This window comes from Paracoccus seriniphilus (assembly GCF_028553745.1).
Classification (GTDB): domain Bacteria; phylum Pseudomonadota; class Alphaproteobacteria; order Rhodobacterales; family Rhodobacteraceae; genus Paracoccus; species Paracoccus seriniphilus.
In genome coordinates this window covers 130,344-187,130 of record NZ_CP067129.1, presented here as the reverse complement: position 1 = coordinate 187,130, position 56,787 = coordinate 130,344, and the positions used below count along the sequence as shown (strand labels likewise).

At 62.5% G+C, this 56,787-nt stretch carries 52 protein-coding genes and 2 pseudogenes (1 of these 54 cut by a window edge); 24 read left to right on the top strand and 30 right to left on the bottom strand.

From position 1 onward, the window contains the following. Positions 1-151, top strand: partial view of a PqiC family protein gene (locus JHW44_RS00870; RefSeq protein WP_245847181.1) — the final stretch only. The gene continues 488 nt to the left of window position 1, outside the view; 151 of the gene's 639 nt are visible here — the last part of the coding sequence; its start codon lies beyond the left edge, outside the window; the stop codon is at positions 149-151. 119 nt (positions 152-270) lie between these two features. On the opposite strand, the gene JHW44_RS00865 is transcribed toward JHW44_RS00870, so the two are convergent. From JHW44_RS00865 to JHW44_RS00850, 4 genes are all read right to left on the bottom strand, one after another. After that, positions 271-747 (bottom strand): hypothetical protein, encoded by a 477-nt coding sequence (locus JHW44_RS00865; RefSeq protein ID WP_272850288.1) that lies wholly within the window; start codon positions 745-747, stop codon positions 271-273. A 117-nt stretch (positions 748-864) separates the two neighbouring features. After that, complete coding sequence (locus tag JHW44_RS00860) at positions 865-2,616, bottom strand: S8/S53 family peptidase (RefSeq protein WP_089344805.1); 1,752 nt, start codon at positions 2,614-2,616, stop codon at positions 865-867. Beyond that, positions 2,613-2,876: a hypothetical protein gene (locus JHW44_RS00855; protein WP_089344804.1), complete on the bottom strand. Its 264-nt coding sequence runs from the start codon at positions 2,874-2,876 to the stop codon at positions 2,613-2,615. The genes JHW44_RS00860 and JHW44_RS00855 overlap by 4 nt, the downstream gene beginning before the upstream one ends. Continuing rightward, entirely contained in the window at positions 2,855-3,880 is a 1,026-nt protein-coding gene (locus tag JHW44_RS00850; protein WP_272850287.1) for a phosphatase PAP2 family protein, read from the bottom strand. Before JHW44_RS00850 ends, JHW44_RS00855 begins: the two co-directional genes overlap by 22 nt. A gap of 223 nt (positions 3,881-4,103) precedes the next feature. Here JHW44_RS00850 and JHW44_RS00845 point away from each other — a divergent pair, with 223 nt between their 5' ends. Continuing rightward, positions 4,104-5,669, top strand: coding sequence for an AfsR/SARP family transcriptional regulator (locus JHW44_RS00845; protein ID WP_143811462.1), 1,566 nt, complete (start codon positions 4,104-4,106; stop codon positions 5,667-5,669). On the opposite strand, the gene JHW44_RS00840 is transcribed toward JHW44_RS00845, so the two are convergent. The 3 genes from JHW44_RS00840 to JHW44_RS00830 all read right to left on the bottom strand — a co-directional run bounded on the left by JHW44_RS00840 (position 5,666) and on the right by JHW44_RS00830 (position 9,482). Next, on the bottom strand, positions 5,666-6,448 hold the full coding sequence (locus JHW44_RS00840) for an inositol monophosphatase family protein (protein ID WP_089344801.1): 783 nt from the start codon (positions 6,446-6,448) through the stop codon (positions 5,666-5,668). The two genes, JHW44_RS00845 and JHW44_RS00840, sit on opposite strands and share 4 nt — an antisense overlap. Continuing rightward, positions 6,435-7,808 (bottom strand): TldD/PmbA family protein, encoded by a 1,374-nt coding sequence (locus JHW44_RS00835; RefSeq protein WP_089344800.1) that lies wholly within the window; start codon positions 7,806-7,808, stop codon positions 6,435-6,437. The genes JHW44_RS00840 and JHW44_RS00835 overlap by 14 nt, the downstream gene beginning before the upstream one ends. 105 nt (positions 7,809-7,913) lie before the next feature. After that, complete coding sequence (locus JHW44_RS00830; RefSeq protein WP_089344799.1) at positions 7,914-9,482, bottom strand: DUF2125 domain-containing protein; 1,569 nt, start codon at positions 9,480-9,482, stop codon at positions 7,914-7,916. 75 nt (positions 9,483-9,557) lie between these two features. Here JHW44_RS00830 and JHW44_RS00825 point away from each other — a divergent pair, with 75 nt between their 5' ends. Next, a complete protein-coding gene (locus tag JHW44_RS00825) occupies positions 9,558-10,178 on the top strand; it encodes an enoyl-CoA hydratase/isomerase family protein (protein ID WP_089344798.1) in 621 nt (206 codons plus the stop codon). Here the strand turns inward: JHW44_RS00825 and JHW44_RS00820 are convergent. Then, the gene (locus tag JHW44_RS00820; protein ID WP_089344899.1) at positions 10,169-10,510 is read right to left on the bottom strand and encodes a DUF2853 family protein; all 342 of its coding nucleotides are present in this window, start codon (positions 10,508-10,510) and stop codon (positions 10,169-10,171) included. The genes JHW44_RS00825 and JHW44_RS00820 overlap by 10 nt on opposite strands. Before the next feature lie 382 nt (positions 10,511-10,892). On the opposite strand from JHW44_RS00820, the gene JHW44_RS00815 reads away from it, so the two are divergent. From JHW44_RS00815 to JHW44_RS00805, 3 genes are read left to right on the top strand one after another with little or no spacing between them, the layout of a single operon-like run. After that, positions 10,893-11,648, top strand: a complete 756-nt coding sequence (locus JHW44_RS00815; protein WP_089344797.1) for an amino acid ABC transporter substrate-binding protein — start codon at positions 10,893-10,895, stop codon at positions 11,646-11,648. A gap of 1 nt (position 11,649) precedes the next feature. Further along, positions 11,650-12,324 (top strand): amino acid ABC transporter permease, encoded by a 675-nt coding sequence (locus JHW44_RS00810; protein ID WP_089344796.1) that lies wholly within the window; start codon positions 11,650-11,652, stop codon positions 12,322-12,324. Further along, positions 12,321-13,061, top strand: coding sequence for an amino acid ABC transporter ATP-binding protein (locus JHW44_RS00805; RefSeq protein ID WP_089344795.1), 741 nt, complete (start codon positions 12,321-12,323; stop codon positions 13,059-13,061). The genes JHW44_RS00810 and JHW44_RS00805 overlap by 4 nt, the downstream gene beginning before the upstream one ends. Here JHW44_RS00805 and JHW44_RS00800 read toward each other — a convergent pair. The 3 genes from JHW44_RS00800 to JHW44_RS00790 form a co-directional block, all read right to left on the bottom strand. Next, a complete protein-coding gene (locus JHW44_RS00800) occupies positions 13,058-13,480 on the bottom strand; it encodes a hypothetical protein (protein WP_089344794.1) in 423 nt (140 codons plus the stop codon). The two genes, JHW44_RS00805 and JHW44_RS00800, sit on opposite strands and share 4 nt — an antisense overlap. A 75-nt stretch (positions 13,481-13,555) precedes the next feature. After that, the gene (locus tag JHW44_RS00795) at positions 13,556-14,959 is read right to left on the bottom strand and encodes a sensor histidine kinase (protein ID WP_179217738.1); all 1,404 of its coding nucleotides are present in this window, start codon (positions 14,957-14,959) and stop codon (positions 13,556-13,558) included. Continuing rightward, complete coding sequence (locus JHW44_RS00790; RefSeq protein WP_089344792.1) at positions 14,952-15,656, bottom strand: response regulator transcription factor; 705 nt, start codon at positions 15,654-15,656, stop codon at positions 14,952-14,954. Before JHW44_RS00790 ends, JHW44_RS00795 begins: the two co-directional genes overlap by 8 nt. A 182-nt stretch (positions 15,657-15,838) precedes the next feature. On the opposite strand from JHW44_RS00790, the gene JHW44_RS00785 reads away from it, so the two are divergent. The 7 genes from JHW44_RS00785 (at position 15,839) to JHW44_RS00755 (ending at position 27,369) form a co-directional block, all read left to right on the top strand. Continuing rightward, positions 15,839-17,080: an ABC transporter substrate-binding protein gene (locus JHW44_RS00785; protein ID WP_089344791.1), complete on the top strand. Its 1,242-nt coding sequence runs from the start codon at positions 15,839-15,841 to the stop codon at positions 17,078-17,080. Positions 17,081-17,141: 61 nt separating this feature from the next. Beyond that, positions 17,142-18,017, top strand: coding sequence for a carbohydrate ABC transporter permease (locus JHW44_RS00780; RefSeq protein ID WP_089344898.1), 876 nt, complete (start codon positions 17,142-17,144; stop codon positions 18,015-18,017). Further along, complete coding sequence (locus JHW44_RS00775) at positions 18,007-18,861, top strand: carbohydrate ABC transporter permease (RefSeq protein ID WP_089344790.1); 855 nt, start codon at positions 18,007-18,009, stop codon at positions 18,859-18,861. The genes JHW44_RS00780 and JHW44_RS00775 overlap by 11 nt, the downstream gene beginning before the upstream one ends. 4 nt (positions 18,862-18,865) lie before the next feature. Then, entirely contained in the window at positions 18,866-19,972 is a 1,107-nt protein-coding gene (locus JHW44_RS00770; RefSeq protein WP_089344789.1) for an ABC transporter ATP-binding protein, read from the top strand. A 15-nt stretch (positions 19,973-19,987) separates the two neighbouring features. Next, complete coding sequence (locus tag JHW44_RS00765; protein WP_089344788.1) at positions 19,988-20,914, top strand: glucokinase; 927 nt, start codon at positions 19,988-19,990, stop codon at positions 20,912-20,914. Positions 20,915-21,025: 111 nt separating this feature from the next. Continuing rightward, positions 21,026-22,891, top strand: a complete 1,866-nt coding sequence (locus JHW44_RS00760; protein WP_089344787.1) for an autotransporter assembly complex protein TamA — start codon at positions 21,026-21,028, stop codon at positions 22,889-22,891. Continuing rightward, entirely contained in the window at positions 22,891-27,369 is a 4,479-nt protein-coding gene (locus tag JHW44_RS00755; RefSeq protein WP_089344786.1) for a translocation/assembly module TamB domain-containing protein, read from the top strand. Before JHW44_RS00760 ends, JHW44_RS00755 begins: the two co-directional genes overlap by 1 nt. On the opposite strand, the gene JHW44_RS00750 is transcribed toward JHW44_RS00755, so the two are convergent. Both JHW44_RS00750 and JHW44_RS00745 read right to left on the bottom strand, forming a co-directional pair. Further along, a complete protein-coding gene (locus JHW44_RS00750; protein ID WP_089344785.1) occupies positions 27,363-28,973 on the bottom strand; it encodes a PAS-domain containing protein in 1,611 nt (536 codons plus the stop codon). The genes JHW44_RS00755 and JHW44_RS00750 overlap by 7 nt on opposite strands. A gap of 68 nt (positions 28,974-29,041) precedes the next feature. Then, positions 29,042-30,358 carry an ActS/PrrB/RegB family redox-sensitive histidine kinase gene (locus JHW44_RS00745; RefSeq protein WP_089344784.1) on the bottom strand — a complete coding sequence of 439 codons (1,317 nt, stop codon included), beginning with the start codon at positions 30,356-30,358 and terminating at the stop codon, positions 29,042-29,044. 69 nt (positions 30,359-30,427) lie between these two features. Between JHW44_RS00745 and JHW44_RS00740 the strand changes: the two genes are divergently transcribed. The 3 genes from JHW44_RS00740 (at position 30,428) to JHW44_RS00730 (ending at position 32,070) form a co-directional block, all read left to right on the top strand. Further along, positions 30,428-31,057 carry an SCO family protein gene (locus JHW44_RS00740; protein WP_089344783.1) on the top strand — a complete coding sequence of 210 codons (630 nt, stop codon included), beginning with the start codon at positions 30,428-30,430 and terminating at the stop codon, positions 31,055-31,057. A gap of 72 nt (positions 31,058-31,129) precedes the next feature. Further along, complete coding sequence (locus tag JHW44_RS00735; RefSeq protein WP_089344782.1) at positions 31,130-31,684, top strand: ActR/PrrA/RegA family redox response regulator transcription factor; 555 nt, start codon at positions 31,130-31,132, stop codon at positions 31,682-31,684. 74 nt (positions 31,685-31,758) lie between these two features. Beyond that, the gene (locus tag JHW44_RS00730) at positions 31,759-32,070 is read left to right on the top strand and encodes an H-NS histone family protein (protein ID WP_089344897.1); all 312 of its coding nucleotides are present in this window, start codon (positions 31,759-31,761) and stop codon (positions 32,068-32,070) included. Positions 32,071-32,103: 33 nt separating this feature from the next. On the opposite strand, the gene JHW44_RS00725 is transcribed toward JHW44_RS00730, so the two are convergent. From JHW44_RS00725 to JHW44_RS00715, 3 genes are read right to left on the bottom strand one after another with little or no spacing between them, the layout of a single operon-like run. Further along, positions 32,104-32,712, bottom strand: coding sequence for an HD domain-containing protein (locus tag JHW44_RS00725; protein WP_089344781.1), 609 nt, complete (start codon positions 32,710-32,712; stop codon positions 32,104-32,106). A gap of 12 nt (positions 32,713-32,724) precedes the next feature. Further along, positions 32,725-33,261: a protein-export chaperone SecB gene (secB, locus tag JHW44_RS00720; protein WP_089344780.1), complete on the bottom strand. Its 537-nt coding sequence runs from the start codon at positions 33,259-33,261 to the stop codon at positions 32,725-32,727. A gap of 58 nt (positions 33,262-33,319) precedes the next feature. After that, the gene (locus JHW44_RS00715; protein ID WP_089344779.1) at positions 33,320-33,859 is read right to left on the bottom strand and encodes an FxsA family protein; all 540 of its coding nucleotides are present in this window, start codon (positions 33,857-33,859) and stop codon (positions 33,320-33,322) included. A gap of 110 nt (positions 33,860-33,969) precedes the next feature. On the opposite strand from JHW44_RS00715, the gene JHW44_RS00710 reads away from it, so the two are divergent. Continuing rightward, positions 33,970-34,623, top strand: a complete 654-nt coding sequence (locus JHW44_RS00710; protein WP_089344778.1) for a Tim44/TimA family putative adaptor protein — start codon at positions 33,970-33,972, stop codon at positions 34,621-34,623. Beyond that, positions 34,623-35,249 (top strand): Smr/MutS family protein, encoded by a 627-nt coding sequence (locus tag JHW44_RS00705; protein WP_089344777.1) that lies wholly within the window; start codon positions 34,623-34,625, stop codon positions 35,247-35,249. The genes JHW44_RS00710 and JHW44_RS00705 overlap by 1 nt, the downstream gene beginning before the upstream one ends. A 15-nt stretch (positions 35,250-35,264) precedes the next feature. Here the strand turns inward: JHW44_RS00705 and JHW44_RS00700 are convergent, their stop codons facing one another. The 9 genes from JHW44_RS00700 to dapB all read right to left on the bottom strand — a co-directional run bounded on the left by JHW44_RS00700 (position 35,265) and on the right by dapB (position 47,311). Continuing rightward, positions 35,265-35,441, bottom strand: a complete 177-nt coding sequence (locus JHW44_RS00700) for a PLD nuclease N-terminal domain-containing protein (RefSeq protein WP_089344776.1) — start codon at positions 35,439-35,441, stop codon at positions 35,265-35,267. A 56-nt stretch (positions 35,442-35,497) separates the two neighbouring features. Then, the gene (hslU, locus tag JHW44_RS00695; RefSeq protein WP_089344775.1) at positions 35,498-36,805 is read right to left on the bottom strand and encodes an ATP-dependent protease ATPase subunit HslU; all 1,308 of its coding nucleotides are present in this window, start codon (positions 36,803-36,805) and stop codon (positions 35,498-35,500) included. 54 nt (positions 36,806-36,859) lie between these two features. After that, positions 36,860-37,417, bottom strand: a complete 558-nt coding sequence (hslV, locus tag JHW44_RS00690; protein ID WP_089344774.1) for an ATP-dependent protease subunit HslV — start codon at positions 37,415-37,417, stop codon at positions 36,860-36,862. A gap of 190 nt (positions 37,418-37,607) precedes the next feature. Further along, on the bottom strand, positions 37,608-37,928 hold the full coding sequence (gene trxA, locus JHW44_RS00685) for a thioredoxin (protein ID WP_089344773.1): 321 nt from the start codon (positions 37,926-37,928) through the stop codon (positions 37,608-37,610). 61 nt (positions 37,929-37,989) lie between these two features. Further along, positions 37,990-41,367 carry a double-strand break repair helicase AddA gene (addA, locus tag JHW44_RS00680; protein ID WP_089344772.1) on the bottom strand — a complete coding sequence of 1,126 codons (3,378 nt, stop codon included), beginning with the start codon at positions 41,365-41,367 and terminating at the stop codon, positions 37,990-37,992. Next, entirely contained in the window at positions 41,357-44,305 is a 2,949-nt protein-coding gene (gene addB, locus JHW44_RS00675) for a double-strand break repair protein AddB (RefSeq protein WP_089344771.1), read from the bottom strand. Before addB ends, addA begins: the two co-directional genes overlap by 11 nt. Further along, a complete protein-coding gene (locus tag JHW44_RS00670; RefSeq protein ID WP_089344770.1) occupies positions 44,298-44,972 on the bottom strand; it encodes a nucleotidyltransferase family protein in 675 nt (224 codons plus the stop codon). Before JHW44_RS00670 ends, addB begins: the two co-directional genes overlap by 8 nt. After that, on the bottom strand, positions 44,957-46,369 hold the full coding sequence (tsaE, locus tag JHW44_RS20440) for a tRNA (adenosine(37)-N6)-threonylcarbamoyltransferase complex ATPase subunit type 1 TsaE (protein WP_089344769.1): 1,413 nt from the start codon (positions 46,367-46,369) through the stop codon (positions 44,957-44,959). Before tsaE ends, JHW44_RS00670 begins: the two co-directional genes overlap by 16 nt. A gap of 105 nt (positions 46,370-46,474) precedes the next feature. Next, a complete protein-coding gene (gene dapB / locus JHW44_RS00655) occupies positions 46,475-47,311 on the bottom strand; it encodes a 4-hydroxy-tetrahydrodipicolinate reductase (protein WP_089344768.1) in 837 nt (278 codons plus the stop codon). 70 nt (positions 47,312-47,381) lie between these two features. On the opposite strand from dapB, the gene rbfA reads away from it, so the two are divergent. From rbfA to truB, 3 genes are read left to right on the top strand one after another with little or no spacing between them, the layout of a single operon-like run. After that, a complete protein-coding gene (gene rbfA, locus JHW44_RS00650; protein ID WP_179217737.1) occupies positions 47,382-47,813 on the top strand; it encodes a 30S ribosome-binding factor RbfA in 432 nt (143 codons plus the stop codon). Then, a complete protein-coding gene (locus JHW44_RS00645) occupies positions 47,803-48,561 on the top strand; it encodes a phosphodiester glycosidase family protein (protein ID WP_089344895.1) in 759 nt (252 codons plus the stop codon). The genes rbfA and JHW44_RS00645 overlap by 11 nt, the downstream gene beginning before the upstream one ends. Before the next feature lie 53 nt (positions 48,562-48,614). After that, positions 48,615-49,508, top strand: coding sequence for a tRNA pseudouridine(55) synthase TruB (gene truB / locus JHW44_RS00640; RefSeq protein WP_089344767.1), 894 nt, complete (start codon positions 48,615-48,617; stop codon positions 49,506-49,508). Positions 49,509-49,524: 16 nt separating this feature from the next. On the opposite strand, the gene JHW44_RS00635 is transcribed toward truB, so the two are convergent. From JHW44_RS00635 to JHW44_RS00625, 3 genes are all read right to left on the bottom strand, one after another. Next, positions 49,525-50,352, bottom strand: a complete 828-nt coding sequence (locus tag JHW44_RS00635; RefSeq protein WP_089344766.1) for a C40 family peptidase — start codon at positions 50,350-50,352, stop codon at positions 49,525-49,527. Further along, entirely contained in the window at positions 50,349-51,722 is a 1,374-nt protein-coding gene (locus JHW44_RS00630; RefSeq protein WP_089344765.1) for a leucyl aminopeptidase family protein, read from the bottom strand. The genes JHW44_RS00635 and JHW44_RS00630 overlap by 4 nt, the downstream gene beginning before the upstream one ends. 67 nt (positions 51,723-51,789) lie before the next feature. Continuing rightward, positions 51,790-52,167 (bottom strand): hypothetical protein, encoded by a 378-nt coding sequence (locus JHW44_RS00625; protein WP_089344764.1) that lies wholly within the window; start codon positions 52,165-52,167, stop codon positions 51,790-51,792. A 141-nt stretch (positions 52,168-52,308) separates the two neighbouring features. On the opposite strand from JHW44_RS00625, the gene JHW44_RS00620 reads away from it, so the two are divergent. Then, entirely contained in the window at positions 52,309-52,956 is a 648-nt protein-coding gene (locus tag JHW44_RS00620) for a carbonic anhydrase (protein ID WP_089344763.1), read from the top strand. Between the two features lie 284 nt (positions 52,957-53,240). Then, positions 53,241-53,858, top strand: a complete 618-nt coding sequence (locus JHW44_RS00615; protein ID WP_089344762.1) for a CatB-related O-acetyltransferase — start codon at positions 53,241-53,243, stop codon at positions 53,856-53,858. 155 nt (positions 53,859-54,013) lie between these two features. Here the strand turns inward: JHW44_RS00615 and JHW44_RS00610 are convergent. Together JHW44_RS00610 and JHW44_RS00605 are read right to left on the bottom strand one after the other, a co-directional pair. Continuing rightward, a pseudogene (locus JHW44_RS00610) lies at positions 54,014-54,776 on the bottom strand (transposase family protein). Positions 54,777-54,890: 114 nt separating this feature from the next. After that, a pseudogene (locus tag JHW44_RS00605) lies at positions 54,891-55,163 on the bottom strand (transposase); the annotation flags it as partial. A gap of 135 nt (positions 55,164-55,298) precedes the next feature. Between JHW44_RS00605 and JHW44_RS00600 the strand changes: the two are divergent. Continuing rightward, positions 55,299-56,555 (top strand): IS110 family RNA-guided transposase, encoded by a 1,257-nt coding sequence (locus JHW44_RS00600; RefSeq protein ID WP_089346217.1) that lies wholly within the window; start codon positions 55,299-55,301, stop codon positions 56,553-56,555. Positions 56,556-56,787 lie beyond the last annotated feature (232 nt).

Below are 56,787 nucleotides of genomic sequence, written 5' to 3'. Positions count from 1 at the left end.
CAGCAATCAACCCGGAGATATCGCAGCGGCCCTGTCCCGGGCGATCAGCCAGTTGGCCACCCAGATCGCGACGCTGTCGGGTCCCGGACGCACCGTGACCACGCGGCAATCCGTGTCCAATGATCCCTTCGGGCTGGACCCGCTTTTCTAGGCGGTGACCGACAAAATGATTGGCGGGCAGCTGTATCAGCTACCCGCCAGACACCCATGGACGAACTGGGAAAAGACACTGTTTAAACAAAACTGTCCATGAAGTGGCCCTGCCCTTGCTTACTGCCTGGCAGGGATTCGATTGTTCCTTTCTGAGATGTGGCGACCCATCACGCGGGCTATGACCGGAAGAACGAATTGGTCAAAGCAACGCGGGTCCGGCAGGAAGGTTCCCGGTTTTCCGATCCCGCCGCAATCTTCGCAATCGGCGATGCTCCCCCAGCAGTTCGGGCAGGCACCAAGCGCGCAGGCCATCATCTCGGCATGGTCGATCAGCAGTTGGTTTTCGCGTTCCAGCCGGTGATATGCGCTCCAGGTCGGGCGGTCGGGTCCGGGCAGAGGAGTTCCCGGATCCGACCGCCCTGCACTCGCCTCTTGCACCATCTTGAGCGCACGACAAAACGGCTCATTTCCAGCACCCCCCGTTTGGGCGCCCAGGATCTGCAAGGCGGCGAAAACATTGTTAAAATTGTTCAGTCGTTGCGCGCACATCGCGAAACACCCTCTGTTGCGGCCTTGTCGCGATTCATGAAGCATCGCGATGCGGGCGCTTGTCTCAGGTCAGATTGGACCCGGGGGCGTGAAAATGGCGTGAATCCCGGCCTGCACAAAACCGGAACATGGATCCGAAGTGCAGATTTCCCGAATTTTATGTCAGAAATTCGGGAATTCAGGGGAATGAGGCAGAACCGGTGTGGGTGCGGGCATGTCGGATTGCGACTCGGCAAGGCTGCGGATTGCGTCGCGATCTGCTACGGATTCGCCTGCCGCCAATTGTTGGGCAAGCCATCTGCTGAATTGCGGCGCGGCCATCGATGTGCCCGACATCAGGCCAAAGCTGCCGCTGCCCCTGCCGCTGGTCAGCATTCCGGGTTGGGTGATGGCGCGATCGACCACAGCCAGGCAGTCGCCGCCCTCTTCGTCATGCAAGAGCGAGCAATAGGGTGCCAGATGCATCTTCTTCTGATCCACGGCACCTGCGCGCAGGCTGTACTGACCCCCGGCATAGGCATTCATCGTGCCACGGCGCAGGACATTGGGAGTGCCACCGTTCTGGGCATCGGTTTCCACCAGGCGGCCGGCCTCGTCATAAAGCCGGTACTGCGGGTCAAACAGCCAGCTTTGGCGGGCCTCGCGGTGAAAGCCGCGGATCACCTCGTCGCGCTGGACGCCCAGCTGATACTCTGCATCGGGGGAATGCGCGGCAATCGCGATGCGCCATTCGCCCGCAGGTGCAAAGGGTTCCGATAGATGTTCGGGGCAGGTCGGCATGACGATGATCGTGACGCCCTCGCGCCATGATCCCCCGCCCAGGTAGCGTGGCGTGTAGTAGGCCCGCGCGATCTCGCGCCCCTGCGGGTCTTTCATGAGACTGAACTGCCATGGCGCGGTGAAGGCCGTCGTGGCTCCCGCCAATCCCGGAGGCGTCAGGGTGATCTGCAACTTGTCTTCGGGCAGCCCATCACGCACGGGCCCCCAGACTTCCAGCCCGGTCACGGTCCGGTCGTCGGGTGGCAGGCGCCAGCCCAGATCCTCTCCCGGCTTCAGGCGGCCATGCAGGCGGGCCAGGCGGTGGTTGCCGGTGGGCAGAACAAAGCGGATCGGCCCCAGATCACCCGCTCCCTGCACCGAGACGGCATCCATGAACTGTTCCAGCAGACTGGAGCCGTCACGCGCGCCTGCCGTCAGCCCGAAGCTGAGATTGATAACCACGGGCAGCCTGACCGATCCGGCCGGCAGTTCACGCCGGCGCTCGATAAAGCGGCACAGGCGGCGGGCGCGGGTGATGATGAACAGGATCGAGGCCAGGATCGATACCGGCGACAGCGTGCCCATCGAATCCTCGGTCACCTTGGGCGGCAGATTGACCGCGATGACCGGGTGATTGCGTCCGGCGGGATCATCGGGCGAAAACCCGGCGGCCAGCATTGCCACTGCGGCACCATGGCCGGCGGCATAGGCGGTCGAAGGGGTGGTCTGGCGTGCCATGTCCAAAACGCCGCTCAGACGATAGATCGCATCTTCGCCGGGGATTTCTCCGGCACGGGCGCGGGCCAGCCAGACGTCGATATCGGCCCCGCGCAGTTCTATCCCCGAAGGCAGATCCCCCCCCGTGCCGCCGGGCTGAAAGCGGGCATCCTGTATCCAGGTCGCGGCAACACGGCTGGCACCATTGCACAGACGCAACCGCTCGTGGGCAAAGGGAATGGCATCGTCGATGATCCCGATGATGCAGCCGCGTTCCGGGTCGGGCAGTGCGTCGTCGGACAGATAACCAAGCGCCGGATCCGCCAGGTCTGATTCATCGAATTCCTGCGGTGCCGGATTGATGGCGTCCTCGGGCAGAACCCCTGCCGGATCGTCGAGAAACTGTTCAAAAGCGGATATCAGCGCCTGTGCAATCATGACCCAAAGCTCCTGCGGATCAGATCCTCCAGCGCCGCCTGCATCTGGTCGGGCAGTTTGCTGCCCGCTTCCGGATCGTGATCGGGCAGCGGATCTGTCTGCTGCCGGCTGGCCCGCAGCCCCTGCCAGTAATGCAGATAGGGAGAGAGACCGGGACGATAGGTGTCGTAGGCCGCCTGCGGCACAGTCCAGCTGGCCGCCGGGCGGCCGGGATCGGGTTCCTCCGTCGTCTTGCATTTCAGCTCCACCGTTGCCCCCATTCCTCTGCAGCCCGTTTGGCCAGCGACCCCCACATCGGTGCGGGACGTACCGGCGTTTTCGCGACCGGGAAGCTGGCCGAAGGGTCCGCACCGGTCGTCATTTCGTTCAGGATCGCATAGTGGAAATCGCGCGGATGGGCGCCATCGGTGAATTTGCTGCCGTCAAAGCTGGCATGACCCAATTCGCCCGAACCGGTGATTTCGGCGCGTGCGCGCTGGAACATGTAGCGGCCCAGCTGGATGCCCAGCACGGCCCCGGCGGCGCTGTCGGCGGGGAAATGCACACCGGCGACGGTCCGGTTGATGGCGATGCGACAGGCCAGCCGGTACAGCTGGCTGTCGGGTTGCACCTCGGCATCCGGGTCCTGCAACAGGCTGAGCAGGGTCGCCAGCGTGAAGGCCTGGGTTGAATGTCCACTGGGCAGCGTCGCATGCGTGGGACAGCTGATCATCGGCTGGATGCGGTCGGTGAACTGGGTCGGTCGCGGGCATCCCAGCGCCAGCTTGACCCGCATCACCACGAAGGTGGCCATGTCCAGCGCGGTGAAAAGCGCCTCGCGGATGGCGGGGGCGCGGCTGGGCTCCATCGGCATGATGCTGGCAAAGAAGGGGATCAGGTGCTGGGTCTGGACCTGAATTTCCGCCGAGCGGTCGGCGCGCAGTTCCGCATAATTGGCCACCATCTGCGCAGCAGCACTGAATTCGGCCAGTCCGGGACGGGTGATTTCCGCAAATGGCGTATAGCTGGCATTCAGGGCGTCGCCATCGGTGGTGCGGCGCAGCACCGTGGCGGTGCGACAGGTGGTCTCGGCGGGGGTGTAATCCTCGAAGGTGAAGGAAATATCCTCCAGCAACTCTCCGGCGATGACGGCTGCGCGGTGATCACCGTCAAGACGCTCGAGCCGACCGGCCATGTCCAGCGAGGATGGGGTGCCGGCTTCGGGCGTGATCAGTTCGGCGCCGACAATGGCATCACGCGTCCGCAACAGCGCCATTGCCATCATGGATGACCCTTCGCCCGATCCCGCGCCCTGCGCATTTTGCGCGTTTTGTGCATTCTGAGCGTTTTGCGCATTCTGGGCATTTTGTGCGTTTTGCGCATTCAGCAACGACATTGGAACCTACCTTCCTGGCGACCTTGGAATTTTGCTCCGAGGCGTTTTTCTGTGTCATTCTGGCTGATTGAAGATTAACACAATGTCTTGTTCACATCGACGGGTAAGTTCCGTGAGCCGATTGGTACTGCGATTAGCTGGACCCGTTTCGATCACCGGTCCGGGAAACGAAAACCTGACTCCGCGCAGCATGAAGGCGCGGGGTGCCCTTGCCGTGATCGGGTCATCGGCCGACATGCAGATCTCGCGTCCCAAGTTGCAGGATCTGCTGTTCAGCGAACGTGACCCCGAACATGGCTCGGCAAGCGTGCGCCAGTTGCTGCGCGAGATACGCATTGCCCTTGGCCCCTATCGCGAGGCCCTGACGACCGGCCCGGGATGGGTCGGACTGGACAGCACTATCGTCGAACTGGATATGGCCGGGCAGGTCGGATTGGACGGCCGCCGCCCCGAATTTGCCGCCGATCTGGATATCCCCGATCCCGAATTCGAGGATTGGTTGCGCGATGCGCGCAGTCATTACGAAGATCAGGCCGACGAGATACTGGCGAGGACGGTGACCGAAGACAGCGTCCCGACGCTGATCCTTCAGGCTCCGGTGGCAGCCGATGCGCAATCGGCAGTGACTGCCGCGATGATCCTGCAAGAGGCCGCCTCTCGGGTTGCCGACATGCTGCCGGTGCAGGTCGTCAATGGCGATCCGGGCATTGGCCGGGTTTCGGTCGGGATCGAACTGGGCGCAATGTCCAGCCGCATGGGCAATGACATCGTCCTGCTGTTCACCGCGCGGTTGCGCAGCGACGGGCGGATGCTGTGGACACGGCGCTTTTCGCTGCCCGCCAATGATACCACGGGCTCCATGCGCCATGTGGCCGGAGGTGTCGCCGTGGCGATCATGCACGGGCTGGAACACCTGCGCGAGATCGTGCCCGATGCCAATATCCGGCGGATGCCCCTGCAGGATGTCTTCAGCTATTCCGCATCGCGGCTGAAGCGCGCCGACGAACAGCTGTCCCAGATCGACCCGAATGGAGATCGTGCCGTCATCCTGGCGCTGCGCTCATACATCCGGCACACGATGCTGCTGGAACGGTTGAGCCGCGACCCCGATGCCGATGCCCATATCGCGGCAGACATGGCACAGCGCGCGCGTGAACTGTCTCCGGGTAATCCCACCGCGCTTGGTGTCAATGCGATGGTGGCCGCCTGGAAAGGGCAGTTCGAGACCGCCTTCGACATGGCCCGACATGCCATCGCGATCGATGACGAAAACCCGATTGCCCGCCTGTCCTATTCCAGCGCCCTGACCAGCATGGGATACCACCGCGAGGCCGAGGCCGAGGCCAGCGCCGCACATCTCAGCGCCCTGTCCGAACTGGGTCCGGCGGCATGGGTCCTGCGCCGCGCCATTGCCGCGACGCGGGTTGGCGACCTGAAATCCGCCGAACGTTTCTTTGCCACCACCCATGGTTATGCCCCCCAGAACCGGCCAGCCCTGCGTTTCCTCAGTGCGATCCGTTACGAACTGGGCGATGAAGCCGGGGCGCTGGAGGCCCTGAAGAAGCTGAAGAAGCTTGAGCCGGACTTTTCGTTGGAACTGATGGCCAGCAGGGACTATCCGGTCGAATCCCTGCGTCAGGCCGGTTTGCTGCGGGTGACGAAATCCGGGCTGATCTAGGGCTGCAGCCGGGCCATGATCTGGCCATGCAGGCGCGGTCCCGCCACGATCAGACCATCCACCGTGGCACGCGGGCTGTTGAAGCGCATTGGCTTGCCGCGCCGGTCCGAGGCAATCGCCCCTGCCCGTTCGGCAATCAGGCTGCCCGCGGCGATGTCCCATTCCCAGGCCGAGCGCAGTGACAGCGCGGCATCAAAGCGCCCTTGTCCGGCAAGACACAGCCGCCATGCCAGCGACGGGCGGAATTCGCGGTGAAAGGCCGGGGCCTGTCCACCGCGCCAGTATCTGGGTTCAGATGCGGCGCGATAGGTCAGGACGCGCGCGCCCTCGATATCGCTGTCGCTGGGGTGGATGGGCTTGCCGTTCATCAGTGCAGGCCCGTCGGCGCTGGCCGTATAGCAACAATCGCTGACCGGCAGATAGACCACCGCCGCGACGATCCTGTCGCCATCGGAAACAGCAAGGGAATGAGAAAACCCTTCCTGTCCGGCGATAAAGGCACGGGTGCCGTCGATCGGGTCAATGATGAAACAATGGCGCGCATCCAGCCGCGACGGGTCGGCCTCGCTTTCTTCGGACAGCCAGCCGTAATCTGGACGGGCCGCGCTTAGAATGCCTTGCACTTCCTCATTCACGGCCAGATCTGCCTCGGTAACAGGTCCTGCCCCGTCCGGCTTTTCCCAGCTGCGGGGTTCCTTCTGCCAATATTCCAATGCCACGCGCCCTGCGGCGCGGGCGGCATCTTCAAGCAGTTTCAGATCCTGTTCATTCGCCGGCAACGGTCATCCCCTCCACAAGCAGGCTGGGCACCTCGGCCCCGCGCCATGGCAGCGCATCATTGGCGGCAATCAGCGACATCAGCATGTCCTTCAGATTGCCGGCAATGGTGCATTCATTGACAGCATAGGCGATCTGGCCATTTTCGACCCAGAACCCAGCCGCCCCGCGCGAGTAATCGCCCGTGGTGCCATTGATCGATGCCCCCAGCATCGAGGTGACGATCAAGCCGGTGCCCATATCCGCGATCAGTTGCTCGCGGCTGTATTGCCCCGGTGTCAGGATGACATTGCTGTTGGTGGGTGAAGGGGCCGAGGCCAGACCGCGTGCGGCCGAGGCGGTGCTGTCCATTCCCAGCTTGCGTGCCGTGGCCAGATCCAGCGTCCAGCCCTGCAGCAGCCCATCGGCCACGATATGGCGGGCGCGCGTCGCCAGGCCCTCGGCATCGAAGGGGCGCGAAGAGGGAAAACGTGCGCGCAGCGGGTCCTCGCGCAGGTCCATCCCCGATGGCAGCACCGGCTCACCCATGGATTTGCGCAGCCAGCTGGCCCCGCGTGCAACCGCCGCGCCATTCACCGCCGAGAGCAGATGCCCGATCAGCGACGCCGAGACGCGCCGGTCGTAAAGGATCGGAAAGGCACCGGTGGGCGGTTTGCGCGACCCGGCACGCGCCAGGGTGCGTTCCGCCGCAAGCTGGCCGATCTCTTCCGGTTCGGGCAGATCCTCGGCCCAGACGCGGCCCTCTCCGGCATAGTCGCGCTCCATCCCCAGCCCTTCGCCGGTGATGGCGATGGCTGAAATCGCATGGGTGCTGCGGCCATATCCGCCCGAGAACCCATTGCTGGCCGCCATCCAGATCTGGCGCCGGCTGAAACTGGCATTGGCGCTTTCGACCTGGGAAATGCCCCTGGATTGCAGCGCCGCAGCCTCGGCCCGCAGGGCAAGTTCTTGCAGATGCTGGGGCGAAGGATCGGGCCGGTCGTCGCAGATTTCCAGCTGTCCCGCGTCACGTGCCGCGGTCAGCTGATCCGGTTCGGCCAGACCCAGCGTGTCATCGACCGGCGCTTCGCGCGCCATGGCCACGGCGCGGGCCGCCATTTCGCCAATGCTCGCATCACTGTGATCGGAAGCGGATACGCAGGCCTGACGTCCGCCAATCAGGACGCGCAGCCCTATCTCGATCGCTTCGGCCCGGTCGGCATGTTCAAGCGCGCCGGCGCGCACGTCAATGCTGGTCGACTGTCCGCCGACGGCCATTGCATCCGCCTCGTCAGCGCCGGCTTTGGTCGCGGCGGTGACAAGCGCCTCGGCCAGTCTGCTCAGCTGCGCGGCATCCTTGTTCGCGGTGGTGTTGCTGCCCATGATACCCTCGTGTCGGTTTGCCCCCCTTTTCCCGCGACAGCGGGCCGGGCGCAAATGAAAAGGGCCGGACATGGTCCGGCCCCTGGTCATTCCTGTCGTCTCAGATCACTTGACCTGCTGACCATTGGCAAAGACGGACCCGTCTTCGCGGAATTCGAGTTCGGTCGTCAACTGGTCGGGATCGCCTTCGGCGGGACGTGCAAACATGGCGATCATCATCCGCGCACCCATCAACTGCTCTTGCGGCATGAAGCCCATGTTGGCCAGTTTCTCCAGCAGATCGTTCACGCCGGTGAACGTGCCATTCACCTTGCCGACCGGCATGCCGGTTCCCTCGGGAATGGTCAGTTCGCCCGTCAGCTCGGCCTTGGCACCAATCATGTCCAGTGCGAACTGGTTGATCGTGACGTTTTCAGGCTGGAAGGGCACCGGCATGTCCTCGGCCGGGGTTTCACCTTCGTCGATAGCGGCCATTTCATCGGACATGCGCTTGCCGAAAGCGGGATCCAGCAGGTCTTCACGCATCAGCGCCTGACCTTCCAGGTCGATCATCAGGCTGGCGGGATCACGCGGCAGCTGGCCATCGGGGTCGAACATGTTCCAGATGCCATCGGCCAGCGTCAGCCCCGCCAGCGTATAGGTCAGGCGGAAGGGCTGCGGCTCGTCCGACTTGCTGACCGGAAAGGCCACCTGTGCCGCAGCCTTTTCGATGGCATAGCTGATCGGAAAGGGCAGATCGTTCGAGGTCAGCTCGGCGCTGGAACCCAATGCGCTGCCGCCATAGGTGATTCCATCGCGCGACATCGTCAGCGCGATTTCGCTGCTTTCGGTCCTGAGCGAGGCCGATCCCGATTGCGGCGCGCCGTCGTCATCAACGCCGTCGAACCGCATTTCGCCGGTCAGGGCGCCCAATTGCACCTTGCCTTCGACGCTCATGCCGGCCTTCAGCGCCTCATGCGCGGCCTCGGCCATGTTGAACTGCCCCTCGGGGGCGACCATCATGCCGTTCATGGCAAGGCCGTCGATATGGGCGGTGGCATTGACCGAACCGCTGCCCGAATCAGCGTCATCGCTGTCCAGATCGTCAAACGCCAGCGCCAGATCCAGCCCGGCCACGGTCATGTCATAAGTGGATTGCATGCCGGCCCCGGCGCGGCTGCGGTATTCCCCCGCCATGTCGGTCAGCATGACGGTGACGGGCATCTCTGCGGCATCTGGATCCCGGGCTTCGTCAAAGCGCGCGGTGATCTTGACCGTGGGATAGGTCAGCTGGTGCAGCATGTCGTCGGGTTCACCCGAGGACAGCATTTCATTCGACGGCATGACGATCTGCGCATGGGCCGTGACATCATCCTCGCCTTCGATATGCGAGGTCATGTCGGCGATGATATCGCCCTGGATCACGGTGCGCACCTTGGCATCGCCGGTTTCCTGCAGGGTCAGCTTGGGGATCGTGATGACGATCTCTTCGGCCTCGCCCCGGGTGGCAACCTCGACATCGGTAAGGGTCAGCGTGCTGCCGGCCTCATCGCGGCTGCCAATCGTGATCTCATACCCCATGTCAGAGTAATATCGGTCAAGATTCTCCCAGACCTGAAGGGGTGAAACCTCGGCAAGGACAGGGGCAGCGCCCGCAATCAGGGCCAATGACGAGGTTGCAAGCGATCGGAACATGCCGGATACCTTTCAAACATCTGCAATTTGCCCGTTGTCTGACACAGCACCGGCATCAGGGAAAGGGAACAATCCGTGATCAGGACCGAACGCCATGGATCTTTTGGCAAATTGATCATCGACAGACCGGAGAAGGCAAATTCCCTGACCGGAGAGATGCTGCGACAACTGACCGCCGCGCTGGACGAGATGGCCACGCAGAAATGTGGCGCGGTGATACTGACCGGCGCAGGGCGGGTGTTTTCCGCCGGGGCCGATCTGGACGAGGCAAGGGCCGGGCTTGCCACATCGCCGGAATGGGAACGTCTGTCCCAACGCATGGCCTCGATGCCCTGCCTGACCATTGCGGCGCTGAATGGCACATTGGCCGGAGGTGCCTTTGGAATGGTTCTGGCCTGTGATCTGAGGATCGCGGTGCCCGAAACCGGATTCTTCTACCCGGTGATGAAGCTGGGCTTCCTGCCTCAACCCAGCGATCCGCGCCGCATGGCGGGTCTGATCGGTGCCGCGCGGGCCAAGATGATCCTGATGGCGGGGCAGAAGATCGGTGCCGAGGAAGCCCTGCAATGGGGCCTGATCGATCGCATCGTGCCCGCCGGGGAACTGCTTGCGCAGGCCGAGGAACTGGCGGCTGCATGTCTTGCCGCCGATCCCGGTCATGTCTCGGCCATCAAGGCGATGATCGGTCAGCTATAGACCGATTCCTTGCCGAAATGGCGGCACAGAAGGTAATAGACCACGGCGCGATACTTTGAGCGGTTCGACCGGCCATAGGCGTCGATCACGGTATTGATGGCATCCGTCAGCGCCGGCCCGTCGGGCAGGCCCAGCTTCTTGATCAGATAGCCTTGGCGGATCCGGTCCAGTTCTTCGGGATCGCTGGAGGCAACGGTCGATGCATCGTCATTATAGATCGATGGCCCGCAGCCGATGGTCACCTTGGTCAGCAGGTCCATATCCGGTGTTTCGCCCAGCTTTTCCTTGATGTCGGCGGCGTATTTCTCGATCAGTTCGGCACGTCTTCCCATATCGATCAACTCCCTGTTTTCATGATTTTGAAAAAGAATGCGGGCGCCGACCGTGTTTGGCAAGCCGCAGGGGGCCGGCAACGGCGTCAATCCGCAACTCTACCCATAGGGTCGCTCGGGACTGCGGGGGGACCAGGTGCTGAAAACGCCGGTTCAGGCGATCCGGTGGCGACAGGTTTCGGGAATTGTATCCCTTTTGCAACGGTTTGAAGGGATTTTATCGGGAATTTTTTCCAAGAATTTTCAGGTTTATGAAGTAATCGTTCCGGCTCATGGGCAGGGCATCGCACAGCCGTCCTTTTTTCGCGCAGCGCCGGCCCGGTTGGTTGTCGATATGGCGGCAAACCCGCATTTAAAGACCAACAGATTCACGGAGTTTTCCATGCGCAAGACAATTCTGACCGCGATCCTTGCCCTTTCGACCGCCTTGCCCGCCGCCGCCGACACGATCCGGGTCGGGATGTCGGGGGGGTATTTCCCCTTTACCTTCACCAAATCGGACGAGCTTCAGGGCTTCGAGGTCGATTTCATGAACGCCATTGGCGCGGAAACCGGGGATGAGATCGAATTCGTCACGATGTCTTTTTCGGGGCTGATCGGGGCGTTGGAATCTGGCCGCATCGACACGGTAGCCAACCAGATCACCGTGACGCCGGAGCGCGAAGCGAAATTCGTCTTTTCGCAACCCTATGTCTATGACGGCGCTCAGGTGGTGGTCAAAGCCGGGAATGAAACCGAGATTTCCGGTCCGGAAAGCCTGAAGGGGCGTTCGGTGGCGGTGAATCTGGGTTCGAACTATGAAGAGCTTTTGCAAAACCTGCCCTATGCCGATGAAATCGACATTCGCACCTATGAAAGCAACATCGCCCAGGATACCGCCTTGGGGCGCGTCGATGCCTTCGTGATGGACCGGGTGTCCTCGGCACAGTTGATCAAGGAAAGCCCGCTGCCGCTGGCCCTTGCAGGTGCGCCCTTTGACGAGATCAGGAACGCCCTGCCCTTCCGCAACGACGAAGAAGGCAAGGCCATGCGTGACCGGGTCAATGCGGCAATTGCCACATTGAGCGAGAACGGCAAGCTGACCGAAATTTCGGAAAAATGGCTGGATGTCGATGTGACCAAGCCGCTGGCCGAATGAGATGAAGATGCTGGATATCGCCTATATGTGGGATCTTGTGCCGGTGATCGTCGGCTATATCCCGCTGACATTGTTCATGGCGCTGGTCTCGATGGGCTTTGCGCTGGGGCTTTCGGCCCTTCTTGCGATCGTGCGGGTGCTGAAGCTGCCCGTCATCGACAGGTTGGTGGCGATATTCATCAGCTTTTTCAGGGGGACGCCGCTGCTGGTTCAGCTGTTCCTGTTCTATTACGGCCTGCCCCAGCTGTTCAGCTTCATGACCAATATCAATGGCGTGACGGCGGCGATCATCGGGCTGACCCTGCATTTCTCGGCCTATATGGCCGAAAGCATCAGGGGTGCGATCCAGGGCGTCGACCGCAGCCAGTGGGAGGCTGCTGCTTCGGTGGGCATGACACAGGGGCAGCTCTTGCGCCGGATCATCCTGCCACAGGCCGCGCGCACCGCCGCGCCGACGCTGATGAATTACTTCATCGACATGATCAAGGGCACCTCGCTGGCCTTCACGCTGGGGGTCACCGAAATGATGGGTGCCGCGCAGAAAGAGGCGGCGGGCAGCTTTCTGTATCTTGAGGCCTTTCTGGTGGTCGCCCTGCTCTATTGGGCGATTGTCGAACTGCTGACGGTGGGACAGCGCCGCATGGAACAATATCTTGGCAAGGCGGTGGCACGATGAGCTGCGACATCGAGATTTCCGGCCTGACCAAGCGTTTCGGCCAGAACACGGTTCTGAACCAGATCGAGCTTTGCCTGAAGCCGGGCGAGCGCGTGGCGATCATCGGCCCGTCGGGGACCGGCAAATCGACGCTGCTGCGCAGTCTGAACTTTCTGGATGCGCCGGATGAGGGTCGGATCACCCTTGGCGATCTGACCGTCGATGCCGCCAAGGCCAGCAAGACCGACATTCTGGCGCTGCGCCGTCGAACCGCCTTCGTGTTTCAGAACTATGCCCTGTTTGCCAACAAGACGGCGCGCCAGAACATCATGGAGGGGCTGACGACCGTGCGCGGCTGGTCGGCTGAAAAGGCCCGTGAACGCGCGAATCAGATCCTTGAACGGATCGGACTGGCGGATCGTGGCGACAGCTATCCCTCGGCCCTGTCCGGTGGTCAGCAGCAGCGTGTCGGCATCGGGCGGGCCATGGCGCTGGAGGCGGATCTGATGCTGTTTGACGAACCGACCAGCGCACTGGACCCGGAATGGGTCGGAGAGGTCCTTGATCTGATCCGCGCGATTGCCGACGGGCGTCAGACCATGCTGATCGTCACCCATGAAATGCAGTTCGCGCGCGAAATCGCCGATCGTGTCGTGTTCATGGAGGGGGGGCGCATCGTCGAACAGGGGCCGCCCGATCAGATATTCGGCAACCCCCGGGACGACCGCACCCGCGCCTTTCTAAGGCGCGTCGGTTAATCGCCCAATCCTGCGGTCTGGAAATAGACCTCGGCATCCTGTTCCGGGTCGAATCCGATCCCCGAGGCGATGATGCAGCTTGTCCGGTCGTCGCGTCCGACGACAACGGTCCATGTGCCCAGTTGCGCGGATCCCCACAGGCGGGTCATATCGCCGCCGGCGCTTTCGACCGGCTGTTCCTCGAAATCATGACGCAGGGTCTGGCGAATCTCGCTGTCAGGCGCGCAATAGGGCTGATCGCTGGCGGCCCTGTCGCTTTCGGGCAGGCTGTCGATACGGGCCAGAAGTTGCGCGGCATTGCTGTCGCCCATGGCAGACCAGCCCTGAACCGGCTGATCGCTGATGCGGCTTGCAAGGGCTGGCATGGCAGTCAGCAAGGCGACGCTGCCGGCGAGAATGATGCGGGCGGTGCGGGTCAAGTGACTTGGCCTTTCTGTTTGCGTGATCCGTCGTGAAAACAATGTTCCGGTCCTCTCGGTTCCCTCACGAGGCCGTCAGGCCCATCGGCGGCACAGGATCAGCCGTGCCGCCATGCCGCTGGAACTGCGTTGAAATTCCAGCCTTCCGCCATGCTGAGCAGCGATGGTCGAGACAATCGCAAGGCCCAGCCCGACCCCATCGGCAGAACCGGAATTCGGGCCGCGCCGGAACATCTCGGTCAGGCGGGTCAGATCCGCTTCGTTCAGAACCGAGCCACGATCAGCGACCGAGATGAACAGTTCATCGGCATTGCCATCCACGGTCACGCGTGCCTCGCGCCCGTATTTCAGTGCATTGTCGATCAGGTTGGTCAGGGCGCGGCGCAGCGATGTAGGCTGACCACGCATCAGGAAGGCCTGCGGTTCGCCTGCCCCTGCCGTCGTGGTCTGGGAAAACAGCGTTCTGGCCTCGGCCCTTGGCGCCGGGGCGCTTTCCAGATGCACCGGCATGCCGACATCCTGGTAATCCGCGACCACGGCCTCGGCCAGGGATCGCAGAGACAATTCCCGAAATGACTCCTGACCTATCTCGGCGCGAGTATAGGTCAGCACGCCGTCGATCATACGGGTCATCTCGTCAATGTCTCCCTCCAGCTTGCCGCGCAGGTCCTGATCCTCGATCAGGGCGGTGCGCAGGCGCAGACGGGTGGCGGGCGTGCCCAGATCGTGGCTGACGCCCGACAGGACCAGCGCGCGGTTGGCCAGTGCCGCACGGTCCTGCGCGACATAGGCGTTCACTGCGGCGGCTGTCTGTTTCAACTCATCCACGCCGCCCACCGGCAATTCGGCGTTGCGGGCACGGTGGTCGCGCAGGGCGGCCGCGAATTTCGTGAAGGCACCCGAGACCTCGGCAACCCAGCCCAGCAACAGGATCAGCGCTGCGATCACGATCCCCAGCGCCAGAAGGCGCAAATCGGCCGGGGCCGCGCCACAGCCCCAGACCGCGCTGCCATCAACGCGGATCCACGGGCTTTGGGCACGCTGGATGAACAGCTTGGGTTCGCTGCAAAACCGCGCCAGCGTCCGGGTGACCGAGGCCAGACCGGCGGCCTGTGAACTGCCGCCAAGGGTTTCGATCTGCGACACCGGATAGCGGATATCGGGCGATTGGATCCGCATGGTCAGGCGCGGGTCGCGGGCACGATCAGGCCGGCCCGAAGTCAGGGTGATACGGGTTTCGCTCCATCCCGAGGGCAGGTCAGGTTCGTCGCGCAACTGCGTCAGTGTCAGCCCCGCTGGCAGGGCGCTGCCGTTTTCCAGACTGTCATGCAGGGCCAGCCCGGCAATATAGGCGCGGTCCAGATGCGCATTCCATGCCGCTTGCGAAGCGCTCCAGATCCAGACGGCGGCTCCGCCCGCAAGCATTGCCAGCAGGATCCACAGCATCGCCAGACGGCGCAGGCTGAACGCGCTAAACATCCTGCCGTTCGACATTGGCGGCAAAGACATAGCCGATGCCGCGCTCGGTGCGGATCAGGGTCGCATCGGTCTTGTGGCGCAGGCGGTTCACCAGCATGTCGATGGCGCGACCTTCGGCGGCCTCTTCATCCTCCAGCGCATCGGCGATCTCCTCGCGGCTCAGCGGGATCAGCGGATTGGCCAGCAGTACCCGCAGCAGCGCTGTTTCACGTGAAGAAAGCGACACCTGCCAGCCACCGGGGGCCGTCACCTCGTCACGCTGCGCGTCATAGACCCAGCCGGAAAAGAGAAAGCGCGAGGCCCGCCTGCGATGTGTCAGGCTGGTGGCACGATGGGCGCGGCGCAGCACGGCCCGGATACGCGCCAGCAGCAATTCGGGATTGAACGGTTTGGCAATATAGTCGTCGGCCCCGACCTGGTACCCGGCCATGCGCTGGTGATCGGCTGACAGGGCCGAAACCATGATGATCGGCACATCCTGGGCCGCGCGGATTTCGGCACAGATATCCACGCCGTTATCCCGACCCAGCGACACATCCAGCAGGATCAGATCGACCCGCCCTTCCCCCAATGCCGCCAGAGTCGAGTCGCGATCAGCGGCACGTGTCACAAAGAAACCCTGCCGCTGCAGATATTCGGCCATCATCGCGGCCATGTCGTCGTCATCCTCGACAACCAGAAGTTTGTGCAGACTCATCCATCTCCCCCGACCCGGCCTCAAGCTAGCGTCATATCCGCGCGACTTGGTAACAGAATGTAACATTCACGCCGGGAAACTGCGGGTTGCAAGCCTCACTTGCGTTGCCTGATCGGCGCGGGTTTTGGCAATATGGAGGCAGAGGCAAGCTTCGACCTTGCGCTCAAGATCTGGGAGGATCCATGTATATGAAATCTGTACTGGCGGCATCGACCGCCCTGATGGTGGCCGCGCCCGCATTTGCCGAACCGGCCGCCGAGGTTCTGCATTGGTGGACATCGGGCAGCGAAGCGAAATCGATCGCGGTGCTGCAGGAAGAGTTCAAGGAAAATGGCGGCACCTGGACCGACATGCCCGTGGCGGGCGGTGGCGGTGATGCCGCCATGACCGCGCTGCGTGCGCGGGTTCTGTCCGGGAATGCTCCGACCGCCGTTCAGCTGAAGGGACCGGCGATCCAGGAATGGTATGAGGAAACCGGTCTGGCCGATATCTCGGCTGTGGCCGAGGAGAATGGCTGGGCCGATGTGCTGCCAGATGCGATTGCCGACCACATGAAATGCGAGGGCAAATGGTGCGCTGCGCCGGTGAACGTGCATCGCGTCAACTGGATCTGGGGCAACAAGCAGATCCTTGACGAGCAGGGCATCGAAATGCCCACCACCTGGGATGAGTTCAACGCCGCAGCCGAAACCCTGAAAGAGGCGGGCATCACGCCGCTGGCGCATGGTGGTCAGGCCTGGCAGGATGCGACCGTGTTCGAAACGGTGGTCCTGGGTCTGGGCGGCCCCGAATTCTACAAGGCGGCGCTGATCGATCTGGACCCCGAGGCGCTGAAATCGGACAGGATGAAGGAAGTCTTCGACGAAATGCGCATCCTGCGCGGCTATGTCGATGACAATTTCTCGGGCCGGGACTGGAACCTTGCCACCGCGATGGTCATGAATGGCGAAGCCGCCTTCCAGATCATGGGTGACTGGGCCAAGGGCGAATTCCTTGCCGCCGACAAGGTTCCGGGCACCGATTTCGTCTGTGCGCCGACGCCGGGGGATGGCTATCTGTACAATGTCGACAGCTTCGCCTTCTTCGAGGTGGATGGCCAGGACAAGCAGGATGGTCAGGCCCTGTTGGCGAAACTGATCATGGGGCCGAATTTCCAGAAGGTCTTCAACCTGAACAAGGGCTCGATCCCGGCCCGTACCGATGTCGCGCTGGATGATTTCGACGATTGCGCCAAAGCCTCCTATGACGACATGCAGGCCGATTCCGCCGATGGTTCGCTGCTGCCCTCCTATGCCCATGGGATGGCGTTGCGCGGGGCGCAGGCCGGTGCGATCACCGATGTCGTGACCGCCCATTTCAACAGCGACATGAGCTCGGAAGACGCCGTGCAGCAATTGGCCGACGCGGTCGCCGCGTCGATGTGATCACAAAATGAGATCGCCACGTCCGTTTCGCGGGCGTGGCGTTTTCATTGGGGGAATTCAAATCATGGAATGGCTTGAACGCAACGTGCCCAAGCTGGTCTTGGCGCCGTCCTTCGTCGCGATTCTGATCTTTGTGTATGGCTTTATCGGCTGGACCGCATGGATCAGCCTGACGAAATCCAAGCTGATGCCGCGCTACGAGATTGACGGCATCGGTCAATATACAAGGCTCTTCTCGGCGCCGCGCTGGGATGTGGCGATGAACAACCTGTTCGTCTTCGGGGCGCTGTTCATCATCATCTCGATCGTGATCGGTCTGATGCTGGCGATCTTCCTGGACCAGAAGATCAGGGCCGAGGGCGTTCTGCGAACCATCTATCTCTATCCGATGGCGTTGTCGCTGATCGTGACCGGGACGGCCTGGAAATGGATATTGAATCCAGGGCTGGGCATCCAGAACATGGTCCGTGGCTGGGGATTCGAGAATTTTACCTTTGACTGGCTGATCCAGCCCAAGATGGCGATCTATACCATCGTGATTGCGGCGATCTGGCAGGCCTCGGGCTTTGTCATGGCACTGTTTCTGGCCGGACTGCGCTCGGTTGATACCGAGATCATCCGCGCCGCGCAGGTGGACGGCATTCCGACCCATCGCATCTATTCCGCGATCATCATTCCGACCATGGCCCCGATCTTTCTGTCGGCCTTCATCGTGCTGGCCCATCTGGCGATCAAGGCATTCGATCTTGTTATCGCGCTGACCAATGGCGGCCCCGGCTATGCGACCGATCTGCCCGCGACCTATATGTATGCCATGGCCTTTTCGCGTGGCGATCTGGGTCAGGCGGCAGCCAGTGCCATGGTGATGATGGCCGTGATCTTCGCCATCGTCGTTCCCTATCTTTACAGTGAATTGAGGCCGCGCCGTGACCACTAACACCCTGCTGCGCTGGGGCCTGTTCGCGGTCCTGACCCTGTTCGCGCTGTTCTATCTGATGCCGCTTTTCGTGATGCTGACCACATCATTGAAAAGCCTTGAGGAAATACGCACGGGCGGGCTGTTGTCCCTGCCCCGCGAACTGACCTTCCAACCCTGGGCCGAGGCCTGGTCGACGGCCTGCGCCGGGACGCGCTGCGAAGGGCTGCGGCCGTTCTTCTGGAACAGCATCCAGATGGCGGTACCGGCGGTGCTGATCTCGACCATTGTCGGGGCGTTGAACGGCTATGTCTTTGCGCAATGGCGATTCCGCGGTGCAAACCTGTTTTTCGCGGCCATCCTGTTTGGCTGTTTCATTCCGTTTCAGGTGGTTCTGATGCCCATGGCCCAGATGCTGGGCCTGATGGGGCTGGCGGGCACGATTCCGGGGCTGATCTTCGTGCATGTGATCTATGGCATCGGATTCACGACGCTGTTCTTCCGCAACTATTACGTCACCATTCCGCAAGAGCTGGTGCGCGCGGCCAAGGTCGATGGCGCGGGCTTCTTCCGGATCTTCTTTTCGATCTTTCTGCCGCTGTCGTTGCCGATCATCACCGTTTCGGTCATCTGGCAGTTCACGCAGATCTGGAACGACTTTCTGTTCGGGGTCAGCTTCAGCGGAGCTGGCAGCCAGCCGGTCACGGTTGCCCTGAACAATATCGTCAACTCAACCACCGGCGTGAAAGCCTACAATGTGGATATGGCCGCCGCGATCATCGCCGCCCTGCCCACGCTGTTGGTCTATGTCGTTGCCGGGAAATACTTCATTCGCGGCCTGACCGCCGGTTCCGTGAAAGGCTGAAGCCATGTCCATTCTGAACATCGAACATCTGCAGAAATCCTATGGCGACACCCATATCCTGCATGACATAAATATCAGCATCGACGAAGGGGATTTCCTGGTGCTGGTCGGCCCTTCGGGCTGCGGCAAATCCACATTGCTGAACTGCATTGCCGGGCTGGAGCCGATCAGCGGTGGCCAGATCAGCATTGCCGGGCGCGATGTGACCGGTGTGTCGCCCAAGGATCGCGACATCGCCATGGTGTTTCAGTCCTATGCGCTTTACCCGACCATGTCGGTGGCCAAGAACATCACCTTCGGCATGCGGGTGCGCGGCGTCGACAAGGCCACGCAAGAGGCCAAGCTGGCCGAAGTTGCCCGTCAGCTTCAGATCGAACCCCTGCTGAACCGCAAGCCGGGACAGCTTTCGGGCGGTCAGCGTCAGCGCGTTGCCATGGGACGTGCGCTGGTGCGCGATCCCAAGCTGTTCCTGTTTGACGAACCTCTATCCAATCTGGACGCCAAGCTTCGTGTCAGCATGCGGACCGAGATCAAGAAGCTGCATCAGGATCTGAATGCCTCGATCGTCTATGTCACCCATGACCAGATCGAGGCCATGACCCTTGCGACCAAGATCGTGGTGATGAAAGCCGGGGTGATCCAGCAAATCGGCACGCCGAGCGAAATCTATAACCGCCCCGCCAACATGTTCGTGGCCGATTTCATGGGCAGTCCGGCGATGAACCTGATCCCTGCCCGAGTCAGCCGTCACGATGGCACCACCCGCATCGAGATCGATCGCGAGGGTGGCGCCCCGCTGGTTCTGAGCGATCCGAATGTCGGCGATCTGCCCGGTGAAATCGTGATGGGGGTTCGTCCCGAGGATATTCACGAGGCCACGGGTGACGCCCATTTGCCGCAAGCTGCCCAACATGCCGGGGGCGAAGTGCTGATCGATGTGGTCGAACCGGCAGGTGCCGATACCTTTGCCGTGACCCGTCTGGGGGGCACACCGGTGACGGCGCGGCTGCGGGCGGAAACCGTTGTTCGGCCGAAACAGGCTTTTCCGCTGGCATTCGATCTCTCGAAAGTGTCCTATTTTTCGCCTAAGGATGGCGAGAGACTGAACTGAACCTGGAGGGCGGATATGGCGTTGCTGTTGGCGGATGTGGGGGGCACGAACGCAAGGCTTGCCATTGCCCGGAACGGTGTGATCGACCCCGAAACCGTCACGCGGTTTCGCGGCGATGATTTCGCCAGTTTCGACGATGTCATCGCGCAGTTTCTGCAGCAGCAGGACCAGCCAAGAATTTCGGGCGTTTGCGTGGCCGTGGCGGGGCCGGTCAGCGGCGGAACGGCGCGGCTGACCAATCGAGACTGGGATTTCGACGAAAACCGGCTGGCTCGACTGACCGATGCCGATCACGTGCGCCTGATCAACGATCTGACGGCGCTTGGCTATGCGACCCCTGCCCTGCAAGGCGATGGTCTGTCCACCCTGCGCCCTGCACGCCCGGATCGGGCACGCAATGGCCAAAGCCTGGTTGTCGGGCTGGGAACGGGCTTCAATGTCTGTGCTGTCCGTGCCCTGCCCGGCGGAGCCGTCACCGCCATGGAGGCCGAGGAAGGTCACACGAATCTGCCCGCAAATATCTATCTGCGTCTTGCCGATTTGCTGGGCGAGGAACAGGCCGCGGGTTTCAGGTCGACCGAAGAGACCTTTGCCGGGCGCGGATTGTCGCGGCTGCATGGTGCGCTGACCGGTCAGACAGGGCTGCGCAGCGAAGACATCGCGCAGGCTGCGGGCACGGGTGATCAGGACGCGGGGGCGACCTATGATCTGTTTGCGGAACTTGTCGGACTGCTGTGCCGCGAACTGGCCCTGCGCTTCATGCCGCGCGAAGGGCTGTTTCTGGCAGGCAGTGTCGGGCGCAGCATCGCCGACCGGATCGAGCGTTTCGAATCCGGTTTCCTTCAGGACCCCTTCATGCGTCACATTCCCGAGAACACGCCCCTTTATCTGATCATGGATGATATGGCTGCCTTGCACGGCTGTCTGGCTGCGCTGGCATAGTTGCCATTTCGCGACGGTTTACCTGGTCCGGCCTAAAACGGGGTGATTTTCTGGAAAGATGGCCGATTTCCTGCTCATAATGGGAAGAGCCATAAAGACGGGGCAGAGAAAATGCGGGCATATCTGCGGGCAGGCCTGGTGCTATCGACCGCCTTGGGCTGCGCGACCATGGCGTTGGGTCAGTCCTCATCGCCATTTTCGGGATGGTTCGGCGGCGACAGCAAGAGCGAAAGCCCGGTCGATCTGACCGTGCGGGTGAACGGCGGAGACGATGAGGCACTGGAGAAATCCATCCGCAATACCTCGCTGGTTTCATCGGCGCTGACGGAAGGCCGCGTCACCGGGCAGGACATTCTGGCTGCAGCGCGGGGCGATTACGCCCGCATTCTGGGAACGCTGTATGACCAGGGGTATTATTCGGCCCTGATCAACATCACGCTTGATGGAGTCGAAGCCGCCACGATTGCGCCACTGGACGCCCCGGACGCCGTGAAGCATGTGGTGGTGACCGTTGAACCCGGCGCAGTGTTCCGATTTTCCCGTGCCGAGATTACGCCGGTTGCCGACCCAAAGGACATTTCCAGGGATTACGCCCGGGGAGAACCCGCAGGGACCGGCACGATCAAGACGGCCGCCCTTGACGGGGTGAAGGGGTGGCGAAAGCGGGGGCATGCCAAGGCCGATGTCGGCGGGCAGAAAATTGTCGCGGATCACAATCGGAACAGCGTGGACAGCCAGATTGCCCTGGCGCCTGGTCCCGTCGTCACCTTCGGCAAGCTGAACATCTCGGGATATGATCGGATGGACCCGCGCCGCCTGCGCAAGATCGCGGGCTTTCCCGAAGGCGAGGTCTTTGACCCCGAAGACATCGAAACCATACGCAAGCGCCTGCGCCGCACCGGAGTCTTTTCGGCGATCACCCTGGAAGAGGCCGAGCAGCTTGGTCCGGGAGATACGATGGATGTCGACCTGATGGTGGTCGAACAGAAAACCCGTCGCATCGGGGCGGGTTTCGAGATTTCCAGCACCGATGGCGCGCAGATATCGGCCTATTGGTTGCATCGCAACCTGCTGGGTGGCGGTGAAAGCCTGAGCATCGATGCCGAGATGTCGGATATCGGTTCCGATGTCAGCGGTCGCGACGAGGAAGTGACCATCCGGCTGGAGCGCCCCGCGACGCTTTCGCCCGATACCTCGGCCTATCTCGAAACGAAACTGGCGCGCGAGCGTGAGGAGGATTACGATTCCGACAGCGCCAGCATCGCCCTGGGATTCCAGTATACGCCCAGTGACGAGCTGACCGTCGATATTGCCGTTCAGTATCAGTATTCCCGGGTGATCGACCCTGACGAGACCCGGGAGTTCAATGTCCTTGCCCTTCCGATCGCGGCAACCTGGGACAAGCGCGACGATCCCACTGACGCACGGCGCGGCTTTTATCTCGATGGCGAAGCGACGCCCTTCATGGGCTTCAGGGATACGGATTCCGGCGCGCGGCTGACCGGGGAAGGGCGCGTCTATCATTCCTTCGGCGAGGATGACCGGGTCACCCTGGCAGGGCGCGCCATTCTGGGCACGATTCTGGGGAGCGAGATCGAGAACACGCCGCGCGACTATCTGTTCTGGTCGGGGGGCGGCGGCAGCGTGCGCGGGCAGGCCTATGAATCGCTTGGCGTCGAAGAGATCACCGGCAGCAGCGGCACGATTGAAACCGGCGGCATGAGCCTGGCGAATGCCAGCGTCGAGCTGCGTTTCCGGGTGCGCGAAAAGATCGGCCTGGCCGCCTTTGTCGATGCGGGCGAGGTCTGGACCGATGGCAGCTGGTCGGGCGACAGCTATTGGCACGCCGGTGCCGGTGCGGGGGTGCGTTACGATACACCGGTCGGGCCGCTGCGTTTCGATGTTGCCGCTCCGCTTGGAAATGGCGATTCCGATGACGGTGTTCAGGTTTATCTCGGGTTGGGGCAGGCATTCTGATGCGCAAGATATGGTTGTTGCTGATCGTGGTCCTGTTTCCCCTGACGATCTGGGCGCAGGATGACGCCGGTTCGCCAGATGAGGCCGAGGATGATCGCGGGTTCCTGACCCGCCTTCTGGAAAAGAACCTGTCGGGCGAGGGGCGCGAGGTCACGATTGACGGGTTCGAAGGGGCGCTGTCCTCTCGGGCGACATTTCGCAAGATCACCATCAGCGACAGCGAAGGCACCTGGCTGACGATCGAGGACGGTTCGATCCAATGGAACCGGGCCGCATTGCTGCGCGGGCGGGTCAGCATTGCCGAGCTGCATGCCACGCGCATCGACCTGCCGCGCCTGCCGGCAACGGGCGAGGAAAAGCCGACTGCCGAGGCCAGGGAATTCGCCTTGCCCGAATTGCCGGTTTCCATAGAAATCGCCAAGATTGACGCCGAGCGCGTCGAACTGGGCGAGCCGGTGATCGGTCTTCAGGCCGCGATCAGCCTGAACGGCAACATGAGCCTTGCCGATGGCGAAGGACAGGCGCAGCTGACCATCGACAGGCTGGATGCCGCACGAGGCGAATTTGTTCTGGACGCGGGCTATTCGAATGAAACCAAGGCGATCAAGGTCGATCTGGACCTTGATGAGGCTGCGGATGGCCTGTTGGTCAATCTGGTCAACCTTTACGACAAGCCCTCGGTCAAGGCGCAGATCAATGGCGAGGGGGCGCTGTCCGATTTCAGCGCGGATATCAACCTTGAAACCGACGGTCAGCCCCGGATCGACGGCCAGGTCGATATCAGTGCCGAATTGGGCGCGGACGGCCGCGCCGGCACCGGCTTCAGCTTCGAGCTTGGAGGCGATGTTGCCTCGCTTCTGCGTCCCGAGGACCGATCGTTCTTTGGCGCACGGACCGAAGTCTCGCTCAGGGGATGGCGCGGCACTGACGGTCAGCTTCTGATTCCCGAACTGGCGGTTGGGACCGAGGCGCTGGGGATTTCGGGTTCGCTGGATATCAATGCCCAGTCCGCCCCGGAAAAAGCCAATCTGACCATCGCTTTGGGGCGCGACGCCGGGGCCGAAACGGTGCCTGTTGCACTGCCCTTCGGGGAAGGCGACATGTCCGTCGAGGGTGGACAGTTGCGGCTGTTCTACGATGCTGCGCAGGGGCAGGGCTGGACGCTGACCGGCCAGATCCATGACCTCGATCAGGGGCAGGTCAGCATCGGCGATCTGACGCTGGATGGCGCTGGAGAGGTCCTGCTGGATGAAAATGCGCTGGACGAGGTCACCGGCAAGATCGATTTTGCCGCTGCCGATCTGGGTTTCGAGGATCAGGGCATGGCCGAGGCCGTGGGCAGCGCGATCAAGGGTGATGCACGTTTCGACTTCACGCCCGGCCAGTCTTTTGACATTCCCGAACTGAATATCGACGGGTCCGATTACGGCCTGTCGGGCAATTTCCTGCTGTCGGGGCTTTCGGCCGGGTTCCTGCTGTCGGCGGATGTCGACGCGCAATATCAGGATCTGGCGCGGCTCTCGACCCTGGCGGGGCGTCCGGTGTCAGGACAGGCGGATGCATCCTTGACCGGCTATTACAGGGTGTTCAACCGCAGCTTTGATATTGACGCGACCGTTATGGGCACCGATATCACCGTGGATCAGGAACAGGCTGATCGTCTGCTGGCCGGTGAATCGCGGATCGAGCTTAGCGCAAATCGTGACGACACGGGCATCGATCTTGAGCATTTCAGCATCAATGCGACGGGGTTGACCGCGCAGGCGCAGGGCTATGTGAACAGCAGGGCCAGCGATGTGACGGCGCTGATATCCATGCCTTCGCTCTCGGCTGCGGATCCCGCCTATGGCGGTGGGCTGAAGGCCGAGGCCAGGCTGACGGGTGCCACCGGTCAACGACAGTTGAACGTCACGGGCACGGCGGATGATCTGAAAATCGGGATCGAGGTTCTGGACAATGCTCTGCAGGGCCACACCGATCTGACCGTGGTTGCCGGCGAAAAAGAGGGCAGCTATGCGCTGGAAACCTTTGAACTGGCCAATCCGCAGCTGAAAGCCAGGGGGGAGGGCAGTTTTGCCAGTGGTGCGCTGGATGCCACCGCGCAGTTCGACATCCCTGACATGGCAGCTTTCAAGGAAGGATGGTCTGGCGATCTGCACGCGAATGCCAAGCTGACCGAAGCCGATGGCACCCGCTTCGTGGATCTGACGGGCACCGGTCAGGACCTCAGCCTCGGGCACCAGAATGTGGATGGGGCGCTGACCGGCAAGACCCTGCTGAAGGTCCAGGCCGAGGAAAGATCCGGCGTCGTCACCCTGCGCGATGTGCAGTTGAACAACGATCAGGTGACTGCACTTGCCGAAGGCGTCTATGGTCCCGGGGTTACCGATATATCGGCCACCGTCGATGCCCGCTCTCTGGCCTTTCTTGGGGCTGGCTGGCAGGGGGCCGTTTCCCTGGATGGCAAGTTCAAGCAGGCCGATGAGCAGACCCGGCGGCTGGAGCTGACCGGCACGGCGCAGGATCTGGGCATTGGACAGTCACAGCTGGATGGAGCCCTGGCCGGGGAAACCCGGCTGATGGTCACCGGAACCGAACGGGATGGCCTGTTCAGCATCGAGGAGGCGCAGATCGAGAATCCTCGGCTGAACGCCTCGGCTACGGGCAGGGTCGGGGCGGGCGAAACCGACCTTCAGGCAAGCATCAATGCCAGCGACCTGCGGTTCGTCGGAAATGGAATCGGCGGTGCTGTCAGCCTGGACGGAACCCTGACCGAAACGGATGGGGTCCGCAAGATTGCCGCGACGGGGCAGGCGAACGGCCTGTCCATCGGGCAGCCGAAGGTCGATCCCTTGCTGCGGGGGCAGACGAATTTCGCCCTTGCGGCATCGCAATCCGGAACCGGGCTGTCATTCCAGCGCCTTGGTCTCACCAACTCGCAGTTGAGCGTCGATGCCAGCGGTGACACCGCAACCGGGCTGTCGGTGGATGCCCGTCTGAACGATCTGGCCCTTGTCTTGCCGCAATTGCCGGGCGCGGTGACCGCCGCCGGCACGGTGCGAGAACAGGGCAACAATTTCGTTCTGGACCTGAACGCCACGGCACCAGGAAACACGAACCTGCAAATATCGGGAACGGCGGCGCGTGATTTTGCGACCACGGATATCGGCATTTCCGGCGTGGCCAATGCCTCGCTGGCCAATGGATTCCTGCGGACCCGCAGCATCGCAGGCCCTCTGGCCGTGGACCTGCGGCTGGCGGGAACGCCATCACTGCAGGCTCTGACCGGGCAGGTGCAGTTGAGCGATGGCGAACTTTCAGAGCCGAGCCTGGGGCTGCGGCTGGAGCGGTTGAATGTGACCGCCGGGTTCCAGAACGGCAATATCAACGTCGATGCCAATGCCGGAGTCGGGGCAGGCGGGCAGATCTCGGTGGTAGGGCCGGTCAATCTATCGGCTGGCAATGCGGATCTTGATGTCATTCTGGACGATGTCGTGGTTCGCGATCCCAACCTCTATGAAACCCGCATCAATGGCGATGTGTCCTTTTCAGGCAGTTTTGCCGAAGGTCCGCTGATTTCAGGCCGGATTGATCTGGGCGAGACCGAGCTGCGCATTCCTTCGACGGGTCTTGGCGGGGCGAAGTCCATTCCCGACATCCAGCATGTCGGGGATACAAGGCCGGTGCGCGCGACGCGGGCCAAGGCCGGCATAGAGGAATATCCCAGCCAGGCTTCGCGCGATGCAGGCATGGCGGCGCCACCCTCTACGCCGCCGGCCAATCCGCCGCGCCTCGATCTTCAGATCAATGCGCCCCAGCGGATATTCGTGCGCGGTCGTGGCGTCGATGCCGAAATGGGCGGAGAGCTGACCGTGCAGGGAACCACCCGGAATGCCATCCCGATCGGACATCTGGAGCTGATCCGCGGCCGGGTCGATCTGCTGGGCAAGCGTTTTGATCTGACCGAAGGATTGGTTGAACTGCAGGGCTCCTTGATCCCGGTGCTGACGCTGGTTGCCGAGACGACCCAGGACAGCATCACCACGCGGATCATCATCGACGGAGAGGCGCGCGATCCTGACATCACCTTTGAATCCTCGCCCGAGTTGCCGGAAGAGGAGGTTCTGTCGCAACTGCTGTTCGGGCGCGGTCTGGACAATATCAGTGCGCTTCAGGCGGCGCAGCTTGCCAATGCGCTTGCGGTGCTGGCCGGAAGTGGCAGCGCCGGCATTGTCAGCCGGCTGCGGGCGGGCACCGGTCTGGACGATCTTGATCTGCAAACCGATGACGACGGCAACGTCGAGGTGCGCGCGGGAAAATACCTGAGCGAGAACGTCTATACCGATGTCGGGATCGGGGATGACGGCACGACCGATATCAATCTCAATCTGGATATCACCGAAAGCCTGCGCGCACGCGGTTCGGTAGCCAGCGATGGCGAAAGCTCGATCGGGATTTTCTTCGAGCGGGATTACTGAGACAGGGCCGCGTGCTTGGCGCCGACCGCCCGGGGTTGTCTCGGCTCGTCGGCATGTTTCTCGGGCTGCTCCCACAGGGATTCCGGCCCCCTGAAACGCAGCATCCGTTGCCCCCCTGGCAGGGTCGATACGCTCCAGCGTAGCAGCTTGCCATCGGGGCCGCTGATCGCGCCATGGTCGCGCTGCGCGTGCCCGGCGGCGGTCAGGCATGCCTTCAGCGCCTGAAATCCCGGCCCGGTCTCGATCCGTTCCTGCCAATGGGCCAGTGCAGCAGAGAGGGTGTCAGGCTCATCCTGCCAGAGATCGCGATAGGACTGGTTCAACGTGATCAATTCGCCGTTCGGGTCGAAGACTGCCAGTGCATCTTCGATTCCGTCCAGAACATGGTTCGCCATCAACAGCCTGGCCCGGAACTGTCGGGTCTTCGACATTTCCATGGTGATATCCTCGAACAGGAATGCCACCGCACCATCAGGGTGGGGGCGACCGGTCACACGATAGGTTTGCCCTCCGGGCAGCAGCCAGGTTTCAACATGACGGCCCGTGGCCGCGGCATTTTCCAGTTTGTTCATCTGCTGACGCCAGCTTCGAAAATCCTTGGGCTCGGGCACCATGCGCAGTTCCCGCAGCTTGTCGAGCATGTCGAACAATGTCGGACGTGCGGTCAGGAACCCGGTTGGCAGACCGGTCAGGTCCAGCAACGCAGGGTTGAACAACTGCAGATTCCGGTCTCGATCGAAAATCGCCAGCCCGATGGGCAGGTCGGCAAAGGTTTTTGTGAGGGTCTGCACGAATTCGCGCAGGCTTCGCTCGGCCCTGACGGCGGCATCGGCGGGCAGGGCGAACATCATCGTCTCGTCACCTGCGTGATGGGTGTAGCATTCGAACCAGGAGATGACGCCATTGCTTTCCATCCTGGCCCGGGGAGGCTGTGCATGCGCCCCCGCCAGCGGGTCCGACAGGTCAAGCAGTGGTGGCAGGGGCCAGTCCAACCTGCCGTCCGCGCGCTCCTCGACAGATCTCAGATAGGTGCTGTTGGCCCAGGTGATGCGTCCCTGAGCATCCTGGCGCCAGATCAAGGCCGGTGTCTGGTCCATCGCACCCCGCAGCATTTCCAGTTCTTCCTCCATGGCCTGCTGAGCCAGGGAATCGACAATGATCCCGGTGTTCTCTGCGGTCGGATCGGTCAGCGATATCCGCAGGATGCCGTCGCCGATGTTTTCTGCGGTCAATCTCAACCTGGCGCTGCCAGTGCCACCCTCACCGGTCAATTCGATGTCCTCATGCTGGGGCAGTGCAGTCAGCCTTTGTTCGGCTTCGGTGAAACGCGGGCCGATCCATTGCATCAATCGATCCCAGTCCCGGCCCGGCGCGGGCATACGCGACAAGAGCGTCCTGGCCGGGGCCGTGGCATCGATCAGCATGCGATCCTGAAACAGGAAAACCATCGGCTGCAATCGGGATTCCAGACGGTTTTCGGGTGCCGCTCGGGGAGGGGCCGATCTGATACCATCCCACTGGCGGATAATCATGATGGCCAGAACGACCGAGACCGTGCCGCCGAGAACGGCGGTCAGTGCAATGACAAGACCTTCAGAAAACACCGGAAACTGCCTCCATCAATTTCCACGACGATAGTTCTGCCGGGTTTAATGATCGGTTAACAGCCTTCTCACTCCAGTTGCGGATTATGTCCCAGCTTCGCACGTTCATCCATCAGGATCCGTTCCAGCGGCCAGCGTACTGTCACCACGGCTCCCGGACCGCCATTGGCAAAGTCCAGCTTTGCGCCCGAGCGTTCCAGCAGCGTCTTGGCGATGAACAATCCCAACCCCATGCCTTCATATCCACTGCGCTGCGCGCCGCCCTTGCGGCTGGTCAGATAGGGGTCGCCAATGCGTGCCAGCAAGGCGGCGGGATAGCCGGGCCCGTCATCGCGGATGGTCACCGTCAGATGAGAGGCGCTGGCATAGCCCTCGATCACGACGCGGGACTTGGCAAAGTCTACGGCATTCTGGATCAGGTTGCGCAGGGCATGGGTGATGGCCGGATCGCGGCGGATTCCCGGACCTTCGGCCAGAATTTCCAGCGACGGGCCGCGCCCCTGATGTGGTTCTGCCGCGTCTTCAAGAACAGCGCGAAGGGGCGCGGCATGCAGCAGCAGATCATCCTTGCCGGCCCGCCCCATGCTGCGCAGGATATTGCCGCATCTTTCTGCCGATTCCCGCAACGCCAAGGCATCATCGCGCAGATCGGGCCGGTCCTGCAAATCGTCGACCAGTTCCGCCGCGATCAGCTTGATCGTCGCCAGCGGCGTTCCCATCTCATGCGCCGCCGCGGCGACGACTCCGCCCAGATGTTGCAGCCTTTGTTCGCGCGCCAGTGCCATCTGGGTGGCAAACAGGGCGTCTGAGGTTGCCGAAAGCTCGGCCGTGACGCGATGGGCGTAGACCGCGAAGAAACCGACACCGATCACCAGTGCGACCCAATGCCCCAGGGCCAGCAGGGGTTCGATCCTTAGCGGCGTCCCGTGGCGGTCATGCAGCGGCACGGCCAGCCATGCGGCCAATGTGATCATCACCACGGTCGCCAGACCCAGAACCAGGGTCTGACGCGTGTTCAGGGTTGTGGCCGATACCGTCACCGGAACCAGGACCAGCAGCGCAAAGGGGTTGGCCATGCCCCCGGTCAGCGCGATCAGTGCCGAAAGCTGGACCAGATCAAAGGCCAGATGCCGCGCCGCCCGACCCGGGGAAATCCGCCGGGGCTGGTTCAAGAGTTGCCACAGGTTCATGATCAGCATGGCGCAGATCAGTGCCAGAACCGGCCCCAGGGCGAATTCGATACCGATCAACCGGGCCGCGATCACCGCCGCAAGCTGGCCCGCGATGGCTACCCAACGTAACAGGACCAGCGTTCGCATGCGGATCGGCTCGGCATGTCGGGCAGAGCCGATCTGGTCACTTATCTGTGCGGTCTGTTGCGACATTGAATGCCTTGATACCTGGGCGGCGATGCGCGATCAATGCGCGGAATTTCAATCCGAAAGGACTGCCGGATGCGCAATCGCAACATCCTGATTTCTGGTTCTGTCGCAGCCGTGTTTCTGTTGATTGGCGGAGGCGTTTATCTTTCGCAGAAAAATGGCGGCGATCAATATGCACAATGCCGCAGCGGCGCGGTTTCCGGCGGTCTCGACAGCTTTGGCACCGATTTCACCTTGACCCGCGAAGACGGAATGCGGGTAACGGCCGAGCAGGTTTTTACGAAACCCACCCTGCTGTATTTTGGATATACTTTTTGCCCCGATGTTTGCCCGCTTGATAACGCCCGCAATGCGGAAGCGCAGGCAATGCTGGCCGAACAGGGAAAAGACGTGCAGATGGTCTTTATTACCGTCGATCCCCGGCGCGACACGCCCGAAGTTCTGACCGATTTTACCGACATGATTTCGGATGAGATGATCGGCCTGACCGGAAGCGATGAAGAGATTGCCGCCGTGAACAAGGGCTGGCGCAATTATTATAAGGCCAATGATCAGGAAGATGACGAATATTACCTGGTCGATCACATGACCAATACCTATCTCGTCATGCCCGGCAACAAGACGGTTGATTTCTTTGCGCGCAACGTATCGCCTACCGAAATGAGCGAACGGGTCGGCTGCTTCATCGAGCATTCCACCTGAATTCAGACGGAATTCACCGCGTTGAGTTTTCATCGGGTTTTGCGTAGGCTGATCCGAAAGTGAGGGCTGAGAATGGAAGAAGACAAACGGCCGGCACTTGGTCCGGACCCGTCATTGCTGTTGGTTGATGACGATGAAATGTTCGTGACCAGATTGGCGCGGGCGATGGAGCGGCGCGGATTTGAAACGCGCACGGCCCTTTCGATCTCGGATGCGATGAAAATGATCGAACAATCTCCGCCAGCATATGCGGTCATTGATTTGCGCCTGGAAGATGGCAATGGACTGGATGTGGTCGAGAGCCTGCGCGAGGCGCGCGAAGATGCCCGGATTATCGTGTTGACGGGCTATGGGGCCATCGCCACTGCGGTCGCGGCGGTGAAAATCGGTGCGACAGACTATTTGTCCAAACCCGCCGATGCGAATGACATCACCTCGGCGCTTTTGGCGGATGGAGAGCTATTGCCGCCGCCACCGGAAAATCCGATGTCCGCAGATCGCGTGAGATGGGAACATATTCAACGGGTTTACGAGCAATGTGAACGAAATGTAAGCGAAACTGCGCGCAGATTGCATATGCATAGGCGCACACTTCAGCGAATTCTCGCCAAGCGCGGACCAAGATAAATTGATTCTATTCTCTTGATAATCTTGTGGTCTGATATAGCTTGCGCGAATCTCAGAAAATGGACGCCGAAGAAATGAATATTGATTTCGACAAGCTGAGCTTGAAGGAAATGCAGGAATTGCGGGCAAAACTTGACCGTGCGATCAATTCTTATGAGGATCGCAAGAGGCGCGAAGCATTGGCAGCTGTTGAAGAGGCTGCGCGGGCGCATGGTTTCAATCTGGCCGAATTGACGGGCGCCAAACCCCCGCGGACCGGAACCGTTGCTCCGAAATATGCAAATCCCGATGATCCGACCATGACCTGGACCGGTCGCGGACGTAAACCGCGCTGGGTTCAGGAAAATCTGGAGAACGGGAAAACTCTGGAAGATCTCTTGATCTGAAATGAAACAGGCGGGTTCTGGCCCGCCTGTTCATTATCTTGCGGAATCGATCAGTTCCATCAGTGACCTGAATCGTTCCAGATAGGCGGCGCGCACCGTTGCCGGTGGCCTTAGCGTTATGCCAAGCGATGGCAGGATCTCGGAATTGGAAATCGGAAACAGTCGCTTTGCCTCGCTCTGCGAGAAACCGGCGATTTCCACCGCTTCCAGCCGGGCCGAGATCCGGTCCGCTGCCTTGATCTTCTTCTTCACGGCTGCAGGCAGGGTGGCCGGCAGACCAAAGCGGCGATGAATTGCGGCGGTCAGCCGTTCATCCATGGCGCCATATTCTTCTCCCAATGCGGCCTTCACCGGAGAGATCATGTCGCCAATGACATATTCCGGCGCATCATGCAGCAGCGCTGCCAGCCGCCAGAGCGGTTCGATCGTCGGGTAAAGACGGATCAGGATTTCCTCGACCAGGATGGAATGTTCTGCGACCGAATAGGGCCAGTCACCCTGCGTCTGACCATTCCAGCGGGCCACGAAGGCAAGACCGTGGGCAATATCCTCGATCTCGATATCAAAAGGTGTCGGGTCCAGAAGGTCGAGGCGTCGGCCTGACAGCATTCGCTGCCAGGCGCGACGGGATCCGCTCGCCATCAGGCGTGGTCCTCAGGACAGCTTCTGGTTGGCCGGAGCGCCGCTCTCGGCCTGGGCCTGAGCCTGTGCCCGCCGGGCCAGCTCCTGACGATACAGCGCGACGAAATCGACCGGGTCCATGTTGAAGGGCGGGAAGCCGCCGTCACGCGACAGGTCCGAAACGATGCGGCGCACGAAGGGGAACAGCATGCGGGGGCATTCGATCATCAGGAAGGGATGGATCTGTTCCTGGGGCACGCCTTCGACATGGAAAACTCCGCCGTAATCCAGCTCGATCAGGAACATCGTGCTGTCATCGGATTTGTTCTTCGAGGTGATCCGGAACTTCGAGATCACTTCATATTGATGTTCGGTCGTGCGTTTGCGTGCATCCAGGCTGACCTGCACGGTCATTTCGGGCTGGACATCGCCCGACGGCGCACCCTTGGTTGCAACCGCGTTTTCAAAGGACAGGTCGCGGATATATTGCGCCAGGATCTGCATCCGCACCTGCGGCTGGGCGGGTTGCTCTGCGGTTGCTTCGCCGTTCGGGGTGTTTTCTTCAGCCATTCTTTCTACCTCACAAGTACGAACTTGAGGCAGGTTCTAGCAGGTGGTTGTTACGGCCTCAATGGCGCGTCCAGCCCGAGTTCCGGCGTGGCGATCCGCCGTCATGGCCCAGTTCCGGCGGCAGATCCGAGGGCGGGTGGCGCCGATCGGCGTCATCTGACACCTCGTATTCACCGTCGATGACACCGTCGTCATAGGGTTTGCGCCCCGAAGACTGGCGGTACATCCCGGCATTGACGCTGAAGCCCGAGACCTGAACGTGACGCGACAGTTTCGTCATGACCAGATCGCGCAGTTTCGGCACCAGCAGCAGCAGTCCGACGCTGTCGGTGAAGAAACCGGGGGTCAACAGCAGCATGCCCGCGATCAGGATCATCACGCCATGGGCCAGCGGCCGGCTGGGATCGCGCAATTCGTTGAAGCTGCGCTGCACTTCGGCCAGCGCGCTTGCCCCCTGGCTGCGCATCAGCGAGGTGCCGACCAGGGCCGTCAGGATCACGATGGCCAGGGTCGGCCACAGGCCGATCAGCCCGCCGACCTGAATGAACAACGCGATTTCAATGATCGGCACGGCAACGAACAGCCAGAAAAGCCACATGTGAATTCCCCTCTCTGTCGGTGCCTGAACTGGACTTGCACCGGGACGGTACTTACATAGGGTTTAAGAGCAAAGAAACAAACCGCACCGTCAGATTTGAGGCATTCCACATGACCAATCCGCTGATCCAGTTGCTTGTGCTGGCCGCGATCGCGATCTTCCTGATCTTGCGGCTTCGCAATGTGCTGGGAACGCGTGACGGATTCGAGCCGCCCCAGGAAGAAGCCCCTGTGGCAAAACGTCGCTTCGAGGTGATCGAGGGCAGCGCGGATGAGGTCGATCACGACATCGTCGAGCTTGTCGATGCCGACAGCCCGGCCGCCACGGCGCTGGCCGCCATGAAACGTGCCGAGCCCTCTTTCGGTGTGCATGATTTCCTGACCGGTGCCAAATCGGCCTATGAGATGATCCTGATGGCGTTCGAAAACGGCGATCTCAGCGATGTTCGTCCTTTCCTGGCAGAACCCGTCGCGGATGCGTTCCAATCGGTCATCGACCACCGCAAGGCGCAGGGCTACAGCGTTCAGGCGCAGTTTCTGGGGGTGCGCGAGACGACTCTGGCCAGCGCCGAATTCGACGCGCAGTCGGGTCTTGCCGAGGTGTCGGTGCGCTTCGTTGGCGAGCTGATCGCCGCGACACGGGACGCCGAAGGCAATGTCGTCGATGGCGACCCCAAGACATCGCGCAAGCAGCGTGACGTCTGGACCTTCGCGCGGCGCATGGGGCAGGACGATCCGAACTGGCAGCTGGTCGCGACCGGCTGATGGCCCGGCGTCGGCGGGGCTTGACCCCTGAAGAACGCGAGCTTTGGTCAAGGGTGGCGCGCAGCGCGACCCCTCTGCCCTCGAAAAGCCAGCAACCGGAGGAAGGGGGCGCGCAGGATGCGCCCCCAGTGATTCCGCGCGCAGGCAGCAAGGCAAAGGCCGAGGCGGCCCTGATGCGTGCCGAACTGTCGAAATTCCGTCTTGGACAGCATGCCCCGGGCCCGACGGGAACATTCCAGCGCGAAGCCAGCCCTGCCGAGCGTTTGCGCAGCGCGCCCCTGCGCATGGACCACAAGACCCATCGCAAGATGTCGCAGGGCAAGATCGCCCCGCAGGCGCGACTTGACCTGCATGGGCTGACGCTGAGCGCTGCCCACCCCGAACTGATCCAGTTCATCCTCGGTTGTCATGCGAACGCTCTGCGGCTGGTGCTGGTCATCACCGGCAAGGGGCGGGGCGATCATGGTCCCTTGCCCACGCGCCCGGGGGCCTTGCGTCATCAGGTGCCCTACTGGCTGCACAGCCCGCCTCTGAACGCGGTCGTGCAGCAGGTCAGCGCTGCACATTACCGGCATGGCGGCGAGGGCGCATATTACGTCTATCTGCGGCGCAGCGGCATCAGGTAGCGCCGCTGCAACTGTTCAGGCGCGGTTGCCTCTGGGGCCGGCGAAATACCAGATCAGCAGTCCCAGGACCGGCAGAACGGCGATCAGGACAATCCACAGCAACTTGGTGCCGGCGGTCTCATTCGTGTTGATGACCGTGGCGATTGCCCAGACATCCAGAACAAAGATGATGATCCCGAAGATATATTCCATGGCCGCTTTCCCTGTTGGTGGTCCAGAGATGAACACCCCAGACCACCAAGCGGTTCCTACAGAACGTAGCGGGACAGGTCGGCCGACCGCGACAGATCGCCGACATAGCGTTCGACAAAGGCTGCATCGACATCGACCTGTGTTCCGCCTTGATCGGGCGCATCGAAGGACAGTTCCTCGAAAACGCGTTCGATCACGGTATACAGGCGACGTGCGCCGATGTTTTCAACCGTGCCATTCACCTCGGCGGCAATGCGCGCCAGGGCCGAGATGCCGTCCTCGGTAAAGTTGACGGTGACATTCTCGGTGGCCATCAGCGCGGTATACTGGCGCGTCAGGGCGTTGTCGGTTTCGGTCAGGATGCGCACGAAATCGCCTTCGGTCAGGGCGCGGAGTTCGACCCGGATGGGCAGACGACCCTGAAGCTCGGGCAGCAGGTCCGAGGGTTTCGAGACATGGAAGGCGCCCGAGGCGATGAACAGGATATGGTCGGTTTTCAGCGGGCCATATTTGGTGCTGACGGTAGTGCCCTCGATCAGCGGCAACAGGTCGCGCTGAACGCCTTCGCGGCTGACATCGCCGCCCCGGGCGTCGGAGCGCGCACAGACCTTGTCGATCTCGTCGATGAAGACGATGCCGTTTTCCTGCACCGATTCCAGTGCGGCCGCCTTGACGGCCTCGTCATCCAGCAGCTTGTCGGCCTCTTCGGCGATCAGCAGGTCATAGCTTTCGGCAACGGTGACCTTGCGGCGCACGCGGCGACCGCCAAAGGCCTTCATCAGGCCCGACAGATCCATCATGCCGCCAAGGCTTGCGCCGGGCTGGCCGGGGATCTCCATGCCGCCAAGAGGGCTGGAGTTGTCCTGCAGTTCCAGTTCGATCTCGGTATCGTCCAGCTCGCCCCGTTTCAGCTTGTCACGGAACATCTGGCGTGTGGCATCGCGGGCGCCATCGCCGGCCAGCGCGTCGATCACGCGTTCCTGCGCAGAGTCATGGGCGCGGGATTTCACTTCTTCGCGCATGCGTTCGCGGGTGTCGATCACGGCGGCATCGACCAGATCGCGAATGATCTGTTCGACATCGCGCCCGACATAGCCGACCTCGGTGAACTTGGTGGCCTCGACCTTGATGAAGGGCGCATTGGCCAGGCGGGCCAGGCGGCGGCTGATCTCGGTCTTGCCGACGCCGGTCGGCCCGATCATCAGGATGTTCTTGGGATAGACTTCGTTGCGCAGGTCATCGCCCAGTTGCTTGCGCCGCCAGCGATTGCGCAGGGCGACGGCGACGGCGCGTTTCGCCTCTTTCTGGCCGATGATGAAGCGGTCCAGTTCGGATACGATTTCGCGCGGGGTCAGGTCGGTCATGATATGCCTCGGGTTGGCTGTCGTCAGTGTCGAAGAAGGGCGGGCGCCGCGGGTCTAGCGCGCCAGCGTTTCGACCTTCAGGTTTCCATTGGTGTAGACGCAGATGTCTGCGGCAATGGCCATCGCCTTGCGGGCAATCGCCTCGGCATCCAGATCGGTTTCCAGCAGGCCGCGAGCCGCCGCCAGCGCGAAGTTTCCACCCGATCCGATCGCGGCGACATCATGTTCGGGTTCCAGCACATCGCCGGCCCCGGTGACGACATAGACCTGATCGCCATCGGTGACGATCAGCATGGCTTCCAGGTTGCGCAGATATTTGTCGGTGCGCCAATCCTTGGCCAGTTCGACACAGGCGCGTTGCAATTGCCCCGGCGCGGCTTCCAGCTTTTTTTCCAGTCGTTCCAGCAGGGTAAAGGCATCTGCGGTGGAACCTGCAAAGCCCACGATGACATCGCGTCCACCCGGCGAAAGGCGCCGGACCTTGCGTGCCGATCCTTTCATGACGGTCTGGCCGACGCTGACCTGACCGTCGCCGGCAACAACCACCTTGCCGCCGCGGCGCACCGCCAGAATTGTGGTGCCGTGCCAGCCGGGAAAAGAATCGTCCGCCATGAAGGGTCTCCGTCGCTTGTGCGTTTGGGGGTCAGATATGGATAGGCTTGCGGTTGCGCAACCCGTCAAACTGCCCGCTGCAGGGGCATCGGGTCGCTGCAGGCTGCCGGGTTGCCCTGAAAACCGCCCTGTCATGCAAAACGCCGCGACCCTTGTGGTCGCGGCGTCGGGAAATTGTCGTCAACGCCGATCAGACGGATTCGTCGATCCAGCTTTTCAGCGCGGCTTTGGGCGCTGCGCCCATGCGGTTCGAGATCACTTCGCCGTCCTTGAACATGAACAGCGCCGGAATGCCGCGCACGCCCAGAGCCGCTGCCTGTTCGGGGTTTTCGTCGACATTGACCTTCACCACTTTCACCTTGCCCGCATATTCATCGGACAGTTCTTCCAGAGCCGGTCCGATCTGTTTGCAGGGCCCGCACCACTCTGCCCAGAAATCGACGATGACCGGGGTATCGGCTTTGCGGACTTCGGTGTCGAAATCGGCGTCATTCACATGCACGGTTGCCATGCTTCAAGCTCCTTGCGAGGGCCGGTCGTGACAAGGCCGGCGGGATGGGTTCCCGACACAGCTATGAACGCAGACGCGCCGGGTCAAGTGCAGCCAGCGCGTCATCCATCAACCCGTCGGGAATGTTCATCAGTTGACGCGATGCCGTCCACAGCACCGAAACGCGCAGCTCATGACCCGGATAGATCAGTCGCAGCGCATCGCGATAGGCCGCCATTTGTCGCAGCACGCCTTCGGGCGTGGCCTCGGGACGGTCGGGAACCAGGCTGTTGGACTTGTAGTCAATGGCATGAACTTGCCCCGCTGTGACCACCAGACGGTCGATGGTGCCATGCAGCAGGCCGATTGCCGGCAGGGTCGCGGTCAGTTCCACCTCGCGCAGGATCCTGGCCTCGGGGGGCGGGGTCATGACCTCGGACAGTTCGGGTGCATGGATCAATGCTTCGGCTTCGCCCAGCAGCCAGTCCAGTTCATCGGCATCGGGCAGCCCGCCTTCCGCCCCCGCAAGCGCGGACAGTGCCAGATCGGGCCATTCTTCCCTTGCCGTACCGGGCAGATGTTCCAGCAACAGATGCAGCCGCGTGCCGCGCAACATTGCGGCCACCGGATCGGCGTCCTCGATGGGAGCGCCAATCACCTTGGCGCCACCCAGGCCCGTTGCGGTCACGGGCAGGATGCGTTCGGGCGGGGGCGGCGCGGGCAGTCTGGTCCAGTCGGGCAGGGTCACATCGGGAAGGGGCGCAGGTCTGGCCTCTTCCACCGGATCCGAGGGCCAGTCGCCATAGGACAGCCGCAGGCCGGTGCCGATGCCCTCGATCTCGATATTGCTGCGGATCAGGTCGCTGCGTGCGGGGCCGGCGGCGATCATGCTGTGCCAGCTTTCCAGACCGTCGCCGGTTTCTCCGGCCGCCGCCACGATCAGCCAGCTTTCGGCCCGCGTCAGTGCCACATAGAGCAGGCGGCGGCGCTCCTGTTCCTGCCGCAGGGCCAGTTCTGCTACCGCTTCGGCGACCACGTCGGGCCGTTCACCCGAGCTGCCGCGCCATGTGGGCATATTCCCGATCCGCACGGTGCGGGCGCGGCTGTCGGGGCGGCGTTTCTTGGTTTCGGGCAGGATGACGACCGGGCTTTCCAGCCCCTTGGAGCCATGCACCGTCATGATGCGGATCAACCCGCCTTCACCGCCCGGCAATTGCCGTTTGACCTCGACATCATCACTGGACAGCCAGACCAGAAAACCGGTCAGGGACGGGGTTTCGACACTCTCATAGGCAAGTGCCTGTGACAGCAGTTCGTCAATGCCATCTTCTGCCTCGCTGCCCAGCCGCGCCAGCAGGGCCGCCCTGCCGCCATGGCGTGTCAGCAACCGCGAAATCAGATCATAGGGCCGCATGAAATCGGCCTGATCCATCAGATCGCCCAGCATGTCGCGCACCCGTTGGTGCTCGGAATTGCGCAGGCGCTGGATCAGAAAGGCCTTGCCGCGCCCCGAGGCCAGACGGAACAGCTCGTCTTCGGTCAGACCGAATAGCGGTGATCGCAGCGCGGCGGCCAGCGACAGGTCGTCCTCGGGCGTGGCCAGAACCGACAGGGTCGCGGTGATGTCGCGCACTGCCAGTTCTGCCGCCAGCTTCAGCCGGTCGGCCCCCGCCACGGGCAGATCGGCGGCCTTGCATTCGCGCAGCAGGTCGTCAAACAGGCCGGCACGCCTTTGAACCAGAATCTGGATATCGCCCGGTGTGATATTGCGCACCCGGTTCGATTTCGGGTCAAGGAAGGGCGTGCCGATCATCTCCTTGATCTGCGCGGCAATAGCACGGGCCAATACCGTATCGGCGGCATTCTCGGCCGGCGCATCCACGGGCGCGGTCCAATCGGTGGCCTCGGGCTTTTCGGGCTCGGGCAGGGGCGGCCAGATATCCACCCGGCCAGGCAACTTGTCGCGAAAGGCGATATGGCGAGGTGGTTCGCCCAGCCCCTCGGCGGCCTCGTCCTGAAAGACCGCATCGACCAGCGAAAGCACTGCGGGCGACGAACGGAAGCTGTGGGCCAGCCCGCGCCGCTGCATCGGGCGCTGGACGGCGTCGAAGTCATGGGCAAAGCGCTCGCGCATCTCTTCGAAGACGGCGATATCCGCGCCCTGGAAGGAGTAGATCGACTGCTTGGGATCGCCCACGACGAACAATGTGCGGTTGCGGTCCTGCGCGCCCATGCCGCTGGTGAATTCATCGGTCAGACTGCGGATCACCCGCCATTGCGCCGGGCTGGTGTCCTGGGCCTCATCGACAAGAATATGGTCGATACCGCCATCCAGCCGCCACAGCACCCATTGCGCCATGCTGGATTCCTGCAGCAATCGTGCCGTGTGCAGGATCAGGTCGTCGAAATCCAGCCAGCCATGCGCCGCCTTGCGTTGCGCCATGCGCCGGGTGAATTCATGGCCAAAGCGGTGCAGGGCCAGCGTCTTTTGTGCCAGATTCAGCCCCAGTGCCAAGGGCCGTGCCTCTTGCACCCGCAGCATCAGATCCTCCAGTTCGGGCATGAAGGGGGCGCAGGCACCGGTCTGCAGCGCTTTGGTGGGCAATTTGCCGATCTTGGCGGAAAAGGGTTCCTTGGCCTTTTCGCCGGTCAGCAGGGCGCCGATCAGGATATGCAGCTCTGCCAGACCCGGATCGCGCCAGTTCCCCTGGCGCAGCTTGTCGGCCAGCTTGGCATCCGTGCTGGAACCCTTGGCAAAACTCGGGATCAGCGCATCGAACAGATCGCCCTCATTTCCATCGAAAACCTGTCCCAGCAGGCTGTCCGTATCCAGACCGGCGGGCAGGCCCAAGACGGTCCAGATTGCATCACGGTCTGCGGGTTCGGCAAAATCGGCCTCGGACAGACCGGCCAGGAAACCGTCAAGATTGTCACCACCATGCAGCGAGGTCAGATCGCGGATGGCAGGATGGGCGTCTTCGGCCATTTCCTCGACGATTTCGGCGCGCAATGTGCGGGCGCTGCGGTCATCCATTTCCGAAAAGCCCATCGGAACCCCGGCTTCCAGCGGAAAGCGCCGCAGCAACGCTGCGCAGAAGCTGTGGATGGTCTGAACCTTCAGTCCACCGGGGGTTTCGATGGCGCGGGCGAACAGGCGGCGGGCCTCGGCCAGATCGGGGGCATGGACCTCGCCCAGATCATGCAGTTCCGCGCGCAGCTTGTCCTCGGGCAGCATGGCCCATTTTCCCAGTCGCTGCAGAAGCCGGTTCTGCATCTCGGTCGCGGCGGCCTTGGTATAGGTCAGGCAGAGAATCCGCTCGGGCGGGCTGCCCGCCAGCAGCAGCCGTGCCACGCGATCGGTCAGAACCCGGGTCTTGCCGGATCCCGCATTGGCCGTCAGCCATGTGGAGCGCCCCGGATCGGCGGCGGCAATCTGGTTCAGCGTTGCATCATTCGTCATGGCCGACCTTTTCTGGCACCGTGGGATCGGCCAGCGTCCATTCGCCCAGTCGGGCCAGGTGATCATAGTCGCCCGCATGGCTTGTCTTGACGGGCGCGCGCTTGGCGCTGAAGCCTGCTTCTCCGGTCAGATAGGCGGCGATCAGGCGCAGGAAACCGTTCCAGTTCTCGGCCTCGAATTCGGGGGAATAATTGCGCGCATGGGTTTTGCCATCGCCGCCCAGCTGAATATAGCGGATGCCGGCCACATCCACCGGCCCCAGATCGGCAAAGCCGCCCCGGCGCGCCATGGCGGCCTCGAGGATCAGCTGTTTGTCGAAATGCTCGATCTGGGCATCGGTGGGCGGGCTGCCGGATTTGTAGTCATAGATCATCGCCTGCCCGTCATTGAGCAGGTCGATCCGGTCCGGTTTCGCGGTCAGCCTGAACTCCATCCCCGGCGTGGTGATCGCGCCGCGCGCCTCGACCACATGGGGGTGGCCCTGTGCCAGCCGGTCCAGTTCATCGCTGACGATCTGATCGGCGATCCGTTCGATCCGCGCCTGCCAGAAGGCCCGTGCCGAGGGCCAGGGCACATCCTCGGCAAGGACCTCGGCGGTGATCCGCAGAAGGTCCGCCTTCAGCCGTTCAGGCGGGGTGTCCGCATCGGGCTTGGCCTTCAGCAGCTTCTCGACGATCTTGTGCAGGGTCTGGCCACGCAGCGATGGATCGGGTTCGGGACGCAGCGGGTTCAGCGGTCGCAGCCCCAGAACGCGCTTGGCATAGACCGCATAGGGGTCGCGGATCAGCAGCGAGACATCGGTGACCGGCAACTCGTGAAACGGCGGCGCCGGGGGGATCGGAGAGGGTCGCCGCGCTGGCGCAACCGTCTTGTCGGGGCGCGAAAGGCGCTCGGCCAGGGTCAGCCAGTGATTGCCTCGGTCGCGCATTTGCTGCAGGGCTTGCGGACCATTGCGTTCGGGCAGGCCGGCCATCAGGTTGGTCAGCCGGTTCAGCCAGCGTGAAGGAATGGTCTCGGCCTCGGCATCGCGCCGCGCGCGGGTCAGGATGACCTGTGCGGCACCGATGGCCTGTTGGAAGTCATGCGCGGCCAGCCCGATCAGCCGTTCCGGCGAGGTCAGCCCCGCCTGACTGCGCATTTGCCGCGACAGCCATGGATCGGGGCTGAGGGCGCGCGGCCAGCCGCCTTCGTTCAGCCCCGACAGGATGACCAGATCATCGTTGACGATGCGTGCCTCGCGCGGGCCGCGGATCTTCAGCAGCGGGTGGTAATCGGCCTCGGTCCGGTCGGACAGTTCCTGCATCTCGCCCAGCAGCAGCGAGGCGAAATCGCCCGGACTCAGATCGGGACCGTTTCCGGCATGGGTTTGCAGATGTTCCAGACAGATCCGCGCAAGCTGCCCCGGCTTCTTCTTCCACAGTTCCGAGGCTTCGTGATCGCCCTGTGGACCGGCGGCCAGATCCTGCGCGATATTGCACAGATCGGACAGTCGGTCGGGGATCGGACGGCGGGCCGTGTCATTTTCATGGGATTTGATCCGCGCGATCAAGCCCGCCACCCATTCGGCCCAGATCTTGCGGGTCTGGTCGGCCTTGCTGCCCCAGTCCAGCAGATGCTCGGGGTCGGGAAAGCTGGGGCCCTTGGCGCGCAGCTGCAGCTCCAGATCGCGGGCCTGTTTGCGGGCCTCGCGACTTTCGATGAGTTGCGATCCGGTGGCGGTCAGCGGGTGCTTCAGCAGGATCAGCAGCCGGTCGATGGTCAGCGGCTGGCCGAACAGCTCGGCGATCTGGCGCAGGAACAACCCCGGCGCGGTCAGCGGCAGGGGGCGACCGGCGCTGTCATCGGCGCGCAACTGCCAGCGGTCCAGCGCCGCATTCACGCGCCGGATCAGCCCGCTGTCGGCGGCGATCAGGGTGACGGGCTGCTGACGTTGGGCTGCCTCGCGCATGACAAGGGCAATCGCCTCGGCCTCTTGTCCGGGCTGGTCTGCCTCGATCAGGGTGACATCGCGGGTCGCACCGATCAGGTCCGGCAGCTGCGGACCCTCGGCAATCCATTGATCGGTCACCGGCGCGGGCCGCAGGGCCAGCGACACCAGCGCATTGCGTTCGGGCGCGGGGGCCGGGCGGTCCGACCAGTTGCGCGGATATCCCAACGCCTCGATCAGAGGTGCATAGCGGGCCTGAGGGTGATCCTCGGCCCCGCTGATGATGCCGTCCCAGACCGAGGCGGGCTGATCATGGTCAAATCCGGGCAGGACCACCGCACCATTGGGCAGCCCGGCCACCGCCTGCATGAACATGCGGGTCGCGCCATGCGACCCGGTGGACCCGGCCACGATGATCGGATCCGTGGGCAGGTTTCGGCCTTCGGTCCAATCCGCGATCATGCTTTCCGCGGCAAGGCGTTGGCGCGCGGCGCGGTCGGGGGCATCGGTAGCCAGAAAGAAATCCGCCGCGATGCGCAGAAAGACCAGGGCATTCTGCCAGTGGCGGGCGTGATCGCCGGTGTCGATCGCCTCTAGCGCTTCGGGTCCGCAGCCTTCGGTCTGCATTTCGGTCATCAGATCGGTCAGAGAGCGCGCCAGTGCCGGAACAGAATGACCCGCGGCCAGATCGGGGCGGGCTTCCAGATACCGGGCGATCAGCCTTGCCAGTTCCAGCCGCCGCGCCAGCGGTGCCACCAGCGGTCCGGCCAGTTTTGCCGAGCCTGCACCCAGATCGGTTACGACCCGCATTTTGGGTAGAAGAAGCGGACCACGTCGATCAAAGGCCAGTTTCATTGCCGTCAGCGTGCGGCCCGAATTGGCATAGATCGTGACGCGGGCGATGTCCTCGGGCGGGTGGGCAGCCATTCTTTTCAGAAAGCCCGCGACGAATTCATCGGCGAAATCCACGCCCGGAGGCAGCGCGAAGAGACCGTTTTCCCACTCAGCCATTGGCCAGCATCGCCTCGGCCTGTTGAATGGCTTCGGGGCGCCCGACATCGCACCAGCCGCCGTCATGAATCAGGCCATAGGCCCTGCCATCAGCGATCAGCAGATCCCACAGCCGGTTCAGGGAAAACACCTTTTCGGGCAGTTCGGCCAGACGTTCGGGGCGGATGATCTGGGCACCGGCATAGACGAAATCGCCCTTGCGGCGGATGCGTCCCTGCGGGTCCATCGCGAAATCGCCGCCGCCGACCCGGGCGGTTGCATTCTTCAGCGGCACCAGGACCATAAGCGCGTCCATGCTGTCATCCCATGCCGCGATCAAGGCGGTCAGGGGATTGCTGCCCGACCAGACGACATCGGGGTTCAGGGTCGCCACCGGCCCCCTGCCCAGCAGCGGCAGGGCCTTGCGCAAGCCGCCACCGGTATCCAGCAGGCAGTCGCTTTCATCGCTGATGGCGATATCCGTTCCCGCCAGATGTGTCGCGATTTGCCCGGAAAGGTAGTGGCTGTTGACCACGATCCGGGTGACTCCGGCCTCGTGCCCCAGATCCAGCGCCCGGTCCAGCAGGCTTTGGCCGGCGACCTCGACCAGCGGTTTGGGCCGGTCGTTGGTCAGGGGCCGCATGCGCGTGCCCAATCCGGCGGCGAATATCATCAGGGGCGGGCGCATTGGCTGCGGATCCTTTCGATGGTGTCGCTGTCAGGGGCGGGCAGGCCATCCAGCAGCCGGGCCAGAGGTGCCAGTTCGGGATGGGCCAGATCGCGCTGCAGATGCGCCCAGACTCGGGGCATGAAATCCAGATAACGGGCTTTGCCATCGCGCAGGCACAGCCGGGCAAAAATTCCCATGATCCGCAGGTTCCTTTGCGCACCCAGCAGGGCATAGGCGGCGTGAAAGCGCGTGCTGTCCAGCCCGGTCGCGGCCAGATAGCGGGCGATGGCGCCGCTCTCGATCTCGGGGGCGACATCGCGGCGCGCGTCCTGCAGGGCCGAGACCAGATCATAGGCCGGATGGGTCGCGACCGCGTCCTGATAGTCGATCAGCCCAAGGGGCGCATCGTCGCGCCAGATCAGGTTCTCGGCATGGAAATCGCGCAGCGACAGTACCGGCTGCTGATCGGCGGCCAGTTCGGCATGCAGATCGGCGATGACCGATCCGATCTGCCGAGCCTGCGCGGTATCGCAGCCGGCGGCGCGGGGATACCATTGCGCGAAGATTCCGACCTGTTCGGCCAGCATCGCGCCATCCAGCGCTGGCACGAAAGGCGGCGGGGCGTGGCGGTGCAATGCAATCAGGAAATCGGTGATGCCGTCATAAATCCGGGTTGCCATGTCGGGGCGCTGCTGCAGCACCCGCGCGACCAGATCGTCGCCAAGATCCTCGACCAGCAGGAAACCCGCCGCGACATCGCGATACAACAATTCGGGCGCGCCGAAGCCACGTTCGCGAAACCAGTCCGTCATGGAGCAGAAGGGGGCGCAACTGCCATCCGGGTCATCCATCAGCACTGCAGCGCCCTGATCTGACCTGATGCGGAAAAATCGCCTTGCCGAGGCATCTGCGGCCAGGGGGCGAACCTGCGCCTCGCCTCGCCCTGCGGCGACCAGGAAACGCGCCGCCTCGGTCAGGCGTTCAATTCCATCTCCTATCAGGGTGATCCTGCGCAGATCGGGATCGTCGAGCGTTTCGAAGGCCAGGGTCCATGCATTTTCAGGCAGGAACTCCAGCCGGTCGGGCCATTCGATCAGGCAGATGGCATTGTCCTGTGCCTCTTCCAGCCCCAGCTCGTCCAGCTCGGAGGGGTCGGTCAGGCGATACAGATCGGCATGCCAGATCTCGGTGCCCATCGGGTCGTCATAGGTCTGGACCAGCGTATAGGTCGGACTGGGCACATCCTCGGCCAGATCGCCTTGACGGGCACGGATGAAGGCGCGGGCGAAATGCGTCTTTCCGGCCCCGACCGGCCCGTCCAGCAGGATGGACTGTCCCGGACGCGCGGTCACGGCCAGCAGGCGCGCCAGAAGGGCGGTGGTTGTCTCGTCGGCGATCAGGCAATTCGATGTCATGCCATGCTTCTATCCCGTTGGAGGCGGGGTGCAAATGATCTCTGTGATGCGCCGGGGCGAGCGGCGCGGCCGGCATGGGCACGCGCCGACAAGGGGCGGTCCGGTTCAGTTCAGGCCCAGCACATCGGACATGTCGTATTCGCCCGGCCCCTTGTCCTGCCCCCACAGCGCCGCGCGGATCGCGCCACGGGCAAAGATGGCGCGATCTGTCGCCAGGTGACGCAGCACCAACCTTTCGCCATCGGCGGCAAAGATCACGTCATGTTCGCCCACGACATCGCCGCCGCGAATGGCGGAAAAGCCGATGCTGCCCTGACGCCGCGCGCCGGTGATGCCTTCCCGCGCCGGGGTGCGCAGGTCGGCCAGTTCCGCGCCGCGCCCTTCGGCGGCGGCCTCGCCCAGCATCAGTGCGGTGCCCGAGGGGGCGTCGACCTTGTGGCGGTGATGGCTTTCGACCACCTCGATATCCCAGTCCTCGCCAAGCGCGGCGGCAACCTTGCGCGTCAGCCCCACCAGCAGATTGACACCAAGGCTCATGTTTCCGGCACGGATGATCGGGGCGTGGCGCGCGGCGGCGGCAACCCTTGCAAGATCGTCGGGCGACATGCCGGTGGTGCCGATTACATGCACCGCGCGGGCCTGAGCGGTAAGTTCCGCGAATGCGACCGTCGCGGCGGGTGCGGTGAAGTCGATCACCGCCTGCGCACGGGCGATGGTTTCGACCGCGTCATCGCTGACCGTGACGCCAACGGGGGCGCCGCCCATTGCTTCGCCAATGTCGCGCCCGATCCACTCGTGGCCAGGGCGTTCGAGAACGCCGGCCAGCCGCGCCTGATCGCTGTCCAGCAGCAGCCGAATCAGCATCTGCCCCATTTTGCCCGATCCGCCGGTCACGACGACGCCGGGCAGGTCGGTCGATGCGGTCTGTTCGAAATCACTCATGTGTCATCCCCAGTGCTTTCCTGCGTCATATCCCGTTGCGGTGTGGCTCGCGACCCCCTACATCGGGAACATGGCACAGAACCGTTATTCCACTGATCGAGGTCCCTCACAGCGCCAGCTGCGCGTGGGCGAGCTTATCCGTCGCACCTTGTCCGACGTGCTCTTGCGCGGCGATGTGCATGATCCTGACTTGAACCGCCATTCGATTACCGTGGGCGAGGTCCGGGCGTCGACCGACCTGAAGGTGGTCACGGCCTATGTCCTGCCACTTGGCGGAGAGGGGGCCGAGGAAGCCTTGCTGGCGCTGCGCCGCAATGCCGGAGAGCTGCGCCATCTGGTCTCCAAGGGGCTGACCCTGAAATATGCGCCGCAGCTGAAATTCCAGCTGGATGAGACCTTCGACCGTCTGGAGGATACGCGCCGCATGTTCGCCGACGAACGGGTGCGCCGCGATGTCGAACGCGCGGATGATCCCGATGGCGATGATCGCGATGATGCTTGAACTGCAACGCCAGCTTGGCGTTGCAATGGGCGCGGTCTTTGCACTGGCGCTGCCCGCCTCTTCGGATGGCTGCGCCAGGCTGGAGCATGGCGGGCAGGGCTATGTCGTCTGCGAAGTCAGCGCCGAAGAAGAACCGCGGCTGCGTCTGTGGCAAAGCGACGCCGAGGGGCGGCCGCTGAACAATTTCAACAATATCCGCAAGACGCTTGGCGGCGATGAAACGCTTGGCTTCGCGATGAATGCGGGGATGTTCCATCCCGATTACCGGCCCGTTGGCCTGTTGGTGATCGAGGGCGAGACGCTGTCCGACATCAACCTTGCTGCCGGCAGCGGAAATTTCGGCATGTTGCCCAATGGGGTGTTCTGCACCGGCGGCGACAGGCCCTTTCAGGTGATCGAAAGCCGCAGCTTTTCCCAGACCCGACCGCAATGCCGGTTGGCGACGCAATCGGGGCCGATGCTGGTGATCGACGGGGCGCTGCATCCGCGCTTTCTGGTCGATTCCGACAGCCGCTATATCCGCAACGGTGTGGGTGTTTCCCCTGATGGCGATACGGCATGGTTCGCGATATCGGACCGCCCGGTGACCTTTCACGAATTCGGGCGGCTGTTTCGTGACGGGCTGGGTGTGCAGAATGCGCTGTATTTCGATGGTTCGATCTCGCGCCTTTACGCGCCGGGGGTGAACCGTGCCGATTTCGGGCGTTCGCTGGGGCCGATCATCGGTCTGGTCGACAGCAACGGTTGACGCCTCTCGCAAGCGGGGCTATCCCCCGCTGCTTCGCATGCACAGAGGGTATCATGGCACGCAAAAAGGGTCGCGACATCACGGGCTGGCTGATCGTGGACAAGCCTGCGGGCATTACCTCGACATCCGTGGTCAACAAGGTGCGTTGGGCGCTGGACGCTAGGAAGGCCGGTCACGCCGGCACGCTGGACCCCGATGCGACCGGGGTTCTTGCGGTGGCACTGGGTGAGGCGACCAAGACGGTTGCAACCATCACCGATGCATTCAAATGCTATGATTTCCTTGTCACCTGGGGCGCGGAGACCACGACTGACGATGCCTCGGGCGAGGTGGTGCGCCAGTCGGATTCCCGTCCCTTGCGCGCGCAAGTCGAGGCCGCGCTGGGTGAATTTACCGGCGAGATCATGCAGGTTCCGCCACAGTTTTCCGCCGTCAGGGTCGATGGCGCGCGGGCCTATGATCTGGCCCGTGAGGGTGAAGAGCTTGAACTGGCGGCCCGGCCGCTCTGGGTCGAAAGCCTGACCCTGCTTGAGGCCGATGAACACAGCGCAAGGCTGGAAATGGTCTGCGGCAAGGGCGGCTATGTGCGCTCGATCGCGCGCGATCTGGGGCGCAAGCTGGGCTGCCTGGGCCATGTGGCACATCTGCGCAGAACCTGGTCCGGCCCCTTTGACGTCGAGGATGGTGTCAGGTTCGAGGATATCGACCGCGACCGGCAGGATTGGGTGGAAAGCCAGCTGTTGCCGCTGGAGACCGCGCTGGCAGATCTGCCGATGCTGCGGGCCACGCCCGACGGGGCGCGGCGTATCCGCAACGGCAACCCCGGCGAAGTGACCGGCGGCGCGGAATGGGGCGAACTGGTCTGGGTCGCGGATGCCGCTGGTCCGGTCTGTATCGGCCGTTACCAGGGCGGCATGGTTCAGCCCGAGCGCGTCTTCAACCTGTGACCTTCGGCCCTGTCCGCTAGCGCGGCTGGCCGGGCCGTCTGATTCCCAGAAAAGGACCCTCGCCCGCCGCGTCGATCCGGGCGATGGCTGCCTTGATGGGCTCGCGGATCACGGACATCTTCCATGCCGTGGCATGGATCATCATCTCTGGCGATATGGCCATTGCGACATGGCCGGGCCAGAACAGCAGATCGCCACGCTGGATATCGCTGACCTCGGGAAAGCTGTCGCGTTGCAGATCGCTGTCGCCGGGGCAGGGGATGCCGCAAGCGGTCAGCGCAGCCTGCGCAAGGCCCGAACAATCGATGCCCCAGTCGCTGTTGCCACCCCACAGATAGGGTGTGCCCAGAAAGACCTCGGCCACCGCGACGGGATCATCCTGGGGGCCGTCAGAAATATGTTGAAGCGGCACAAAGCCTCCGCCCGCAAGGGCGGCAAAGCGTCCTTCGATGGATGCCACTGACAGCCGCGCACCCAGAGAGAGCGCATGCAACTGATGCTGCTTCATGTCGGGGGCAGGGTAGACATGGGTGGCGGCGGCGATCACCTGATGGGTGATCGCGGGGCGCTGGTCGGTCAGGGCAGCGCTGCGCAGCCAGCCGCAATAGCCGTCGGGAACCGTCTGGACAAAGCTCCAGTCATCGCGTGTCTCGATCACCGTGACATCGGCGCCGAAATTCACCTGCCGGTCGCGTCCTCCGTCGGGGGCGGCCATCAGATCGGCCAGCGGCACCGCCACCCGCGCGGCGCGTCCGGGCGTATAGGCGGGACGATCCAGAATGCCGCGCAGGCTGTCCAGCGCGACGCGATCCGTGGCCGGGGTGATGCGGCGATCCAGGCTCATGGCAACATGTCCGGCAGCGCGGCAAGGATCGCCCTTGCGCCCTGACCGACGCCGCCCTTGGGCCGTCCGGGCGCGGCTGCGGGCTGCCAGCCATAGATGTCCAGGTGGACATAGCGTTGCGCGCCCTGTGCGAAGCGGCGCAGGAACAGCGCGGCGGTGATCGAGCCGGCCATCCCGCCCGAGGGTGCATTGTCCAGATCGGCGATCTGCGGTTCGATCATGGATTCATAGGCTGGCCAGAAGGGCATGCGCCACAGCGGGTCGCGTGCGGATTGCGCGCCCTGCGCCAAGGCCTGTGCCGTCCGTTCGTCATCGCAATAGAAGGGCGGGATATCGGGGCCAAGCGCCACACGGGCCGCGCCGGTCAAGGTGGCAAGCGAGATCATCAGATCGGGCTTTTCCTCGGCCCCAAGGGCCATGGCATCGGCCAGAACCAGCCGTCCTTCGGCGTCGGTATTGTTGACCTCGACCGTCAACCCGTTGCGGCCGGTCAGCACATCGCCGGGACGAAAGGCATTGCTGGCGATGCTGTTTTCGACTGCAGGGATCAGCACGCGGATGCGCCGCCCCTTGGCGGCACCGGTTTCGGCCAGCATTTTCAGCAGACCCAGGGCGTTTGCCGCACCGCCCATGTCCTTTTTCATCAACCCCATCGAGGAAGGCGGCTTGATGTCCAGGCCACCGGTGTCGAAACAGACGCCCTTGCCGACGATGGTCAGCATTGGCCCGCTGTCGCCCAGCCGGATGTCGACAAGCCGCGGGTCGTCTTCGGCCGCGCGCCCCACGGCATGAATCATCGGCAGGTTCTCGGCCAGAAGTTCGCCGCCCCGGATCACTGTCGTGGTGGCGCCAATGCCGTCGGCAATCTGGCGGGCGCGGGCCTCCAGCTCGGCAGGCCCCATGTCATTGGCGGGCGTGTTGATCAGATCTCGGGTCAGAAACTCGGCGGCGGCGATCTTTTGAATCCTCTCGGCGTCAACGCCCTGAGGGGCCACCAGGCGCGGACCGTCGGTCGCTTGACCCTTGTAGCGCGTGAAACGGTATTGTCCCAGCAGCCAGGCCAGTGCGGCCTCGCCGGGGTCGAAACCCTCGGGCATCGCGGCGATCTGCCAGACATGTGCCGGCAGCTTGCAGGCGTGCGCAAAGGCGAAGCGCTCGCGATTGGCACGAGAAGGTTCTCCCAGACCAAACAATGCCCCGCGAATTCCCCCCGCGCCGTCCGGGATCAGACAGATCTGTCCGGTGCTGGCCTCGAACCCACAAGCCGTCGGCCAGGCGGTGTCACCGATTTCCTGTGGCAGGGAATCGCCCTTCCAGAGAGGCCAGACGGGCAGGGCATCATCCGAATGCGGCGCGAATGTGGGGGTCATGGCTGGATCCTTGGCTGTGGTGGCGCGCAGAGTACAGGCTGCACCGCTGCTCGCAAGCCCTGCGGCATCAGCCGCTGCCCGCACGATCCCAGATTGCGGTCAGCGAACGGTTGCCCACGCGCATCAGCCGCGCCTGCACGGCAGAGAGTGCCGCCAGATCGCCCCGTTCGATGCAGCTGCCCAGATCCATGGCCACCCCGGCCAGAGACAGCAGCCCGATCTGCCATGCCAGGCGGGACAGCCGGTCCGCCTGGGCAACCGCCTGCGCCATATCCTGCGCCGTCAGCGCCGCGTCGGTTGCCTGCAGCGCCACCGCCAGCTGTTCCAGCGCGATGCCGATCACGTTCTGCGCTGCGGATTCGCCCAGTTCACTGACGATGTCGCGCACCCGTCTTGCGTCGATCTTCACGGGCTCTGACATTGTCAGCGGCACGATCTGCGCCATCCTTTACCTCCTGGACATGCTCTGGGGCTGTTGAGGCACCATGGGGCCAAGCTGTGAACAAAGCTTTGAGGGACAGGACAGAAACCGCTCGAATTTTTATTAAACTTCCCATATCAAGCAGCGAAACTGCGCGAGGTAGCTATGCACAACGTACGTCCTTTGCCCCAATATCTGGTTGGACGCTTTCACGGTTGGAAAGCCACATCCTATTCCGAGAACAGCGCCTGGTACCGTCGTCTTGCCGATGACGGACAACGTCCGCGTGCCATGGTCATCTCCTGCTGCGATTCCCGTCTTCACGTGACCAGTATATTTGGCGCGGATTCGGGAGAGTTCTTCATTCACCGCAATATTGCCAACCTTGTCCCCCCGCATGCGCCCGACGGTCAGCAGCACGGGACATCGGCGGCGGTGGAATATGCCGTGACGGCCCTCAAGGTCGCGCATCTGATCGTGGTCGGACATACCAATTGTGGCGGAGTGGCCGGCTGTCATGCGATGTGTTCGGGACAGGCGCCTGAGCTGGAAGAGAAATCCAGCTTCGTCGGGCGCTGGATGGACATCCTGCGTCCGGGTTATGAACGTATCAAGGAACTGCCGCAGGACGAGCAGATCCATGCGCTTGAACGCGAGGCGGTGATGATCTCGATCGAGAACCTGATGAGTTTTCCTTTCGTGCAAAAGGCCGTGGAGGATGGCGAGATGTCGCTGCACGGGCTGGTTCACGATATTCGGGAAGGAATCCTGTGGCAGGCCGAGGACGCCGGACAACGCTGGACTGCGGTCTGACAGTTGAGGTCGGGCAGGTCGGCGCCTTGCGGCACGGTTCATCTGAAGACTTCAATTGATGGCTTCTGCCCGATCGTCCGGCGTGAACAGCGGGGCGCAGAAGCGTGCTTTGCGCTCACCAGCCTTTCAAAGTGCCGGCATTTTGGGCGGCTGCACGATCAGAGGCGCTCTCCTGTCGCATGTCTTCAGGTGCCGCGCGATCCTGACGCCATGAAATCAGACACTTTCTTGTGGGCCTGTCAGGGATACGCTAGACGTTTAGTGGAACCCCAAAAAGGCAACGAATGCTGATGAAAAGCATATTTTCCAAGAAAGAGATCGATCAGCTTTTTCGCCTTGATGATGCGAAACGCGTCAGATCTGGAAATATTCGCGGGCCTCTCTCCAAGTGGACGATTTCCGGCAATGTCTCTTGTGGGAGATACTCGAGCATTAACGGAGTATTCAATGCGAGGGGGCAGGTCCGGATCGGGAATTACTGCGCGTTCGGGCAGTTCGTGTCGCTGCTTTCGGGAAACCACCGTACTGACATGCCAAATCAGCAAATTTGGCTAAGCCAGAGGCACGGATTCAAATCTCCGCATGAATCGAAAGGTCCGATCGAGATTGGGCACAATGTCTGGATCGGAGACAAGGTCAATGTTCTTTCAGGCGTTCAGGTCGGCCATGGAAGCGTCATCGCTGCCGGGGCCACGGTAACAAGATCTGTTGGGCCTTTTGAAATCGTTGCAGGAACCCCGGCACGCGTTCTCAAGAAGCGTTTTACTGACAATGTGGTCGGTCAGCTGCTGGAAATTCAGTGGTGGAATTGGGACGAAGAGCGAATTTCCAGCAATCAGAAGTTCTTCGAAACCGAAATACCCTCGGACAAGGATATGGACCTGCTTTCGCTGATCGTTTGAGATGGCATGATCGTTGAGCACGAAGATCTCCGGCCCTCTGAAACCTGGACCGTTTGGAACTGGAGGGGCTTTGATGATGTGACCGCCCCCCGACGGCATCGATGTGCCAAGGTGGGTCTGGGATGATCCACATGAGCGGACGGCCATGTCGGAGGTTATTTCGGTCGGGCTCCGAGCAGATCGATGTTCGCCCGACCATACATCTGGCGCTTGAGGGTCTTGAGCCGATTGATCTGTCCCTCGGTCTGTCCGTTCGATCATGGTTCCCGCAGGGCTGCGGCGACCACAGCCTGATCTCGCCGAAGCCCGCGGGCGAAGGCATCGAGCAGGCTCTCCTCCGCCTCATCCAACCATATTTCCAACGCGTTTTCACGAGCATTGCGCACCATATCCGTGAACCGGTCCGTCAGCCGACGGGCTGTGGCAAGAGCCGGCAATACGGCCTCGATCGTTGAGACCTGGATGGCATCTGACCTGCAAAGGTGATTCCGGACCATGGTCAGCAGGCGGGCAATCCTGCGGGCGGGCGGCGACTTTGCCGTGCCCGATGGGACGGCCGCCGAGTGCAAGACCAAGGTGGCGGACCACCCCTTGTAGGCGGGAGGTGCGTCGCGCGTGCGCCCGGGTCACATCCGGTGGAAACCGCTCCGCGAATATCCTGGCAGGGCACCACAAAGCACGACAGCGAAAGCGGCGAACCAGCCAAACCAGTTTCACCTTCCGGCCATGCGCCGGAAGGTCGGCAGGGCGGTGCCGATACCTGCTGTGGATCTGACGCGAAATCGTGCCACACTGCGGACAGGCCGCTGCGGTTTTGGCGGAACGGGAGTGGACCCGGATTGTGTCCTCAATCAGTTCAACCTGTTCGCCCCCGAGACCTGCGGGCCGAAAATCCCCTCGAGAAAACCATGACATCATCGACAACCTCTTCCCAAGATTGTCAAAATATAGTGTCAGCATACCTGAACCACACCAAATCCGCATCAGACCCAGGGTAATCCCCCCGTTTTTACGGGGGCTTGGTCGTAGAATTTACGCGGCCATTCTCAGTTTCTGTGCGGGTGTCATCCCGCCGTTGCCCATGTTCGGGCGTTCATTGTTGTAGGACCAGAGCCATTCGGTGGCAATCTGCTGCACCTCGTCGATGCTTTCGAAGATGTGGAGGTCCAGCCATTCGTGCCGGACCGTCCGGTTGTAGCGCTCGACATAAGCGTTCTGCTGCGGTTTCCCCGGCTGTATGTGGGCCAAGGAGATGCCCTTGTTTTCGGCCCATTCCATGAGGGTGCCGCTGATGTATTCTGGGCCGTAGCACGTCGGGAAGAAGCGCTGTTTTAAGGTTATGGCCACGCGCGTAGCCCCCAAATAGCGCAGCGTGTGGCCATAACCGGTCTCAGGTCTCAACAGTGGTTTTGCAGAACCACACCGCTGAGGAGACCGGCTATGCCCGCCAACCATTCTACTGCTGCGACTGTGCTTGTCGCCATCGACATTTCCAAGCACCGCCACGAGGTCTTGATCGAGGTACCGGGCAAGAAGCGCCGTCGTCGCATGACGATCATGAACACGTTGGAAGACTTCCAGCGCTTGTCCGCGAGCCTGGCCAGCTACGGCCTGCCTGTGCGGGTCGGGTTCGAGGCGACCGGCAACTATCACAGGCCACTGGCACATCATCTCGGGCAGGCCGGGTTTGACTTGAAGCTCATCCCTTCTGTCGGGCTCGCCCGGACGCGCGAGGCCCTGCACAACAGTTGGGACAAGAACGACCCGAAGGATGCCCAGGTCATCCTGCACATGCTGGAGATTGGCGCCGTGCAGTTCTTTCATGATCCGCTGGTCGTCGGGACCGCCGACATCCAGGAATTGTCAAAGACGCACGAGATCGTTTCACGCTCGAAGACCGAGCTCTGGCACCGCATCCTGACCCATTACCTGCCGCTCTATTTCCCAGAGGCCGAACGGTTTCACCGAAGCTCACGAACCGATTGGTTCCTGGCCTTCCTCGAGAAGTATCCGACACCGACGATGATCACGGCCATGAGCCAGGAAACCTTCATCGCAGACGCTTGGCAGGTGGTGGGCAGGAAGGTCGCCAAGGAGCGCCTGCTTTCAGATATTTACGCTACGGCGGTCAACTCTGTTGGATTGCCCGTGGAACCGGATTCCGACGCCGTTCGCATGTTCCGCCTGGTCCTTTCCGAAGGTAGAAGCCTCGTCCGCCAGCGCAACGAGATCGAGGCCCGGGCGGTCGCGCTGCTCTCCGATCTGCCGGATTATCAGCTACTGACAACCATCCCCGGCATTGGTCCGATCAATGCCATGACCATCTTGGCCGAGGCCGGTGACCTACGCCGATTTCGGCATCATCGGCAGTTCCTGAAGTTCTGCGGCATGGATCTTGCCACCGTGCAGTCCGGCATGTTTCGCGGGCAGAGCCGGATCTCGAAGTACGGCAATGCCCGGCTGCGCCGCACGCTATGGATGGCCGGCCAGACGGCGGTCCAGACAAAGACCAACAGCTTTCGGGACAAGTTCGAACGCTACATCTCGAAAGACCGACACAACGCTCATCTGCGCCGCAAGGCCTACACCGCGATCGCGGCCAAGATGGCGCGCACCGTACACGCTGTGGTCAATCACGGCGAACCCTATCGCCCCTTCTTCGAGGGGGTGAGCCCAGGCGGAAGGACCTCTCTCTGACTGAGCCGTGGAGGCAGTCAATCTGACCTCGTAGATAATGTTCGGGCCTTCTGCTTGGGATTTGGGATCTCGTATTAAGGACGGTGAGGGCCGCCAGCGCGCGTACCCTGTGTTTGCTATGGATGAGATCATTTCTTGACGGCAGAGCCCGTCTGGGCAACCTTATCAGGGTATCCGGACAGCCGGATGCCACACGACCTGCTGACCTAAGCAGCCAGATTTTCCTGACATA

Coding starts and splice junctions, on each gene's coding strand:
- JHW44_RS00630 (WP_089344765.1), bottom strand. CDS start 51,722: ATGACCCCCACATTCGCGCCGCATTCGGATGATGCCCTGCCCGTCTGG.
- dapB (WP_089344768.1), bottom strand. CDS start 47,311: ATGAGTGATTTCGAACAGACCGCATCGACCGACCTGCCCGGCGTCGTC.
- trxA (WP_089344773.1), bottom strand. CDS start 37,928: ATGGCAACCGTGCATGTGAATGACGCCGATTTCGACACCGAAGTCCGC.
- JHW44_RS00615 (WP_089344762.1), top strand. CDS start 53,241: ATGCTGATGAAAAGCATATTTTCCAAGAAAGAGATCGATCAGCTTTTT.
- JHW44_RS00745 (WP_089344784.1), bottom strand. CDS start 30,358: ATGTCGCAACAGACCGCACAGATAAGTGACCAGATCGGCTCTGCCCGA.
- JHW44_RS00635 (WP_089344766.1), bottom strand. CDS start 50,352: ATGAGCCTGGATCGCCGCATCACCCCGGCCACGGATCGCGTCGCGCTG.
- rbfA (WP_179217737.1), top strand. CDS start 47,382: ATGGCACAGAACCGTTATTCCACTGATCGAGGTCCCTCACAGCGCCAG.
- JHW44_RS00835 (WP_089344800.1), bottom strand. CDS start 7,808: ATGGGCAGCAACACCACCGCGAACAAGGATGCCGCGCAGCTGAGCAGA.
- JHW44_RS00760 (WP_089344787.1), top strand. CDS start 21,026: ATGCGGGCATATCTGCGGGCAGGCCTGGTGCTATCGACCGCCTTGGGC.
- JHW44_RS00830 (WP_089344799.1), bottom strand. CDS start 9,482: ATGTTCCGATCGCTTGCAACCTCGTCATTGGCCCTGATTGCGGGCGCT.
- JHW44_RS00705 (WP_089344777.1), top strand. CDS start 34,623: ATGGCCCGGCGTCGGCGGGGCTTGACCCCTGAAGAACGCGAGCTTTGG.
- JHW44_RS00730 (WP_089344897.1), top strand. CDS start 31,759: ATGAATATTGATTTCGACAAGCTGAGCTTGAAGGAAATGCAGGAATTG.
- JHW44_RS00700 (WP_089344776.1), bottom strand. CDS start 35,441: ATGGAATATATCTTCGGGATCATCATCTTTGTTCTGGATGTCTGGGCA.
- tsaE (WP_089344769.1), bottom strand. CDS start 46,369: ATGACATCGAATTGCCTGATCGCCGACGAGACAACCACCGCCCTTCTG.
- JHW44_RS00865 (WP_272850288.1), bottom strand. CDS start 747: ATGCTTCATGAATCGCGACAAGGCCGCAACAGAGGGTGTTTCGCGATG.
- JHW44_RS00670 (WP_089344770.1), bottom strand. CDS start 44,972: ATGCGCCCGCCCCTGATGATATTCGCCGCCGGATTGGGCACGCGCATG.
- addA (WP_089344772.1), bottom strand. CDS start 41,367: ATGACGAATGATGCAACGCTGAACCAGATTGCCGCCGCCGATCCGGGG.
- JHW44_RS00770 (WP_089344789.1), top strand. CDS start 18,866: ATGTCCATTCTGAACATCGAACATCTGCAGAAATCCTATGGCGACACC.
- truB (WP_089344767.1), top strand. CDS start 48,615: ATGGCACGCAAAAAGGGTCGCGACATCACGGGCTGGCTGATCGTGGAC.
- JHW44_RS00820 (WP_089344899.1), bottom strand. CDS start 10,510: ATGGGAAGACGTGCCGAACTGATCGAGAAATACGCCGCCGACATCAAG.
- JHW44_RS00805 (WP_089344795.1), top strand. CDS start 12,321: ATGAGCTGCGACATCGAGATTTCCGGCCTGACCAAGCGTTTCGGCCAG.
- JHW44_RS00795 (WP_179217738.1), bottom strand. CDS start 14,959: ATGTTTAGCGCGTTCAGCCTGCGCCGTCTGGCGATGCTGTGGATCCTG.
- JHW44_RS00855 (WP_089344804.1), bottom strand. CDS start 2,876: ATGGGGGCAACGGTGGAGCTGAAATGCAAGACGACGGAGGAACCCGAT.
- hslV (WP_089344774.1), bottom strand. CDS start 37,417: ATGGCGGACGATTCTTTTCCCGGCTGGCACGGCACCACAATTCTGGCG.
- JHW44_RS00815 (WP_089344797.1), top strand. CDS start 10,893: ATGCGCAAGACAATTCTGACCGCGATCCTTGCCCTTTCGACCGCCTTG.
- JHW44_RS00765 (WP_089344788.1), top strand. CDS start 19,988: ATGGCGTTGCTGTTGGCGGATGTGGGGGGCACGAACGCAAGGCTTGCC.
- JHW44_RS00735 (WP_089344782.1), top strand. CDS start 31,130: ATGGAAGAAGACAAACGGCCGGCACTTGGTCCGGACCCGTCATTGCTG.
- JHW44_RS00740 (WP_089344783.1), top strand. CDS start 30,428: ATGCGCAATCGCAACATCCTGATTTCTGGTTCTGTCGCAGCCGTGTTT.
- JHW44_RS00625 (WP_089344764.1), bottom strand. CDS start 52,167: ATGGCGCAGATCGTGCCGCTGACAATGTCAGAGCCCGTGAAGATCGAC.
- JHW44_RS00860 (WP_089344805.1), bottom strand. CDS start 2,616: ATGATTGCACAGGCGCTGATATCCGCTTTTGAACAGTTTCTCGACGAT.
- JHW44_RS00710 (WP_089344778.1), top strand. CDS start 33,970: ATGACCAATCCGCTGATCCAGTTGCTTGTGCTGGCCGCGATCGCGATC.
- JHW44_RS00645 (WP_089344895.1), top strand. CDS start 47,803: ATGATGCTTGAACTGCAACGCCAGCTTGGCGTTGCAATGGGCGCGGTC.
- JHW44_RS00790 (WP_089344792.1), bottom strand. CDS start 15,656: ATGAGTCTGCACAAACTTCTGGTTGTCGAGGATGACGACGACATGGCC.
- JHW44_RS00810 (WP_089344796.1), top strand. CDS start 11,650: ATGAAGATGCTGGATATCGCCTATATGTGGGATCTTGTGCCGGTGATC.
- JHW44_RS00725 (WP_089344781.1), bottom strand. CDS start 32,712: ATGGCGAGCGGATCCCGTCGCGCCTGGCAGCGAATGCTGTCAGGCCGA.
- JHW44_RS00600 (WP_089346217.1), top strand. CDS start 55,299: ATGCCCGCCAACCATTCTACTGCTGCGACTGTGCTTGTCGCCATCGAC.
- JHW44_RS00755 (WP_089344786.1), top strand. CDS start 22,891: ATGCGCAAGATATGGTTGTTGCTGATCGTGGTCCTGTTTCCCCTGACG.
- JHW44_RS00850 (WP_272850287.1), bottom strand. CDS start 3,880: ATGATGGCAATGGCGCTGTTGCGGACGCGTGATGCCATTGTCGGCGCC.
- secB (WP_089344780.1), bottom strand. CDS start 33,261: ATGGCTGAAGAAAACACCCCGAACGGCGAAGCAACCGCAGAGCAACCC.
- JHW44_RS00715 (WP_089344779.1), bottom strand. CDS start 33,859: ATGTGGCTTTTCTGGCTGTTCGTTGCCGTGCCGATCATTGAAATCGCG.
- JHW44_RS00785 (WP_089344791.1), top strand. CDS start 15,839: ATGTATATGAAATCTGTACTGGCGGCATCGACCGCCCTGATGGTGGCC.
- hslU (WP_089344775.1), bottom strand. CDS start 36,805: ATGACCGACCTGACCCCGCGCGAAATCGTATCCGAACTGGACCGCTTC.
- JHW44_RS00620 (WP_089344763.1), top strand. CDS start 52,309: ATGCACAACGTACGTCCTTTGCCCCAATATCTGGTTGGACGCTTTCAC.
- addB (WP_089344771.1), bottom strand. CDS start 44,305: ATGGCTGAGTGGGAAAACGGTCTCTTCGCGCTGCCTCCGGGCGTGGAT.